The sequence below is a fragment of the Cupriavidus sp. WGlv3 genome (assembly GCF_023952475.1).
Taxonomy (GTDB): Bacteria; Pseudomonadota; Gammaproteobacteria; order Burkholderiales; family Burkholderiaceae; genus Cupriavidus; species Cupriavidus phytorum.
Map to the genome: position 1 here is coordinate 1 of NZ_JALHRX010000016.1, position 56,081 is coordinate 56,081.

The 56,081-nt window shown below is 69.0% G+C and carries 48 protein-coding genes (1 of these 48 running past the window's edge); 26 read left to right on the forward strand and 22 right to left on the reverse strand.

From position 1 onward, the window contains the following. Positions 1–154 precede the first annotated feature (154 nt). The 3 genes from MKD38_RS22700 (at position 155) to MKD38_RS22710 (ending at position 2,703) form a co-directional block, all read left to right on the forward strand. Positions 155–544, forward strand: coding sequence for an OsmC family protein (locus tag MKD38_RS22700; protein WP_252680279.1), 390 nt, complete (start codon positions 155–157; stop codon positions 542–544). Between the two features lie 358 nt (positions 545–902). Next, complete coding sequence (locus tag MKD38_RS22705; RefSeq protein ID WP_252680281.1) at positions 903–1,724, forward strand: hypothetical protein; 822 nt, start codon at positions 903–905, stop codon at positions 1,722–1,724. 229 nt (positions 1,725–1,953) lie between these two features. Further along, a complete protein-coding gene (locus MKD38_RS22710) occupies positions 1,954–2,703 on the forward strand; it encodes a DUF3047 domain-containing protein (RefSeq protein WP_252680283.1) in 750 nt (249 codons plus the stop codon). On the opposite strand, the gene MKD38_RS22715 is transcribed toward MKD38_RS22710, so the two are convergent. The 6 genes from MKD38_RS22715 to MKD38_RS22740 all read right to left on the reverse strand — a co-directional run bounded on the left by MKD38_RS22715 (position 2,700) and on the right by MKD38_RS22740 (position 8,236). Beyond that, a complete protein-coding gene (locus MKD38_RS22715; protein ID WP_252680285.1) occupies positions 2,700–3,461 on the reverse strand; it encodes a lipoyl protein ligase domain-containing protein in 762 nt (253 codons plus the stop codon). The two genes, MKD38_RS22710 and MKD38_RS22715, sit on opposite strands and share 4 nt — an antisense overlap. Positions 3,462–3,508: 47 nt before the next feature. Further along, positions 3,509–3,850 carry a carboxymuconolactone decarboxylase family protein gene (locus MKD38_RS22720; protein ID WP_111520933.1) on the reverse strand — a complete coding sequence of 114 codons (342 nt, stop codon included), beginning with the start codon at positions 3,848–3,850 and terminating at the stop codon, positions 3,509–3,511. 73 nt (positions 3,851–3,923) lie between these two features. Next, the gene (locus MKD38_RS22725) at positions 3,924–5,039 is read right to left on the reverse strand and encodes an acetoin dehydrogenase dihydrolipoyllysine-residue acetyltransferase subunit (RefSeq protein ID WP_252680287.1); all 1,116 of its coding nucleotides are present in this window, start codon (positions 5,037–5,039) and stop codon (positions 3,924–3,926) included. Then, a complete protein-coding gene (locus MKD38_RS22730; RefSeq protein WP_018005967.1) occupies positions 5,039–6,055 on the reverse strand; it encodes an alpha-ketoacid dehydrogenase subunit beta in 1,017 nt (338 codons plus the stop codon). The genes MKD38_RS22725 and MKD38_RS22730 overlap by 1 nt, the downstream gene beginning before the upstream one ends. A 35-nt stretch (positions 6,056–6,090) precedes the next feature. After that, on the reverse strand, positions 6,091–7,104 hold the full coding sequence (locus MKD38_RS22735) for a thiamine pyrophosphate-dependent dehydrogenase E1 component subunit alpha (protein WP_252680289.1): 1,014 nt from the start codon (positions 7,102–7,104) through the stop codon (positions 6,091–6,093). A gap of 64 nt (positions 7,105–7,168) precedes the next feature. Continuing rightward, positions 7,169–8,236, reverse strand: coding sequence for an ATP-NAD kinase family protein (locus tag MKD38_RS22740; RefSeq protein ID WP_252680291.1), 1,068 nt, complete (start codon positions 8,234–8,236; stop codon positions 7,169–7,171). A 334-nt stretch (positions 8,237–8,570) separates the two neighbouring features. Here MKD38_RS22740 and MKD38_RS22745 point away from each other — a divergent pair, with 334 nt between their 5' ends. From MKD38_RS22745 to MKD38_RS22760, 4 genes are all read left to right on the forward strand, one after another. Then, a complete protein-coding gene (locus MKD38_RS22745) occupies positions 8,571–9,515 on the forward strand; it encodes a YncE family protein (protein ID WP_252680293.1) in 945 nt (314 codons plus the stop codon). Positions 9,516–9,587: 72 nt separating this feature from the next. Beyond that, positions 9,588–10,904: an MFS transporter gene (locus MKD38_RS22750; RefSeq protein ID WP_252680295.1), complete on the forward strand. Its 1,317-nt coding sequence runs from the start codon at positions 9,588–9,590 to the stop codon at positions 10,902–10,904. Further along, positions 10,901–11,878, forward strand: coding sequence for an amidohydrolase family protein (locus MKD38_RS22755; protein WP_252680297.1), 978 nt, complete (start codon positions 10,901–10,903; stop codon positions 11,876–11,878). The genes MKD38_RS22750 and MKD38_RS22755 overlap by 4 nt, the downstream gene beginning before the upstream one ends. 57 nt (positions 11,879–11,935) lie before the next feature. Continuing rightward, positions 11,936–12,925: a LysR family transcriptional regulator gene (locus MKD38_RS22760; protein ID WP_252680299.1), complete on the forward strand. Its 990-nt coding sequence runs from the start codon at positions 11,936–11,938 to the stop codon at positions 12,923–12,925. Here the strand turns inward: MKD38_RS22760 and MKD38_RS22765 are convergent. Continuing rightward, a complete protein-coding gene (locus MKD38_RS22765; protein WP_252680301.1) occupies positions 12,894–14,903 on the reverse strand; it encodes a sigma-54-dependent Fis family transcriptional regulator in 2,010 nt (669 codons plus the stop codon). The genes MKD38_RS22760 and MKD38_RS22765 overlap by 32 nt on opposite strands. Positions 14,904–15,123: 220 nt before the next feature. After that, positions 15,124–16,164: an LLM class flavin-dependent oxidoreductase gene (locus MKD38_RS22770; protein WP_252680303.1), complete on the reverse strand. Its 1,041-nt coding sequence runs from the start codon at positions 16,162–16,164 to the stop codon at positions 15,124–15,126. A 218-nt stretch (positions 16,165–16,382) separates the two neighbouring features. On the opposite strand from MKD38_RS22770, the gene MKD38_RS22775 reads away from it, so the two are divergent. Next, positions 16,383–17,138 carry an IclR family transcriptional regulator gene (locus tag MKD38_RS22775; protein WP_115665755.1) on the forward strand — a complete coding sequence of 252 codons (756 nt, stop codon included), beginning with the start codon at positions 16,383–16,385 and terminating at the stop codon, positions 17,136–17,138. An 18-nt stretch (positions 17,139–17,156) separates the two neighbouring features. Here MKD38_RS22775 and MKD38_RS22780 read toward each other — a convergent pair whose 3' ends face one another. Continuing rightward, positions 17,157–19,940 (reverse strand): hypothetical protein, encoded by a 2,784-nt coding sequence (locus MKD38_RS22780; protein ID WP_252680305.1) that lies wholly within the window; start codon positions 19,938–19,940, stop codon positions 17,157–17,159. 190 nt (positions 19,941–20,130) lie between these two features. Here MKD38_RS22780 and MKD38_RS22785 point away from each other — a divergent pair, with 190 nt between their 5' ends. The 6 genes from MKD38_RS22785 (at position 20,131) to MKD38_RS22810 (ending at position 26,848) form a co-directional block, all read left to right on the forward strand. Then, positions 20,131–20,844 carry an IclR family transcriptional regulator gene (locus tag MKD38_RS22785; RefSeq protein WP_252680307.1) on the forward strand — a complete coding sequence of 238 codons (714 nt, stop codon included), beginning with the start codon at positions 20,131–20,133 and terminating at the stop codon, positions 20,842–20,844. Between the two features lie 64 nt (positions 20,845–20,908). Next, entirely contained in the window at positions 20,909–22,528 is a 1,620-nt protein-coding gene (locus MKD38_RS22790) for an OPT/YSL family transporter (RefSeq protein ID WP_252680309.1), read from the forward strand. A gap of 54 nt (positions 22,529–22,582) precedes the next feature. Continuing rightward, positions 22,583–23,767 (forward strand): aminotransferase class V-fold PLP-dependent enzyme, encoded by a 1,185-nt coding sequence (locus tag MKD38_RS22795; protein ID WP_252680311.1) that lies wholly within the window; start codon positions 22,583–22,585, stop codon positions 23,765–23,767. 31 nt (positions 23,768–23,798) lie between these two features. Continuing rightward, complete coding sequence (gene pepE, locus MKD38_RS22800) at positions 23,799–24,554, forward strand: dipeptidase PepE (RefSeq protein WP_252680313.1); 756 nt, start codon at positions 23,799–23,801, stop codon at positions 24,552–24,554. A gap of 120 nt (positions 24,555–24,674) precedes the next feature. After that, on the forward strand, positions 24,675–25,835 hold the full coding sequence (locus tag MKD38_RS22805) for a porin (protein WP_252680315.1): 1,161 nt from the start codon (positions 24,675–24,677) through the stop codon (positions 25,833–25,835). Positions 25,836–25,891: 56 nt separating this feature from the next. After that, the gene (locus MKD38_RS22810; RefSeq protein WP_252680317.1) at positions 25,892–26,848 is read left to right on the forward strand and encodes a DUF1177 domain-containing protein; all 957 of its coding nucleotides are present in this window, start codon (positions 25,892–25,894) and stop codon (positions 26,846–26,848) included. Positions 26,849–26,858: 10 nt separating this feature from the next. Here the strand turns inward: MKD38_RS22810 and MKD38_RS22815 are convergent, their stop codons facing one another. Continuing rightward, the gene (locus MKD38_RS22815) at positions 26,859–27,839 is read right to left on the reverse strand and encodes a DedA family protein/thiosulfate sulfurtransferase GlpE (protein WP_111520919.1); all 981 of its coding nucleotides are present in this window, start codon (positions 27,837–27,839) and stop codon (positions 26,859–26,861) included. 415 nt (positions 27,840–28,254) lie between these two features. Between MKD38_RS22815 and kdgD the strand changes: the two genes are divergently transcribed. Both kdgD and MKD38_RS22825 read left to right on the forward strand, forming a co-directional pair. Continuing rightward, complete coding sequence (gene kdgD / locus MKD38_RS22820; RefSeq protein WP_252680319.1) at positions 28,255–29,169, forward strand: 5-dehydro-4-deoxyglucarate dehydratase; 915 nt, start codon at positions 28,255–28,257, stop codon at positions 29,167–29,169. A gap of 114 nt (positions 29,170–29,283) precedes the next feature. Then, entirely contained in the window at positions 29,284–30,810 is a 1,527-nt protein-coding gene (locus MKD38_RS22825) for an aldehyde dehydrogenase (NADP(+)) (RefSeq protein WP_252680321.1), read from the forward strand. Positions 30,811–30,940: 130 nt separating this feature from the next. Here the strand turns inward: MKD38_RS22825 and MKD38_RS22830 are convergent, their stop codons facing one another. The 3 genes from MKD38_RS22830 to gudD form a co-directional block, all read right to left on the reverse strand. Continuing rightward, positions 30,941–31,936 carry a Bug family tripartite tricarboxylate transporter substrate binding protein gene (locus tag MKD38_RS22830; RefSeq protein WP_252680323.1) on the reverse strand — a complete coding sequence of 332 codons (996 nt, stop codon included), beginning with the start codon at positions 31,934–31,936 and terminating at the stop codon, positions 30,941–30,943. A gap of 98 nt (positions 31,937–32,034) precedes the next feature. Continuing rightward, positions 32,035–33,057, reverse strand: coding sequence for a Bug family tripartite tricarboxylate transporter substrate binding protein (locus MKD38_RS22835; RefSeq protein WP_252680325.1), 1,023 nt, complete (start codon positions 33,055–33,057; stop codon positions 32,035–32,037). An 84-nt stretch (positions 33,058–33,141) separates the two neighbouring features. Continuing rightward, a complete protein-coding gene (gudD, locus tag MKD38_RS22840; protein WP_252680327.1) occupies positions 33,142–34,497 on the reverse strand; it encodes a glucarate dehydratase in 1,356 nt (451 codons plus the stop codon). A 167-nt stretch (positions 34,498–34,664) separates the two neighbouring features. Here gudD and MKD38_RS22845 point away from each other — a divergent pair, with 167 nt between their 5' ends. Beyond that, entirely contained in the window at positions 34,665–35,432 is a 768-nt protein-coding gene (locus tag MKD38_RS22845) for a FadR/GntR family transcriptional regulator (protein ID WP_252680329.1), read from the forward strand. A 77-nt stretch (positions 35,433–35,509) separates the two neighbouring features. Here the strand turns inward: MKD38_RS22845 and MKD38_RS22850 are convergent, their stop codons facing one another. After that, entirely contained in the window at positions 35,510–36,139 is a 630-nt protein-coding gene (locus MKD38_RS22850; protein ID WP_227314635.1) for a response regulator transcription factor, read from the reverse strand. Between the two features lie 294 nt (positions 36,140–36,433). Between MKD38_RS22850 and fusA the strand changes: the two genes are divergently transcribed. The 3 genes from fusA (at position 36,434) to MKD38_RS22865 (ending at position 43,866) form a co-directional block, all read left to right on the forward strand. Then, positions 36,434–38,542: an elongation factor G gene (gene fusA / locus MKD38_RS22855; RefSeq protein WP_371925733.1), complete on the forward strand. Its 2,109-nt coding sequence runs from the start codon at positions 36,434–36,436 to the stop codon at positions 38,540–38,542. A gap of 282 nt (positions 38,543–38,824) precedes the next feature. Then, entirely contained in the window at positions 38,825–39,250 is a 426-nt protein-coding gene (locus tag MKD38_RS22860) for a PRC-barrel domain-containing protein (protein ID WP_062804057.1), read from the forward strand. Positions 39,251–39,417: 167 nt separating this feature from the next. Beyond that, positions 39,418–43,866, forward strand: a complete 4,449-nt coding sequence (locus MKD38_RS22865) for a response regulator (RefSeq protein WP_371925734.1) — start codon at positions 39,418–39,420, stop codon at positions 43,864–43,866. Between the two features lie 33 nt (positions 43,867–43,899). On the opposite strand, the gene MKD38_RS22870 is transcribed toward MKD38_RS22865, so the two are convergent. The 3 genes from MKD38_RS22870 to MKD38_RS22880 are packed head-to-tail and all read right to left on the reverse strand — an operon-like array spanning position 43,900 to position 46,183. Then, on the reverse strand, positions 43,900–44,250 hold the full coding sequence (locus MKD38_RS22870; RefSeq protein WP_252680333.1) for a DUF3325 domain-containing protein: 351 nt from the start codon (positions 44,248–44,250) through the stop codon (positions 43,900–43,902). Next, a complete protein-coding gene (locus MKD38_RS22875; RefSeq protein WP_252680335.1) occupies positions 44,247–45,887 on the reverse strand; it encodes a PepSY-associated TM helix domain-containing protein in 1,641 nt (546 codons plus the stop codon). Before MKD38_RS22875 ends, MKD38_RS22870 begins: the two co-directional genes overlap by 4 nt. After that, positions 45,887–46,183 (reverse strand): DUF3649 domain-containing protein, encoded by a 297-nt coding sequence (locus tag MKD38_RS22880; RefSeq protein ID WP_252680337.1) that lies wholly within the window; start codon positions 46,181–46,183, stop codon positions 45,887–45,889. The genes MKD38_RS22875 and MKD38_RS22880 overlap by 1 nt, the downstream gene beginning before the upstream one ends. A 340-nt stretch (positions 46,184–46,523) precedes the next feature. Here MKD38_RS22880 and MKD38_RS22885 point away from each other — a divergent pair, with 340 nt between their 5' ends. After that, on the forward strand, positions 46,524–47,222 hold the full coding sequence (locus MKD38_RS22885; protein WP_252680339.1) for a hydrolase: 699 nt from the start codon (positions 46,524–46,526) through the stop codon (positions 47,220–47,222). 194 nt (positions 47,223–47,416) lie between these two features. On the opposite strand, the gene MKD38_RS22890 is transcribed toward MKD38_RS22885, so the two are convergent. Next, complete coding sequence (locus tag MKD38_RS22890) at positions 47,417–48,334, reverse strand: LysR family transcriptional regulator (RefSeq protein WP_252680341.1); 918 nt, start codon at positions 48,332–48,334, stop codon at positions 47,417–47,419. Positions 48,335–48,560: 226 nt separating this feature from the next. On the opposite strand from MKD38_RS22890, the gene MKD38_RS22895 reads away from it, so the two are divergent. The 3 genes from MKD38_RS22895 to MKD38_RS22905 all read left to right on the forward strand — a co-directional run bounded on the left by MKD38_RS22895 (position 48,561) and on the right by MKD38_RS22905 (position 51,257). Next, entirely contained in the window at positions 48,561–49,847 is a 1,287-nt protein-coding gene (locus MKD38_RS22895; protein ID WP_252680343.1) for an MFS transporter, read from the forward strand. Positions 49,848–49,897: 50 nt separating this feature from the next. Continuing rightward, positions 49,898–50,647 (forward strand): creatininase family protein, encoded by a 750-nt coding sequence (locus MKD38_RS22900; RefSeq protein ID WP_252680345.1) that lies wholly within the window; start codon positions 49,898–49,900, stop codon positions 50,645–50,647. Positions 50,648–50,792: 145 nt separating this feature from the next. Continuing rightward, positions 50,793–51,257 (forward strand): RidA family protein, encoded by a 465-nt coding sequence (locus MKD38_RS22905; RefSeq protein WP_252680347.1) that lies wholly within the window; start codon positions 50,793–50,795, stop codon positions 51,255–51,257. A gap of 9 nt (positions 51,258–51,266) precedes the next feature. Here MKD38_RS22905 and MKD38_RS22910 read toward each other — a convergent pair whose 3' ends face one another. Next, on the reverse strand, positions 51,267–52,178 hold the full coding sequence (locus MKD38_RS22910; protein ID WP_183298843.1) for a LysR family transcriptional regulator: 912 nt from the start codon (positions 52,176–52,178) through the stop codon (positions 51,267–51,269). A gap of 230 nt (positions 52,179–52,408) precedes the next feature. Here MKD38_RS22910 and MKD38_RS22915 point away from each other — a divergent pair, with 230 nt between their 5' ends. Then, entirely contained in the window at positions 52,409–53,119 is a 711-nt protein-coding gene (locus tag MKD38_RS22915) for an SDR family NAD(P)-dependent oxidoreductase (RefSeq protein WP_252680349.1), read from the forward strand. Positions 53,120–53,211: 92 nt separating this feature from the next. Here MKD38_RS22915 and MKD38_RS22920 read toward each other — a convergent pair whose 3' ends face one another. From MKD38_RS22920 to MKD38_RS22930, 3 genes are all read right to left on the reverse strand, one after another. Further along, positions 53,212–53,631, reverse strand: a complete 420-nt coding sequence (locus MKD38_RS22920; protein ID WP_252680351.1) for an organic hydroperoxide resistance protein — start codon at positions 53,629–53,631, stop codon at positions 53,212–53,214. 63 nt (positions 53,632–53,694) lie between these two features. Further along, entirely contained in the window at positions 53,695–54,045 is a 351-nt protein-coding gene (locus tag MKD38_RS22925) for a hydroxyquinol 1,2-dioxygenase (protein WP_252680352.1), read from the reverse strand. A gap of 219 nt (positions 54,046–54,264) precedes the next feature. Next, a complete protein-coding gene (locus MKD38_RS22930) occupies positions 54,265–55,230 on the reverse strand; it encodes a LysR family transcriptional regulator (protein ID WP_252680354.1) in 966 nt (321 codons plus the stop codon). A 121-nt stretch (positions 55,231–55,351) separates the two neighbouring features. On the opposite strand from MKD38_RS22930, the gene MKD38_RS22935 reads away from it, so the two are divergent. Continuing rightward, positions 55,352–56,081, forward strand: the 5' portion of a protein-coding gene (locus tag MKD38_RS22935; protein ID WP_252680356.1) for a Bug family tripartite tricarboxylate transporter substrate binding protein. The gene runs 254 nt beyond the window's last position; 730 of the gene's 984 nt are visible here — the first part of the coding sequence; the start codon lies at positions 55,352–55,354; its stop codon lies beyond the right edge, outside the window.

A 56,081-nucleotide genomic window follows, 5' to 3' on the forward strand; every position in this document is an offset into this window, starting at 1 on the left:
AGCGAGCGCAGCGGGGTTGGCAAGGGGTTTCTCGAAAATGCCAGGCCTCGGCACCAATGCGCCTCTTTCCCCACCCCTGATCTGATGCGCCAGCTACTTATAGAATGACCGTTCCGGCCCGCGGGGCCGATCTTTGATGAGATGGGGACGTTCGATGACTATCCAAGCGACATGGAAGCCAAGCCAGGGCAACAGCATCTGCCAGCTGACCAACGGCACTGCCGAGTGGCAAGCCGATCTCGACGCTTCCGCAGGCGGCGACACCCACTACCCGAATCCGCATGACTTGCTGGACTCCGCCCTGGCCGCCTGCACGACCTTGACCTTGCAGCTGTATGCGAAACGCAAGGGCTACGCGGTCACTGACGTCCAGGTCTCGGTCGGTCATGAGGAAGCCAACGGCACCTATACGATGCAGCGCGAGGTCAAGGTCAGCGGCGACCTGTCGCCCCAGATCCTCGAAGACCTGCTGCGTGTCGCCAATCGTTGTCCGGTGCACAAGACCTTGTCCGGCCAGTTCTCGATCCAGACCTCGATGGCATGACGTGGCACACCCCGTTCACCGATGGGGTTGCCACAGCAAATGAGAATCGTTAGCATTTGAGTCCTCGGGTCCTGACACCACCTGAGTCAGCAAATGGGTTAGCCGGGCACGTTCGTGCCCGGCTTTTTTCTTTTGGCGGGCCATGTCACGGTCCTGACCGCCAGCCGCCCTACGCTAAGGAGCGATCCGCCCCGTTCGACGCAACGGCCATGTGCTGTGTTGGCTGGCCCACCAAATTGCGTCCGGGAAGGGGTCAAAACGGCGGCTCCGACAAACTTTGCGCGGCACCGCCGGCTTACCATGGCGAAAAGCAAAAACAATAAAAACGCTTAAATAACGAAGCGAGCGGGGGGATGCCTTGACTAATTTCATTGAAGCCTATTGCGCGCAGATACGGCTTGCGGGCGCCGGCAGCGTGATCGCGAAGCCCGTCGTGGTGGCGCGGGACAGCACCTACGCCATGCACTACGTACCGTGCGAGTACCTGAATCCGCAGGCGGCCCTGGTGCTGGTCAGCACCACGCCGGGCCATGCGCACGTGCGACTGGCCGCCGCGGTGACCGAGGAACTGCTGCACAACCGTGCGCCGGGCCGCGTGGTCCAGCGCGAGAACAAGCGGCGCGTCGAACTGGGCGGCAAGCTGGTGCGGCCCAACCTGATCCGCATGCTCGACCACTTCCGCGTGCCCGAACTGGTCGGGCTGCCGCACGCCGCCGCCTTGTGGAACGATGGCTTCGAGCGCCTGCAGCCGCTCGCCCTGTTGCCGCATGCCACCACGCGGCGCGGGCTGGCGTTCGACGGCGCGCTGGAAGAACTGCTCGACGCGCCGATGCTGCGCGACGTCTTCGAGACGCAGTTCCTCGGTGCCGTGCGACAGATGCGCACCGACGCGCTATACGTCGCGTTGGGCCGGACCGCCTGGGCCGCGCTCCAGCACGCGGTCACGCGCCGGTTGCTGGCGCGCCGCCAGTTGCTGGGAATGATGCCGGTGCCGGCGCGCGCCGGCAGCATGGTGCGTTACTTCCTGCGAGAGATCGCCGCCAGCGCCCTGTCGGCCAAGGACCCGGTGCGGCATCGCGTGGACTGGCTCGATGCGGCCCACGCCGAACTGGAATCGAATGTCCGCAAACTGCGCGCCTCGATCCGACCAGACCCGCCTCCCGCTTACCTGATCGCGTAAGCGGACGCTCGCATTCACACTTGTGATCCATAGACCCCACGGAAGTGGGGTCTATGGACGCCGGTTTGCGTCGATAACGTCTCCTGAGGAATTTGACACTCCTCGCATTCCCGATTTGCGGCCCCTCGTGGGCCGCCATTTTTTTGTGGTGGTCAGATCGGACAGGGTCCACGGCGCTCGGGCATGCGGTTTGCGTTCGGTCCCAGGTCTCGTATTCCGCTGATCCGCCATGAAGACCACGCATGCGTTGCCCCTTGCCTTGTGTGCCACTCTGCTGCTGGCCCCGCTTTCAGCGCCGGCGCAAAGCGGCAAGCCTGGACTTGTCCTTTCCGACCGCAAGCCGGGCGGCGCGCTCCCGACAGACTGGAAGAATTTACCGGTCGCCGAAGGCAAGGCCAGGACCGAGTACCAGCTGGTGGCGGAGGACGGCCGGACGGTGCTGCGGGCGCAAGCCAATGGCTCGGCGTCCGCGCTGATGCATGCGGGCGACGTGGACCTGTCGCGGACGCCCGTGGTGGCCTGGCGCTGGAAGGCCGACGGCGCGATACCCGGCGCCGACAACCGCGACGGCGCGCGCGAGGACGCGCCGGCACGGCTGGTGTTCTTCTTCGACGGCGACACCAGCAAGCTTTCGCTGGGCGAGCGAGCCGCGATGCAGCTGGCCAGGACCGTGGCCGGCGAGGAACTGCCCTACGCTACGCTGATGTATGTCTGGTCGACCAGCGCCGCGCCCGGCAGCGTCATCCCCAACCCGCATACCGGCCGCGTGCAGATGATCGTGGTATCCGGCGCCGATGATGCCGGCAAATGGCAGAACCTGCGGCGCAATCTGGCGCGGGACTATGAACGCGTCTTCCACGAGCCGCCGGGTCCGCTCAAGGCCTACGGCATCATGACCGACACCGACAACACCCACGCCGCAACCCGCGCCTGGTATGGCGATATCCGCTTCCTGCCTGGCACCCCGGCAAAGGACTAGGCCGGGGCGGGATGCTGTCCAAGGCTGTATCGCAGCGCGTCCGAGACCTCGCCCATCAGCACAGCATCGTCCGGCGGGACAAACCCGCCGGCGACAAGCGCCTCACGCACGCTGACCACCTTGTCCGCGTGATAACGCCGCTCGCTGCCGATGGCCGCCTCGAAGGCATTGGCGCGCGCATTGATCTGCTCCGGGTCGGCGCTGACCAGCAGCACTGCATGGGCCAGCACCAGGTGGCGCTGACCGTCGGCCGCCTGCATCGCCGCTGGCGCACGCCGCCAGTACTGGGCCGTGCCGGCGATCTTGCGGGCGGCTTCGGGCGGGCCCCAGGCGAGGTTGTAGCGGCCGTCGCAAAAGGAGCCGGCCACCGCTTGCCAGTGGGTCTCGATACCAAGCGCTCGCAGCGCGCCGCCGATCACCGCGCACAGGTGCAGGTAGACCGCGTCGCTGAGCGCGCCTGGCGGCTGGCCGACGGCGTAAGCCAGGCTCAGGTTGAGGATGCCGGTCCCCTGCGGCACCAGCCCGCCGCCGGACATGCGCAGGAACACAGGACAACCTTGCTGCGCAAAATCGGCGCGCGCGCTCTCCAGCGCCGCGTGGCGCAGGTAGGTGCGCGGCACCACCAGCGACTGCGGCGCCTCCCACAACCGTGCCACCTGCCGGCCCTGCGCAGCGAGTTCGAGCAGCGCCAGTTCTTCCTGCAGCGGGTCGCTGCCCGCGTGGGCCGGAGCGACGGGATCGACAAGTTCAAACGGCATCGGTTGGGAACTGCCCCGGGAATGGCAATGCGCCGAGTCTAGCAACCCTAGGCGTTGAGCGCATCGAAATACGCCAGCGCCTTGGCCGCGTACATCGCGCCGGGGCCGCCACCCATCTCGATATTGACGGCCAGCACTTCGGCCAGTTGCTCGCGGCTCGCGCGATGGCGCAGTGCCTGGCTGGTGTGGAACAGCACGCAGTCGTCGCAGCCCTTCTGCACGGCGAGTGCGACCGCCACCAGTTCCTTGAGTTCGGCAGGCAGGCTGCCCTGTTGCGTGGCGGCCTTCATCACGCCCTGGAAGGCGCTCATCGTGCCGGGCTGGGCCTGGCCGAGCGCGCCGAATTGCTTGTTGATCTCCGCGAGGCGGGTCTTCAGATCTGTGGTCATGTGGCAGTGTCCTTTGGTAAATCGGCCCCGGGGCCGCCAGGACGGCGCATGGTGGCGCCGTCCGCGGGCGGCATCAGCCGGCCAGGTGGGTCTTCAGCAGCGCATTGAAGTCGTTGGCCTTCTCCATCTGGCTCATGTGGCCGGCGTCGGGGAAGACCTTGACGCTGGCCCCCGGCGGCGCAGCTTCGGCATGTTCGGCGGGGATGATGCGGTCCTGGCCGCCCCACACCACCAGCACGCGCTTGCCGCTGTCGGCCAGGCGCTGGCCCGGTTGCTCGCTCTGCCGGCCGCCGCCGAACAGGCCCTGGCCGAGCGCGGTCAGCGCCTCGTCGACGCCATCGAGCCGCTTGTAGCGCAACAGGTCGTCCAGCATCTGCCGGCTCACCAGCCCCGGGTCGGCGAACAGCAGTTCGACCACGGGCTTGAGCTCGCGCCGCGACTGCGCCTTGACGAAGCCATCGGTATAGTCGCTGTTGACCGCTTCGCCGAAGCCAACCGGCGACACCAGCGCCACCGACAGCACCCGCTGCGGCGCATCCACCGCCAGCTGCGCGGCCACGCCGCCGCCCATCGAATGGCCGACCAGATGCGCCGCCTCGATCCCGGCCTCGTCCATGAAGCGCGCTACAAAGCCGGCCATCTGCGCCAGCGTCGTGCCCGCGAGCCGCGGCGACGACTGTCCGTGGCCGGGCAGGTCGAGCGCCACCACGGTGTACGCGTCGGCCAGGGGCTCGAGGTTGAACAGCCAGTTGTCCAGGTCACCGCCAAAGCCGTGGATGAAGAGCACGGTCTGGGCGCCGTCGCCCTTGCGCGCATAGCGGACCCGGATGCCGTCGACCTCGGCGAACTGGTACGCGGCGGCGGCGTCCTCGTCGCCGCCGTCGTCCGCCGGCGTTTCATAAGCCGACACGTATTCATCGATCTGCGCATCGCTCACCTCCGCAGGGGCCAGCACGCCAAGCAGCGCCTTCACCGGCAGCACGTCGCCGGCCTGCGCCACCTTGCGGCGCAGCGTGCCCGCGTCGGGCGCCTCCACCGCATTGGCGATCTTGTCGGTTTCCACATCGAGGATCGGCATGCCCACGGTGATCTCGGTGCCTTCGTCGACCAGCCAGGCATTGACGGTGCCCTCCTTCATCGACAGGCCCCATTTGGGCATTACGATCGGGGTAATTGCAGGCGTGGCCATCAGTGCTTGCCTCCCTTCACGGTCTTGCGCGCGGCATTGACGATCTGCGCCGCGCTGGGGATATACAGGTCTTCCAAGGTCGGCGAGAACGGCACCGGCGTATGCGGCGGGCATACCATCTCGATGCCGGCCTTGAGCGCACCGAAGGCCTGCTGCGCAACCTGCGCGGAGATATCGGTGGCGATATTGCAGCGCGGGCTGGCCTCGTCCACTACCACCAGGCGCCCGGTGTTCTCGACCGACTCCAGCACCGTGTCCATGTCCAGCGGCGACAGCGTGCGCAGGTCGACGATCTCGGCCTCGATACCCTCCTTCGCCAGCGTCGCCGCCGCCTCCAGTGCGCGATGCACCATCAGCCCGTAGGTGACGATGGTCACGTCCTTGCCATCCCGCACGATATTGGCCTCGCCGAACGGGATGGCATAGGCGCCTTCGGGGACGTCGCCTTCCAGGCCATAGAGGTTCTTGTGCTCGCAGAAGATCACCGGGTCGTTGTCGCGGATCGCCTGGATCAGCAGGCCCTTGGTGTCGTATGGCGTGGACGGGCACACCACCTTCAGGCCGGGGATATGCGTGAACAGCGGCGTCAGCATCTGGCTGTGCTGCGCGGCGGCCCGGAAGCCCGCGCCGACCATGGCGCGGATCACCACCGGGGTCTCGGCCTTGCCGCCGAACATGTAGCGGAACTTGGCGGCCTGGTTGAAGATCTGGTCGAAGCAAACGCCCATGAAGTCGATGAACATCAGCTCCGCGATCGGGCGCATGCCGCACGCCGCGGCGCCGATGGCGGCGCCCACGTAGGCGGATTCGGACAAGGGCGTATCCAGCAGCCGGTCGCCGTGCTTGGCATACAGGCCCTTGGTCACGCCCAGCACGCCGCCCCAAGCGTCCTTCTCGCCGTCCGCGCCGGCGCCGCCGACGATGTCCTCGCCCAGCATGATGACGCTGGGGTCGCGGGTCATTTCCTGGTCGATCGCCTCGTTGATCGCCAGCTTGATGCTCAGTTTGCGAGCCATGTCTGTCTCCTGATAATTGGTTTGCGCGTGGCGGATCAGTAGCTGACGTAGACGTCGGTCAGCAGGTCTTCGGGTCCCGGCTGCGGCGCCGCCTTGGCTTCCTGCACGGCGTGCTCGATCAGCGCGGCGACTTCCCGGTCGATGGCTTCGAGTTCTTCGCGCGCGACCACGCCGGCCTGCGTCACGGTGCGGCCGAACAGCTTCAGGCAATCCTTGTTAGCGCGGATGTCGTCGAGTTCGCCGGCGGCGCGGTAGGTCTGCGCATCGCCCTCGAAGTGGCCGTAGAAGCGGACCATCTTGCATTCGAGCAGCGACGGCCCGCCGCCCTCGCGCGCGCGGCGAATGACTTCGCCGGCGGCTTCGTGGACCGCGAAGAAATCGGTGCCGTCCACGGTCACGCCCGGGATGCCGAAGCCCGCGGCGCGGTCGACGTAGCTGTCGACCGCGGTGCCGTAGTCGCGCGAGGTCGATTCGGCGTAGCCGTTGTTCTCGATCACGAAGATCACCGGCAGGTTCCATACCGCGGCCAGGTTCAGGCTTTCCAGGAAGGTTCCCTGGTTGGAAGCGCCGTCGCCGCAGAAGGTGATGCCGACCTCGCCCTTGCCGCGAAACTTGGCCGCCAGCGCGGCGCCGCAGATCAGCGGCGCGCCCGCCCCGAGGATGCCGTTGGCGCCCATCATGCCCTTGGACAGGTCGGCGATATGCATTGAGCCGCCCTTGCCGTTGCACGAGCCCCCTTTCTTGCCGTAGATCTCTTTCATCATTGCCACCGGGTCGACGCCCTTGGCAATGCAGTGGCCATGGCCGCGGTGTGTGCTGGCGATGCGGTCGCCGTCGTGCAGGTGATGCAGGATGCCGACTCCCGCGGCTTCCTCGCCCGCGTACAGGTGGACGAAGCCCGGGATGTCGCCGCGCGCGAAGTCCACGTGCAGGCGTTCCTCGAAATCTCGGATGGTGCGCATCTTGCGGTACACCGTCAGCAGCGTCTCCTTGTCGAGCGGCAGCGCGCCGCGAGGTTGCGCCGGATCTTGCGAAGCTCTGGCTGTCATGTCTGTCTCCTTCGTTTTCAGGTGTTGCACTTCAAGAAAGCGGGGCATGCGCGGCCGGACGTGCTCAGGCCATGGCGTGCTGCGGCACGCTGCGCATCAGATGGTGGCGCGCCGCGTGGCGCATGCACGCGGCGACGTCGATGCTGCGGAAAGCGTGGTCGTGCAGCGTGACGGTGACTTCGTCGTCCGGGCCGAAGGTCAGCTCGCGCTCGCCGTCCAGCGCGACGACGCCGCTGCGCTGGCGCACGCGATGGGGGCGGCCGTGCGCCAGCCGCTGCCAGCCGGCAATGGGTACGGTGCACATCAGGCCGGGCGCAATCGGCGCGCTCAGTTCGAATTCGCCCGCGCCCGGCGCGGCCAGTTCGATTGCAAGGCCGCCCGCTTCACGCCGACCCACCGGCTCGAGCAAGCCGGCGATGGAGGACAGGCCGATCGCCTCGGGATCGGCAAACGACACATAGACCGCGGCCAGCGTGTCGGTCTTCCACAGCGCGCGCGCGCCGATGAAGTGTTCGTGCGAGATCACCGCATCGACCAGCGCGATGTCGCGGCGGAAGTTGCCATTGCCGTCGCGGATGACGATGTCCAGGCGCTTGTTCGACGCCAGCGCCTGGCTGGCGGGAATGCGTCCGGTGGCATAGAGGCCGGTGGCGAGCCCGGTGACGGTGGGTTCGCGCATCTCGGGGTAGGCATTGTTGGTGCCGGTCGACAGTCCCGCGATCGGCACCGCGCCGCACTCGCGCACCACGGCGCGGTGGGTGCCGTCGCCGCCCAGCACGATGATGGCGGCGACGCCCGCATCCGCCATGCAGCGCGCGGCATGCAGCGTGTCGTCGACGCGCGAGGCCACCGGCATGTCGAGATACACGACCTCGGGCAGGCTCGAATCCGGGCCCTGCCGATGCGCCAGGTGCCGTGCCAGCATGACGCGCAGCCCCTCGCGGTCGGGCATCATCAGCACGCGCCGCACGCCGCAGGACGACAGCGCGGCCAGCAGGCGCAACACGATATTGACGCGGTCGGCCAGCTGCAGGCTGTTGGCGTTGGCGATCACGCGGCGGATGTCGCGCGCCGAAACCGGATTGGCGATGATGCCGACCAGCGGCGCATCGGCGAACCTTGGCTGCCCCATTGCCTGTCTCCTGTGTTGTCGTTGTCGTGACAGGCGTATTTGCAACGGCTGTGCCAGTGGCGGGATGGCACAAAGGAGGCAGTTGCGGTGCCCTGACTTCAGGGATAACCCGCAAAAATCGCTGCCGTTTTCGCCAGACCAGCGGCTCAGACGACCACCACGGCGAGACAGGTGTCACAGTACAGATGTACAGGCTGGACACCCGTATCACCATGACCGGCCCACGCGCGCCGATTACTGGCGGGAATACCTGCATAGCCAATATTCAATGGTTCGGGGTGGCCGCCTGCGCCAGACTTTCGTCCTCGCCATAGCAAGACAACGAGGAGACGACATGGATACCCGCTGGATCGCAGTACTGGTGGAAAAATTCGGCCACAGCTTCAGTGGCTATGACCTGCAGACCGGCGCGCGCCGCTTTACCGTGCCGCTGCCGGAATACCCCCACGAATTCGCCATCGACCGCGCCCGGCTGCTGGGCTATGTCGGCCACTATGGCGTGCAGACCTTTGCCCATCCCGGCGACGGCGGCGCGGCGGTGATCGCGGTCGACCTGGCACGCGGCGAGCGCCATGCTGTGCTGGACTGCGCGCCCTGGCATCGCATCCACGGCCTGCAGATCGACGCGCATGGCCGCGTCTATGCGCTGAGCGAGCGCGAAGACATGCTGCTGGTGTTCGAAGCGCCATCGGCTCGCCAGACGCCGGATCGCGCGGTGCCTTCCGGCGGCGTCAAGAGCCACTTGTTCGTGCTGTCGCGCGACGGCCAGCGTGCCTATGTCACCAGCCTGCTGTCGCACACCGTGACGCTGGTCCATCCCTACGACGCCACGCGCCCGCCGCTGGCCGCGCATGCCGGCCGGCGTCCGGAAGGCTGCTGCCTGAGCCCCGACGAATCCATGCTCTATGTCGCCAGCCGGGATGAGCATCGGATCACGCGGCTGGACGCCCATACCCTCGCAGAATTGGGTACGGTCGACACCGGCGAGGACCCGACCCGGCTCTACTGGTCGCCCTGCAACCGGCTGATTGCGCTCAACTATGGCGAGCGCAGCCTGCGCTTCTTTGACCCGTACACGCTGGCGGAACTGGCCCGGGTCGATACCGGCGCCAAACCCATCGCGCTGGCCTTCCATCCCGCCGACCCGGGCCGCGCCTGGCTGGCCCTGAATGACGACAGCGTCGGCGTGCTCGACCTGCGCACGCTCGCCTTGCGCCACGCCTTTGCCACCGGCAAGGAGCCGGATGGACTGGCGATCCTGGCGCTGCCGCGCCAATAGCCCGCCACCCCTGAACCAAGACACGGTGCCGCAGCCCCGGCGCGCTCGCTGACGGCAACCCTGGAGGAGACCATGACCATTTCGCAGCCCGCGGGCGGCGCCTGCACGCCCGCCCTCGATTCCCGCACCGACATTCCGGCCCAGCGCTGGTGGCGCGTGATCCCGCCCATCCTGATGGTGTGCATCGTGTCCTATATGGACCGCGTCAATATCGCCTTTGCCATGCCCGGCGGCATGAGTGAAGCGCTCGGCATCGGCGCCGGCATGGCGGGCCTGGCCGGCGGCATCTTCTTTGCCGGCTATCTGTTCCTGCAGGTTCCCGGCGGCAAGCTGGCGGTGCGCGGCAGCGGCCGCAGGTTTATCGCCTGGTCGATGCTGGCGTGGGCGGTGCTGTCGTTGCTGACCGGGCTGGTGCGCAACGAGACCGAACTGCTGATCTTGCGTTTTGCACTGGGCGTGGCCGAGGGCGGCATGCTGCCGGTGGTGCTGACCATGGTCGGCAACTGGTTTCCCGACCATGAGCGTGGCCGCGCCAATGCGCTGGTGATCCTGTTCGTGCCGATCGCGGGCATGATCACCGCGCCGTTGTCGGGGCTGGTGATCGCTGCACTCGACTGGCGCTGGCTGTTTATCATCGAAGGCCTGATCTCGGCGCTGTGCCTGGGCCTCTGGTGGCTGCTGGCTTGCGACCGTCCGCAGGAAGCGCGCTGGATCAGCGCGGCCGAACGCGACTATGTGCTGGGCCGGCTGCATGCAGAGCAGCAGCACGCCGCGCCGGCAAGCGCGCCGGCAAGCGAGCCCGCCACGCGCACGGTGCTGGCGCGGCTGCTGCGGGATGCCGTGATCTGGCGCCTGATCGGGCTGAATTTCCTGTACCAGATGGGCATCTACGGTTACACGCTGTGGCTGCCCACCATCCTCAAAAACCTGACCCACGGTGGCATGGGACAAGTGGGCTTGCTGGCGATGGTGCCTTATGTGGGCACCATGGCCGGCATCCTGCTGGTGTCGGTCTGGTCCGACCGCAGCGGGCGCCGGCGCGCCTTCGTGACGTGGCCGCTGCTGGCCTTTGCCGCGTGCCTGGCCGGTTCGGTCTGGTTCCACGCCAACACCTGGCTGGCCTATGGGCTATTGGTTGGTTGCGGCGTCTGCCTGCAAGCGGCGGCGGGCGTGTTCTGGACCTTGCCGCCCCGGCTGCTGGCGGCGGACGACGCCGGCGTGGCGCGCGGCCTGATCAATGCGCTCGGCAATCTCGGCGGGTTCTGCGGACCCTACGCGGTCGGCCTGCTGATCCAACATGTCGATGCCGGTGCCGGCGTCTACCTGCTCGCCGGCGCGCTGGTACTGGCCGCGGCAATGGCGGCAACCTTGCCTGAGCGTTGCCGATGACGCGCGGCCTCGGGTCCCGCGGCGCGCCGCTGGCCATCGTCGATGCCCATCACCACCTGTGGCGGCTCGATCGCGGTCATTATCCCTGGCTGCAGGACGCCTACCAGCCGGCCGCGTTTTTCCTTGGCGACTACCACACGCTGCGGCAGGACTACCTGCCGGCACAGTACCGGCGCGATACGCAAGGCGACGGCCACGTCACGGTGCTGGCCACGGTCCACGTCGAAGCCGAGCGCGACCGCGGCGAGGCGGTCGCCGAAACCGCATGGCTGCACGAGCCGGGCTGGCCGCAAGGCATGGCCGCAGCGGTGGTGGCCTACGCGCCGTTCGGCACGCCCGGCTGTGCCGCATTGCTGGCGCGCCAGGCGAGTTTCGCGCGCGTGCGTGGCATCCGCTGCAAGCCCCTGACCGCCAGCACGCCGGACGAATCGGTGGCCGGCAAGGCGGGCTCGATGCAGGACCACGCCTGGCTGGATGACCTGGCGCGCCTGCCGCGCCTCGGGCTGTCATGGGACTTGCGCGTGCCGTTCTGGCACTTGGCCGAGGCGGCGCAGGTCGCGGCCGCCCTGCCGGACCTGCGCATTGCGCTGAACCACACCGGCCTGCCGCTGGACCGTTCCGACGCCGGCCTGGCGCATTGGCGCCGCGGCATGGCGGCGCTCGCCGCCTGCCCCAACGTGATGGTCAAGCTGTCCGAGTTCGGGCTGCCCGGCGGCCGCTGGGATGCGGCGGGCAACCGCCGCATCGTGCGCGAGACGCTGGCGATCTTCGGTCATGAGCGCGCCATGTTTGGCAGCAACCTGCCGGTTGCCTCGCTGAGCGCCAGCTTCGGCACGGTGGTCGGCACGGTATGCGAGGCCTTGCCCGATCCCGCCGCGCGCGCCCGCGTGCTGGCGGAGAATGCCGCGCGCTTCTACCGCATTGCGCGTGCGGACATGGCGCAGCCGCCGGTAGGACACTTCGGATCCCGCTGAGCCGTCGGCCGCGCCGGCGGCGTGCATGCTATAAGGACGTGACGCCCGCACACCGCCATGTCCCAGCCACAGAACCTGTTGTCCAGCGCCGCCACGCTGCGCAAACGCCTGCAAATGCGCCATCTGCGGCTGGTGCTGGCGCTGGCCGGGCACGGCACGCTGCGCGGTGCCGCCGCAGAGATGGCGTTGACCCAGCCGGCGGCCACCAAGGCGCTGCAGGAACTGGAAGACACCGTGGGCGCGCTGCTGTTCACGCGCCACGCCCGCGGCATCGTGCCGACGCTGTTCGGCGAAGCGCTGATCCGCTACGCCCGCGTGGTGCTGTCCGATCTCGATGCGCTGCGCGACGAGTTTGCCGCGATCGCCGCGGGCGAGGTCGGCAAGGTGCGGATCGGCGCCATCCTCGCGCCGGTGCCCGATCTGCTCACCGGCGCGATCAACGGCCTGAAGGCGCGCTACCCGCACCTGCATATCTCGCTGCAGGTGGATACCAGCGACGTGCTGGTGCAGGCGTTGCGGCAGGATGCCCTCGACGTGGTGGTGGGCCGCATCCCGGCGGACGCGCTGGCGCAAGACCTGGCGTTCGAGCCGCTGTGCGATGAGACCTTGTCGGTCGTCGCCGGCACGGCGCACCCGCAGGCCGGCAAGCGCGCGGTGCGGCTGGCGTCGCTGGCGCGCTATCCCTGGATCATCCAGCCCGCTGCCAGCCCGATGCGGCAGATCATCGACCAGGCCTTCCGCGACGCGCGCGTGCCGCCGCCCGAGGATGTCATCGAGACCTCATCCATCATGGCAACGCTGCCCTTGCTGGCCGCCAGCGAACGCGTAGCGGTGGTGCCCGACGCGATCGCGCGCTACTTTGCCGAGCTGGGCGCGCTGGCGATCCTGCCGGTGGCGATGCGCGGCCGGCTGGTGCCCTATGGCCTGGTCACGCGCAAGCGCCGGGCGTCCACGCCGGGCATGCGGCTGCTGGCCGATGCGCTGCGCACGGCCTGCGCGTCCAGCCGGCCCGGCCCTACGACTGCTCCCCGCCGTCGCGCCGGTTAGGCGACTGGATGCCGTAGCGCTCCATGCGCCGGTACAACGTCATGCGGCTGATGCCGATCTGGCGCGCGACCGCGCTCAGGTTCCAGCCCGAGGCGCGCAGGTACTGCATCAGCAGCATGCCCTCGGGGGGCAGCTGGTGCGGGTCGAACGGGGCGGCGGTATCGTGGTCCGGGGCGCGATCTTCGACCGGTGCCGGCTCGGCCGCTACGGCAGCCGGTTCGGCGGTGCCGGCGACGGCATCGGGCAGGTCGTGCACATCGATATAGCCGCCGCTGCAGACCGCGCGCGCGTACTCCAGCACGTTGCGCAGCTCGCGCAGGTTGCCCGGCCAGCGGTGGCGGCGCAGCCGCGCGCTGGCCGCCGGTGACAGCGTCACCGGTTCGCCCGCGCCTTCCTGCAGCAGCTTGCGCACCAGCCAGTCGAGGTCGGTGCGGGCGCGCAGCGGCGGCAGTTCGAAGCGCGCGCCGTTGAGGCGGTAGTAGAGGTCCTCGCGGAAGCGGCCTTCGGCCACCAGCTGTTCCAGGCGATGGTGCGTGGCCGAAATCACGCGCAGGCGTACCGGCACCGGGCGCGCGGCGCCAACCGGCAGCACCTCGCCTTCGGCCAGCACGCGCAGCAGCCGCGACTGCAGCTCGCGCGGCATGTCGCCGATTTCGTCCAGGAACAGCGTGCCGCCGTCGGCCTCCTGGATCAGCCCGCGCTTGCCGCGCGAGCCGGCGCCCGAAAAGCTGTTGGGCAGGTGGCCGAACAGCTCGCTCTCGATCAGCGTCTCGGGAATCGCCGCGCAGTTCACCGCGACGAAAGGTCCGGCACGGCGCGCGCTGGCCTGGTGCAGCGCCTTGGCAAAGAACTCCTTGCCGCTGCCGGTTTCGCCCTGGATCAGCAGGTGGATCGGTGAATCGACCAAACGTGCGGCGCGCTCCAGTTGCTGCGCCAGCGCGGCATCGCCGCCGCTGAGCGCGGCCAGCGGCGCCGGCATCGTCACCTGCGCCGGTGCCGCGGGCGCCTGCCAGCCCAGCGCGGGCGGCATCACGCTCAGGTACAGCAGGCCGCCGCTGCGGTTGAGCGCGACCAGGCGCTGCTCGCTGGGGCGCGAGTAGACATAGCGGCCCAGGTCTTCGAGCCGGGCGTCGAACAAGGTCTCGAACGGCTGCCCGAGTACGGTCGTGCCCGGCATGCCGGCCAGTTCGGTCTCCAGCATCAGGCGGGCGCGATGGTTGTGGCCGACGATGCGGCCGGCATCGTCGAGCGCCAGCAGGTATTCCGGGTTGACGTCGACAAATTCGGGCGCGACGTTCAGCTTCAGGATCCAGTCGCGCCGGTGCGCGCGCAGGAAGTTGGCGTTCTCGATATGCGCGGCGTAGATGCGCACCATCTGCAGCGCCAGGCCCTGGCTGTCCTTGGCCTGCGGCGAGACCAGCGCCGAGATGTCGAGGATGGCGTGCAGCTTGCCATGCGTGTCGAACAGCGGCGCCGCGGTGCAGGTCAGCGGAATATGAGTGGCGTCGAAATGGTCGGCCTGGTGCACTGTCAGCGCCTGCCCGGTGACCAGCGCGGTGCCGACCGCGCAGGTGCCGGCGCCGCTCTCGCTCCATTCGGCGCCGAGGTAGAGGCCGGCGTGGCGCAGCGCGGCATCGGCGTGGGTATCGCCGATATAGTCGACCGTGACGCCCTGCGCATCGGTCAGCAGCACCACGTAGCCCAGCGCCGCCACCTGCGCGTGTAGGCTCTGCAAGCCGTGGCGGGCGATGCGGGCGAAGTCGTCGATGCGTTCCTGGTGTTCGCGCAGGCGCGTCTGCGGCAGGATGCGGGCCTCCTGCATGCGCGACGGGTCGAGCCCGTACTGGTGCACGCAGCGCCGCCATGAATTCTGGATGATCGCGTCATGCGCGATGCGCTCCGCGAGCAGGGCTGGCGGGGATAGGTAGGCGGTGGCCTGGACCACCGTCTCGATGTGCTCGCGTTGCCGCAGGTCCATCGCTGTCTCCTGGTCGTCGCTGCCGTCGGCCCCGGGAGCTGCCGAGGGGCGGTGGATCGGGCGGACTATGCGGGCGCGTGCCTGGCTGGCCACGCCTCTGTCTGGTGTCGGCCTTCTAATGTATCCGAGCGCCTCGGCGCTATGCAAACCAGAACCGGCAGGAAATGAAAGACAGCGGCCGGCGCACGCCGCAAGTGCGGCGTGCGTCATACCGAACGGCTCAGAGCGTGGCGTTGGCCTTGAGGCTGCGCGCGGCAGCGGCGGCGATCTCGAACGATCGCCGCCGCGCCTGGTGGTCGTAGATCTGGCCGGCGATCATCAGCTCGTCCGGCTGCAGGTCATCGGCAAAGCGCTGCATGCCGGCACGCACGGCATCCGGGTCGCCCACCACCGAGCAGGCCAGCGAGCGCCGGATATGGTCGGCCTCGCTCTCGTTCCAGAGCGCTTCGATATCGTCGACCGGCGGGCGCAGCTGCCCCGGCGTGCCACGCACCAGCGCCAGGAACTGCTGCTGCAGCGAGCTGAACAGCCGGCGCGCCTCGTCTCCGGTATCGGCCGCGAACACATTGAGGCCGAGCATCACGTAGGGCCGGTCGAGCGTTTCGGACGGGCGGAAGGTGCGCCGGTACAGGTCCAGCGCCTGGCGCATGAAACCCGGCGCAAAGTGCGAGGCGAAGGCGAACGGCAACCCCATCGCCGCGGCCAGCTGCGCGCTGAACAGGCTCGAGCCCAGCAGCCAGATCGGCACCTTCAGGCCGGCCCCGGGCACCGCGCGCAGGCGCTGGCCCGGGCGCACGTCGTCGAAATAGGCCTGCAGCTCTTCCACGTCCTGCGGGAAGGTGTCGGCGCTGTCGCTGGCCAGATGGCGGCGCAGCGCGCGCGCGGTGGCCTGGTCGGTGCCGGGCGCGCGGCCCAGGCCCAGGTCGATGCGGCCCGGATAGAGCGAGGCCAGCGTGCCGAACTGCTCGGCGATCACCAGCGGCGAATGGTTGGGCAGCATCACGCCGCCCGAGCCCACGCGGATACTGTGCGTGCCGTTGGCGACATAGCCGATCAGCACCGCGGTGGCGGCGCTGGCGATGCCGGGCATGTTGTGGTGCTCGGCCAGCCAGTAGCGGTGGTAGCCCAGCTGCTCGGCATGGCGCGCCAGGTCGAGCGAGTTGCGCATGGCCTGGCCGGCATCGCTGCCTTGCGGGATGGGAGCGAGGTCGAGCACCGAATAGGCGATGCCGTTGCCGGCGGGGAGAGAGTCGCGGTTCATGTCGTGGTCGGGCGGGCGGCGCACGCCACACGGGCGCCGTCCGCTGCAATGCGGATGGTTCGCTATGGTAGTGAGCCTGCGCCGATCGTGCTGGCGGCGGCTTTGCGGCCCTGCGGGCGGCGTGGGTATCGCCGGGCGCGGTGGGGCCACAGCGGGCGCAAGGATTGAGCCGCGCGCCGCTTGCCCTTACCATTCAGCCCGATGCGAAGGAACGATCGATGACTCTCAAGACACTGGACGGCGCGCTGGCCCTGCTGACCCACTTCACCGTGCGCCAGCCCACCTGGGGCGTGCGCGAGCTGGCCAAGCACAGCGGCGTGCATTACGCCGTGGTGCACCGCGTGCTGGCCACGTTTGCCGCCAACGGCTTCCTGGTGCAGGACGCGGCCACCGGCAAGTATTCGCTGGGGCTGCGGCTGTTCGAGCTGGGGCAGGTGGTGCGCAAGAGCTTCTCGCCCGACGAGATCGTGCGCCCGGTGCTGGAGAAGCTGGCCGCGCAAAGCGGCGAGACCGTGTTCCTGTCGTGGCTCGATGGCCATGAAGGCCTGTGCGTGGGGCTGGTGCACAGCCAGCACCAGCTGCGCTTTTCGATCGAGCTGGGCGAGCGCTTCCCGCTCTATGCCGGCGCGCACGCCAAGGCCATGCTGGCGTTCCAGGACGAGGCCTTTCGCGACGAGGTCTACCGCCAGGGCGTGGCGCGCATGGGTCCGCATACCGCGCTGGAACGGGAGCGCATCGAGCAGCAGCTGGCCGAAGTGCGCGAACGCGGCTGGGCGCATACGCGCGAAGAAGCCGCGGCCAGCGTCGCCGGGCTGGCCCTGCCGCTATGGTCGCGCGACCGCAGTGCGGTGGTGGGTTCGGTCGCCATCGCCGGGCCGCAGCAGCGGCTTGACGACGCCGCCGTGCCGCGGCTGCTGGAGGCGCTGCGCGATGCCAGCGGCCGGCTGGAAGACGTGATCGGCTTCGTGCGCTGAGGCCAGCTCAGCGCGCGATCACGCCAGCAGCGCCTTGCCCACGTCGCCGGCCAGCACGCGCTTGCCAAGCGCGTGCCCGAGGGCCCGGTAGCTTTCCCATTGCGCCTCGTCGAAGAACTGGTCGCCGGTACCTTCCTGTGGGAAGGCCGGGTGCGTGGTGCCATAGTGGCGCACGTCGGCCGGCGCCCATGACACCAGCCGCGGCTTGATCAGCACGATGCGGCAGACACGCGCGCGCGGCGCCGCGCAGGCCGGGTCGGTGCGGAACACGTCGAGCAGCACCGCGCATTTGTCGGCGGCGCCGGCGCTGGCCAACTGACCCGGCACGAAATCGTCCGGCACGCCGAAGACTCGGCTCAGCACCGGATGCGTGGTGGCGGCCTCGGTATCGACGACGATCTCGAGGCCATGGTCGATGCGCGCCAGGCGGATCAGGTTGGCAAGGTCGCCGAAGCGATAGTCGGGATCGGCCCCGCAGTCGCACAGCACGATCAGCGCGACGTCCCGGCCGGGGCGCAGCAGTTCGTAGACACCGGTGTTGTCGAAATGGCCGCCGTCCGACAGGTACTGCCAGCCGCGCCGCGTACCGTGGAAGCGCGCGCTCAGCTCGCATCCCAGGTAATACTGCGTGCGGAAGATGCCGGCGGCCAGCCACGGATGCGTGGCGCGTTCGGGATGGCGCCAGCGCTCGCCCTCGCGCCCGCCGCGACGCGCGTAGCGGGCCGGGAATGATGGCCACCACGTGCCCAGCCGCAGGTTGGCCAGCCCAAGCAACAGTGATGTGCCGAGCGTGGTGGCACGGCCCAGCCCGGTGGACACCGCCGCGCCCGAGATCGCGATCCAGTCGCCCACCGTCAGCGCTTGCGCCAGCTTGCCCGATGACGGCCATGACGCATCCGGGCAGCACTGCCAGCCATCGACGGTGAAGCGCGCATAGGCGTCCGGCGCGATCGCGCTCGCGGCGCCCGGCTGCGGCAGGCCGGCACCGGGTGCCAGGCACAGCGGCTTGCCCTTGCGGTCGCGCTGGACCAGTTGCTCGGCGGGATCGACAGTCAGGTTCAGCGTCACGTTGATCAGGTGCAGCGGCGCCAGCACGTGCGGGTCGTAGTAGGCGTTGAGGCTGAGCTGGTCGCCGGGCACGGGCTCGGCCACGCTGAAGCGCGCGCGCCGGCGCCGGTCCGCCGCCGGATCGGGATCGGGTGCGGCAAAGCGCTCGCCGTTGGACGCTCCCAGGTAGGCGCGCGTGAGGCGCGCCGCGTAGAAGGGTTGCAGCGTGGACAGGTTCAGGAAGCCAGTGAAGCGGCCGGCGACCAGCGCCAGCACCAGCGCCACCACCGTCAGCGTGGCCAGCGCCGGCCCCGTGTAGGCGGTGCCATACACCAGCCAGTCGACCGGCTCGCGGCCATTCCAGCGCACCCACAGCACCAGCCACGACCACAGCACGTACAGCAGCAGCGCCAGCACCGCCGCGGCCGCCCCGGCCAGCAGCGAGATCGGCAGGCGTGCCCACAGTGCGCGCCAGGCAGTACCGGCGCTGCCCTTGCGGCCTTCATCGAGCCGGCGCGCGCCGTAGCGCACCAGCCAGACCAGCACGCCCAGCGCGCTCGCGGGCAGCGCCACGCCCCACGGATGGCCAGCGGCCTGGGCATACAGGTAAGTGGTGCGCGCGACGGTATCGGCCACGCCCAGTGCCGCCAGCCACAGCGTCAGCGTCACTGCCGTGCGCAGCGCACGCGTGGCGCGCACGCGATAGCCGGAAACCGTGCGCGGCTCGCCCTGCAGCATCACCAGGCAGGCCAGCACGCCAAGCCAGGTCAGCACGCCCAGTGCGGCAAACAACTGCGCCGGCAGCGGCTGCGCCCCGATCCGTTCCGACCCGTACGCGGCGCCGAGCAACAGCAGTCCCAGCAGCGTGGCCACCATCGGCGCGGGGCTGAAGAAGCGCCCCGGCGCCTGCGGCTCGCTGGCGCGCGGATAGACCAGCCAGTACGCCAGGCCGGGCGGCACCGCGCCGAGCACCACCGTCACCAGCGGCAGCCACAGCAACGGGCTCCACCAGATCGCGCATTCGCCCTGGTTGAAGGCCTGCCGCGCATCGTGGAGCAGGTCCATCTCATAACGTCCGAACCCGTACCAGGCGCCCGCCGCGCCGTGCAGCAGCAGCGCCAGCAGCGACAGCAACACCAGCAGCGCGCTGCCGATCACGTAGTGCATCGCCAGCCAGTTGCGCGCCACCAGCGCGGCGGCATAGAGGTTGTCGCCCGCGCCCGTGGGCGACAGGTAGCGGCCGTTCTCGCGCAGCCACGCGACCGCGCCGCGGCCGGGATCAGCGGCATAGGAGACCGAGGTGTGGATGCGTCCCGGTGGCTCGCATTGCAGCGTGTGGTAGGCGTCGGCGGCGGCTTGGACCGGGCCGGTGCCGCGGCGCAGGCGACCGGGCACGAACAGGCTGACGAAGAAGGCGCCAAGGTACCCGCCGCCGCTGACGGTCGACAGGTAATCGAACTGGGCCAGCAGCGAAGCCAAGCCGGGAACGGTCTGCGCCGCGGCGGCGGTGCTCGCCGCGGGCGTCTTGGGCGCGCCGCCGGGCGGGGTGGCCGCGGTCGCGCCTGCCGGCATGTCGGTGCCGGCCAGCGCCTGCATCACGCCCAGGCAGAAGGTGGCGCTGCGGATGCCGCCGCCGGACAACGCCAGCGCCCAGTTGCGCTGGCCCTCTTGCGTGCGCGGCGCGATGCCGAGCAGGCGGCGGCGGTGCGCGATGCGGGCCGCTTCGTCGCCGTAACCGTGGTCTTCCGCAGCCATGGGTGCCTCCCGTAGCAGTCGGCCTGCGCCAAGTATAGGCAAGAGCGCATGGTCGATATTCGCCCCAATCGGGGAGACGACTGCGCGTTAACCCTGATTGTTACGGGTGACAGCGAGGCCTAGCATTTCTCTGTATTAGAGACGTTGTCTCTTATATAGAGACACATGTAATTCCAAGCTTCGCTCGGCAATGCTCAAGACCCTGGACGGCGCGCTGGCGCTGTTGACCCACTTCACCGTGCGCCAGCCCAGCTGGGGCGTGCGCGAGCTGGCCCGCCACAGCGGCGTGCACCATGCCGTGGTGCACCGCGTGCTGGCGACGTTCGCCGCCAACGGCTTCCTGGTGCAGGACGCGCAAGGACGCTATGCCCTTGGCCTGCGCTGGTTCGAACTGGGACAGGTCACGCGCAAGACCTTTTCACCGGCCGAGGTGGTGCAGCCCGCGCTCGAGGCGCTGGCGCGGCAATGCGGTGAAACCGTGTTCCTGTCGTGGCTGGACGGTGACCACGGCCTGTGCACGGACATCGCGCACAGCCAGCACCAGTTGCGCTTTTCGATCGAGGTGGGCCAACGCTTCATCCTCGACGCGGGCGCGCATGCCAAGGCCATGCTGGCGTTCCAGCCGGAGGCGTTCCGGCGCCGGCTTGGCGGCGACGCGCCCGGGCTGGAAGCGCGGCTGGCGCAGGTCCGCGCCGACGGCTGGGCCTACACCTGCGAGGAATCCGCCGCCACGGTGGCCGGGCTGGCGCTGCCGCTGTTCCAGCGCGACAGCCAGGCGGTGGTGGGGTCGCTGGCCATCGCCGGTCCGCTGCAGCGGCTGACGCCGGACGCGGCGCCGCGCTGGCTGCAGGCGCTGCGCACGGCGCGCAGCACCATCGGCCCGGTGGCCGGTTTCATGCGCTGAGCGCGCGCCAGGCATCACACACAACAGACAAAACCAGACAACACTACGGGGAGCGGTGGAAGACATGACCATGCCAACACAACTGAACGCGCCGATGGCGGCGCAGCCCGCGACACGGACGCGCTTCATGGAGCCCTTGCTGCTGCTGGTCTCCGTGGGCCTGTCCGTATTCGGCGCCATGATCGGCATGCAGCTGATCGTGTCGCTGGGGATCTCGGCCAACACCTCGATCATCGGCGCGCTGATCGCGATCGTGTTCTCGCGCATCCCGCTCGAAATCACGCGGCGCTTCCGCGTGCTGGAGCGGCAGAACCTGGTGCAGACCGCAATCTCGTCGGCCACCTTCGGCGCCGCCAACTCGCTGATGATCCCGATCGGCGTGCCGTACGCGATGGGCATGCCCGAGCTGGCCACGCCGATGCTGATCGGCGCGGTGATCGCCATGTTCGTCGACGGCGCGATGCTGTACTTCCTGTTCGGCAGCAGGATCTTCCCGGCCACCGGCACCTGGCCGGCCGGCATCGCCACCGCCGAGGCCATCTGGGCCGGCGACCGCGGCGGGCGCAAGGCGGCCTTCCTGGGCCTGGGCGTTGCCGTGGGCGTGGGCGGTGCGTGGCTGGGCGTGCCGATGTCCGCGTTCGGCGCGGCCTTCCTGGGCAACCTGGCGGCGCTGACCATGTTCGGCATCGGCCTGCTGGTGCGCGGCTATTCGGTGGCGCTGACCGGCATCGATATCGCCAGGGCGTATATCCCGCACGGCCTGATGATCGGCGCGGGCATCGTCGCGCTGTTCCAGGTGGCGCATGAAATCCGCCGTGCGCGCCACGCGCCGGCGGCCGACGCGCGCACCATCGCGGGCACCATTGAAGTCCCGGCCGCGCGCGCCAGCCGCATCCTGTCGGGCGGCTTCCTGATCTACCTGGCGATCGCGCTGCTGATCTCGGTGCTGGCCGGCCATATCTCGGACATGTCGCTGGGCATGCTGGTGCTGTTCGTGCTGTACGCCGCCTTTGCCGCCTACGTGCACGAGCTGATCGTCGGCATCGCGGCGATGCATTCGGGCTGGTTCCCGGCCTTCGCGGTGGCGCTGATCACGCTGACCATCGGCATCCTGATCGGCTTCCCGCCGACCGCGCTGGCGGTGCTGGTGGGCTTTTCGGCCGCGACCGGGCCGGCCTTCGCCGACATGGGCTACGACCTCAAGACCGGCTACCTGCTGCGCGGCGAAGGCCGCGACATGGAAGCCGAGCTGGCCGGGCGCAAGCAGCAGTTCCTGGCCGCGATGATCGGCTTTGCGGTGGCCGCGGTGGTGGTGCTGGTGTTCCACGGCAGCTTCTTCGCGCAGGGCCTGATCCCGCCGGTGGACCGCGTCTACGCGGCCTCGATCAAGGCGGGCTCGTCGGCCGAGATCGCGCGCAACCTGATGATCTGGGCCGTTCCCGGCGCGCTGCTGCAGTGGCTCGGCGGCTCCAAGCGCCAGCTTGGCATCCTGCTCTCCACCGGCATGCTGATTGCCTCGCCGCTGGCCGGCTGGGCGGTGCTGGCGGGCCTGGCGATCCGCTTCGTGCTGCAGCGCCTGCGCGGCGACAGGCACGTCGCCGAGATGAGCGCCTTCGCTGGCGGCGTGATCGCGGGCGACGCCCTGTTCAGCTTTTTCGGTTCGGTCACCAAGCTGAACAAGTAAGCCCTACCTGCGGGCGCACGCGCTGCGCCCCTATGTCATTTCCCGAGACGTTCCATGGATATAAAGGCAATCCGCGCCGACACCCCGCTGACGGCTTCCACCATCTATCTCGACACCGCCGCGGCCTCGATCCCGCCCGACGCCGTGCTCGACACCGTGCGCAGCTACCTGCTCGACACCGGTCATGTCGGCATCTACCTGCCGGCATTCCGCAAAGAGACCTATGCCCGCGTCGAAGCCGTGCGCACCACGCTGGCCGCATGGCTGAACTGCGCGGCCGACGAGCTCGCCTTCACCAAGAACGCCACCGAGAGCATCTCGATCGTGGCGCGCGGCATCGCCTGGCAAGCCGGCGATGAAGTGCTGGTGGCCGACACCGAGATGTTGAGCAACCTGCTGCCGTGGCGCCGCCTGGAGCAATCGCACGGCATCGTGGTGAAGATGGTGGCGGCCAACGGCGAAGGGCTGCTGTCGCCAGAGGCGTTCGCGGCCGCGATCACGCCGCGCACGCGCCTGCTGACCTTCTCGCACCTGCCCAATTCCACCGGCGCGGTGCAGCCCGCGGCGCAGATCTGCGCGGTGGCGCGCCAGCATGGCGTGCTGTCGCTGGTCAACGGCGCGCAGAGCGTGGGCATGCTGCGCTCGGACGTCGCCGAGCTGGGCTGCGATTTCCTCGCCGGCTGCGGCCGCAAGGCGCTGCGCGCGACCGAAGGCTCCGGCTTCCTGTATGTGCGTCGCGAACGGATCGCGCAGATCGAACCGATGCTGGTGGGCTGGTGGAACGGCGCCTATGACCGCGCCACCGGCGCGTTGTCGCTGGTGCCGGGCGCAAAACGCTTCGAAGCGGGCTGCCCGATCGTGCCGGCCATCCTGGGCCTGGGCACCGCCATCGACTACGCCGCCGCGATCGGCATCGACGCCATCGAAACACGCGTGCGCGACCTGACCGAGTATGCGGTGGCGAAGCTCTCGTCGATCCCCGGCTTCGAGCTGTACGGCCCGGCTGATGTGGCCCACCGCATCGGCATCGTGCCGTTCAACGTGCGCGGCGTCGACCCGGCCCGCATCGTCGCCGCGCTGGAAGCGCAGCAATGCATCATCGAAGCCGGCAACTTCATGGCCGACGCCATCCTGGCGCGCTACGGCGTGTCGACCATGGCGCGCGTGTCGCTGCACTACTTCAACACCCATGACGAGATCGACCGCGTCGCCGCGCTGGTGCGCGCAGCGATTGCCTGACCCCATACCTGAACCGACGGAAACGCAAGACATGACCCAACGCATCCTCCTGATGAGCAGCTCGCGCAAGGACAACCTCGGCTACCTCGAGCATGCCGGCGAGCAGATCCACACGCTGCTGAAGCATGAGCCGCGCAAGGTGCTGTTCGTGCCGTTCGCCGGCGTGACCTTCAGCTTCGATACCTACGAGGGCATGGTCAGGCCGGTGTTCGAAAAGCTGGGCTACGCGCTGGAATCGATCCATCACAGCGCCGATCCGCGGCGCGCCGTGCAGCAGGCCGACGCCATCGCGGTCGGCGGCGGCAACACCTTCGCGCTGCTCAAGCGCCTCTACGACGCCGGTATCGTCGACGCGATCCGCGCCAAGGTGCGCGCCGGCACGCCGTACGTGGGCTGGAGCGCCGGCAGCAACGTCGCCTGCCCGACCATCCGCACCACCAACGACATGCCAATCGTGCAGCCGCCGTCGCTGCGCGCGCTGGGACTGGTGCCGTTCCAGATCAACCCGCACTTCATCAGCGGCAAGCCCGCCGGGCACAACGGCGAAAGCCGCGAAGAGCGGCTCGCCGAGTTCCTGCACATCAATGCGCCGGAACAGGTGTTTGCGCTGCCGGAAGGCTCGGCGCTGTATTCGGATGGCACGACCGGCCTGGTGCTGGGCGAGCGCAATGCTCTGTGGTTCCCGGCGGAAGGGCAGGTTGAGACGATTCGCGAGGGTGAGGCGTTCGCACTGTCGAAGATCACCGGGCCGGCGGGCATGCAGGACTGGCCGGACTTTGCCGTCTGATTTGCCTGAACCGCTGATGCACTGACGCCGGGCCCGACCCGGCCACAACAATCAAGAATCCCGCGGGCCGCGTTGCGCCGCCCGCGCGGCCCCCTTTTGCCTTCTGGAGGAGAAAACAAAATGAGCCCAACCCTTCGCCGTGCCATGCGCCTGGCATTTACAGCGCTGCTGGCCCTGCCCGCCACCACCATGGCGCAATCCGGCGTCACGCTGTACGGCGTCATCGATACCGCGCTGACATACCAGACCCACTCAAACCCCGCCGGCGACGCGCAGGTCGGCCTGCAGCAGGGCGGCGAAGGCTTCCTGTCGGGCAGCCGCTTTGGCCTGAAGGGTGTCGAGGACCTGGGCGGCGGCGTGAAGGCGGGCTTTGTGCTGGAGAACGGGCTGCTGGCCGATACCGGCCGGCTCGACCAGCAAGGCCAGCTGTTCGGACGCCAGGCGTACGTGAAGATCGGCAACCGGTGGGGCGAGCTGGCGCTGGGCCGGCAGTACACCACCGCCAACACCATGCTGTACTACGTCGATCCGCTCGGCGTGGGCGCGGCGCCGTCCAATGCGTGGATGGTCTACCTGACCGGCCAGCGCTACGACAACGCCGTCAGCTATACCGGCAATTTCGGCCCGGTGTCGGTGATCGCGGAATACGCGCTCGGCGAGACCGCGGGCAACACCCGCGCGATGTCGTCGATGTCGTTCGGCGTCAAGTACGCGGCCGGCCCGATCACCGCCGTCGGCGACTTCCAGCAGACCCGCGACAGCCAGAGCCGCAACGCCAACATCTACCTGGCGGGCCTGAAGGCCGCGCTCGGCCGCGCCAGCCTGTTCGCCAACTACATCCACAGCGACCGCGACGCGGGCTTCGACTCGTCGAAGGGCGGCACCGATACGGCCACCATCACCAGCATGTCGACCGCCGCCACGCCGGCCAACCGTGCGGCGATCAGCTCGGTGTTCGGCAGCAGCCGCCACGACGATTTCTTCACGCTGGGCGCGAGCTACGCCGTGACCGGCAACGTCACCCTGACCGGCAGCGTGATGCACAACCGCACCCGCGCCGACAACTTCAGCGGCAACCGCACCACCGCGTATGCGGTGGCCGGCTACGCCTTCAGCAAACGCACCGACGCCTACCTGGCGCTGGCCTATGACCGCGTCCACGGCGACTGGTCGGGCCTGTTCGGCAACAACACCACCAGCTGGACCGGCGGCAGCGGCACGCCGCTGGACGGGCGCGACACGCAGACCACGGTGATGGTCGGCCTGCGCCACCAGTTCTGATCGATTTGTAGAACGCCCTGCCCGCGCCACGCGGGGGGAAACCTTTGGAGAAAGCCATGGCCCTGCAGCAGACGCTGGTCATTCACGAAGCCCTGGACAGCCCGCACGCCAACGGCGCGCTCGTCAGCGAACTGTTCGCGCCGTACGCCGAGGCTGGCGTATCGGTGCAAGTCACCACGGTCAACAACGCGCCGCCCGAGAACACGGCCAACACCACCGACTTCATCACCATCGTGATCCCGGGCAGCGCCGGCAAGCGCGGCGGCGGCAAGGCGCCGACGCTGGGTGTGATCGGCCGCAACGGCGCCATCGGCGCGCGTCCGGAACTGGTGGGGCTGGTGTCCGATGCCGATGGCCCGATCGGCTGCCTGGCGGTGGCGCTGAAGCTGGCGCAGATGAAGGCGCGCGGCGACCACGTGGCGGGCGACGTGATCGTGACCACGCACCTGTCGACCAATGTCTCGATGGTGCCGCACGACCCGGTGCCGTTCATGGGCATGCCGGTGTCGTCCGACACCATGAACGGCTACCAGGTGCTGCCGGAAATGGACGCGATCCTGTCGATCGATGCGTCCAAGGGCAACAGCATCGTCAAGCACCGCGGCTTTGCAATTTCGCCGACGGCGATGCAGGGCTATATCCTGCGCGTGGCGCCCGACTTGGTGGCGACCATGGAATCGACCACCGGCTGCCCGGCGGTGACCTTCCCGATCTCGCTGCAGGACATCACGCCGTACCACAACGGCCTGTACCACTTCAACAGCATCATGCAGCCGCACGTAGCCACGCCGGCGCCGGTGGTGGGCGTGGCGGTGACGGCGCAGTCGGTGGTGTCGGGCAGCGCGACCTCGGCCAACCATGAGGTCGACATCGCCGAGGCGGTGCGCTTCTGCGTCGAAGTGTCCAAGCGCTTCGGCGCCGGCAAGTGCCAGTTCTTCAACGCCGCCGAGTGGGAGAAGATCCGCGCGATCTATCCGGACCTGTCGGTGTTCCAGACCGCGGGCCAGCGCTGAAGCCAGCGGCTCAGCGTGCCGTCGCCTGGCCTGGTCCGGGATGGGTGACAGCGGGCGGCACGGTGGCGCCGTGCCGCCGCTTCCATTCGTCGAAGCCCCCGGCCAGCGCCCAGGTCCTGGGATAGCCGGCCACGCGCAGGCGTTCGGCCAGCAGCGCCGCGGACATCTCGTTCGGGCAGGCGCAATAGACCACGATGTCGGCCTCGGCGGGCGCCACGCCGAGCGCGTCGAGGCTGTCGAGCGCGCCCTGCATGTCGAGCACCATCGAGCCGGGAATGCGCTCCATCGGCACGTCGCCATGGGCGCGCACGTCGATCACGACCGGCAGCGCGCCGGCCAGCCGGCGCGATTCCAGCTCATCCACGCTCATGCGCGGCACGCGCCTGGTGATGCGCAGCAGCCGCAGTCGGCGCCACGAGCGCCATGCCAGGAATACCAGGAAGGCCCCCACCACCGCCACCAGCGCCATATGGCCGTAGGTGCTGAAGCCCTCCAGGATCGCATCGATGAAGTCGCTGAACACCACGCCGATCAGCAGGCCGCTGCCGGCCCATACCAGCGCACCGATCGCGTCATAGAACAGGAATACCGGCAACGGCGTGCCGGTCATGCCGGCCATCGCGGTCGACAGCGCGCCGGCCCCCGGCAGCAGCTTGGCGACCACCAGCGAGCGCGGCCCCACGCGCAGGTACAGCGACTGGGTCTGACGGATGCAGGAATCGGGCGAGATCGAAACCTTGCAGATCGTGCGCAGCATCGGCTGGCCCAGCCGGCGCCCGGCGAAGTACCAACCAGTGTCGGCAATCAGGCAGGCGACAATGACCGCCGCCAGCACCGCGCCGATCGACGGCCCGGTCTCCTGCACGCCCAGCGCGCCGGCGACGAACAGCATCGGATAGGCCGGCACCGGCAGGCCGGCCTGCTCGACCAGTACGTTCAGGAACACCAGCATCAGCCCGTGGTTTTCCAGCAAGGCCTGTAACTCTCCCACCGCGCTCTCCCCTTTGGTCCAGGACGCCAGTGTGCCAGCCGGCGGTTCGTCGTGGCGCGGAAGCTTTGCATGGTCGATTCAAATTGACTGAGTGGATGATGCGCCATGTGACTTACGTTGTCCGACAACGCCTGCTCCCCGACTGTCGTTCCCGCGCAGGCGGGGAACCCAGTGGCTTCAAAAGACGCTGGATTCCCGCCTGCGCGGGAATGACAGTAGCGTTTGAAGCCTTGACTGAACGGCGCTCTCACCCGTGGAGGCCCTTGTACCGCTCCCGGTTAACCCGGGGTACGTCGCCGGCCTATTGCGTTCCTCATTCTGATGTCGTACGATGACTGATAACTCGACTGACCTGCCACGCCGCAGTCAGCCGCCTCTGCCACCCCGGGCCATCGGCCCGCCCTGGACTGCCGCAATGCTCGCACCCAACGAACTCAAGCAAATCGTCTCCGAAGGCCTGCTGTCCTTCCCCATCACTGACTTCGACGCCCAGGGCGACTTCGCGCCGAAGTCCTACGCCGCGCGCCTGGAATGGCTGGCCCCCTACGGCGCCACCGCGCTGTTCGCGGCCGGCGGCACCGGCGAATTCTTCTCGCTGACGCCGCAGGACTACTCCGCCGTGGTCGACACCGCGGTGCGCACCTGCGCCGGCAAGGTGCCGATCCTGGCCGGCGCCGGCGGCCCCACCCGCACCGCCATCGCCTATGCACAGGAAGCCCAGCGCCTGGGCGCGGCCGGCGTGCTGCTGCTGCCGCACTACCTGACCGAAGCCAGCCAGGACGGCATTGCCGCCCACGTGGAGGAAGTCTGCAAGGCGGTCGACATCGGCGTGATCGTCTACAACCGCGCCAATTCCAGGCTCAACGCCGAACAGCTGGCCCGCCTGGCCGCGCGCTGCCCCAACCTGATCGGCTTCAAGGATGGCGTGGGCGACATCGAAGCCATGGTCAGCATCCGCCGCAAGCTGGGCGACCGCTTCTCCTACCTGGGTGGCCTGCCCACCGCCGAGGTCTATGCCGCGGCCTACAAGGCGCTGGGCGTGCCGGTGTATTCGTCGGCGGTGTTCAACTTCATCCCGAAGACGGCGATGGACTTCTACCGCGCCATCGCCGCGGACGACCACGACACCGTGGGCCGCCTGATCGACGATTTCTTCCTGCCCTACCTCGCCATCCGCAACCGCAAGGCCGGCTATGCGGTCAGCATCGTCAAGGCGGGCGCGCGCCTGGTGGGCCGCGACGGCGGTCCCGTGCGCGCGCCGCTGACCGACCTGACCGGCGAGGAGATGGAGATGCTGGGCGCGCTGATCAACCAGCTCGGCCCGCAGTAACGCGGCACGCGGGCGGCCAGCGGGCCGTCCCGCATTGCATTCCGACCAGCCGGCCGCGGGGCGCATGCCCTCCGGCCGGTTTCCACTTTCCAAAACGCTGACAAGGATCCTTCCATGCAAATCACCGGCGACATGCTGATCGGCGCGCAAGCCGTGCGCGGCACCGAAGCGACGCTGCAGGCGATCAACCCCGCCACCGGCGCGGCGATCGGCCCTGACTTCCACGGCGGCGGCGAGGCCGAGGTCGAGCGCGCCTGCGCGCTGGCCGAGGCGGCCTTCGACACCTACCGCAACACCACGCCCGATCAGCGCGCGGCCTTCCTCGAGGCCATCGCGGCGGGCATCGAGGCGCTCGGCGACACGCTGGTAGAGCGCGCCCACCTGGAAAGCGCGCTGCCGCTCGCGCGCCTGCAGGGCGAGCGTGGCCGCACCGCCGGCCAGCTGCGCCTGTTCGCCACCGTGCTGCGCGAGGGCCGCTGGCAGCAAGCCACCTTCGACCCCGCGCTGCCCGAACGTACCCCGCCGCGCCCGGACCTGCGCATGCAGCGCATCGCCATCGGCCCGGTGGCGGTGTTCGGCGCCAGCAACTTCCCGCTGGCCTTCTCCGTGGCCGGCGGCGACACCGCCGCGGCGCTGGCGGCGGGCTGCCCGGTGGTGGTCAAGGCGCACCCGGCGCACCTGGGCACCTCCGAGCTGGTCGGGCGCGTAATCCAGCAGGCGGTGCGCGATGCGGGCCTGCCCGAGGGCGTGTTCTCGCTGCTGGTGGGCGCGGGCAATGCCATCGGCACCGCGCTGGTGTCGCATCCGGCGATCCAGGCGGTGGGCTTCACCGGCTCGCGCGCCGGCGGCATGGCGCTGATGCGCGCCGCCAACGCGCGCCCGCAGCCGATCCCCGTGTACGCCGAGATGAGCAGCATCAACCCGGTGTTCCTGCTGCCCGCGGCGCTCGACGCGCGCGGCGAGGAGATCGGCCGCCAGCTGGTCGAGTCACTGGTGCTCGGGGTCGGCCAGTTCTGCACCAACCCCGGACTGGTGATCGGCATCGAAGGCCCCGCCCTCGACAAGTTCCGCGCGGCGGCGCTGGGCGCGCTGCAAGGCAAGCCGGCGGCCACGATGCTGACCCCCGGCATCCATGCCGCGTACCAGCAGGGCGTGGCCCAGCTGGCGTCGCTCGCCGGCTTGCAGCGCATCGGCAATGGCGTGGACGCCAGCGGCACCAACCAGGCCCGGCCGGAGATGTTCGAAACCACCGCCGCGCAGTTCCTGGCTGACCACCGCATGCAGGCCGAGGTGTTCGGCCCGTCGACGGTGCTGGTGGTGTGCCGCGATATGGACGAGATGCTGAGCGTGGCGCGCCAGCTCGAAGGCCAGCTGACGGCAACAATGCAACTCGACGACGCCGACCACGCGGCGGCGCAGCGCCTGCTGCCGGTGCTGGAACGCAAGGCCGGGCGCGTGCTGTGCAACGGCTATCCCACCGGCGTCGAAGTCGCGTACGCGATGGTGCATGGCGGGCCGTTCCCGGCGACGTCGGATGTGCGCACGACTTCGGTGGGCGCCACCGCGATCGACCGGTTCCTGCGGCCGGTTTGCTATCAGAACCTGCCGCAAGCATTGCTGCCCGCGGCGCTGCGGAAATAGCGAGAGCCGCTGAGATCTGCCCCGCCTGGTGCGGGGCTTTTTGTTTCTGGAAGGGGCGCAAACCTACACTAGCGCCCCAAAAAAAACGGCCCGCATTCACATGCGAGCCGTCCCTTGCCAACCACCCCCATCAAGCCTCCAGCTTGATCCCCGCCTGCTTCACCACCCCCGCCCAGCGCGATTGCTCGGCGATGAAGAACTTGCCGGTTTCCCCCGGCGTCATCGTCACCACTTCGGCGCCCTGCGCCACCAGCTGGGCGCGCAAGTCAGGTGCGCGGATGATGCGGATCAGTTCGGCGCTGATGCGCGCCACCATCGCATCGGGCATGCTGGCCGGGGCCATCACGCCCTGCCAGGTGCCCGACTCGAAGTTCGGCACGCCCTGCTCGGCGATGGTCGGCACGTTTTGCAGCAGCGGCATGCGCGTGCGCTTGGATTGGGCGATCAGCTTGAGCTTGCCCGACTGCACATGCGGCAGCGTGGCGAGCATGCCGTTCATCAGCACCTGGGCGCTGCCGCCGACGGTATCGGCAATGGCCTGCGAGCCGCCCTTGTACGGCACGTATTGCCACTTGGCGCCGGTGGCCTGTTCCACCGCCACGCCGGCCAGGTGCGGCGCGCTGCCGATGGCGGTCACGGCGAAGTTGAGCTGGCTGCGCTGCGACAGCGCCACCAGTTCCTTTACGCTGCTTACCTGCACCGACGGATGCACCACCAGCAGGTGCGGCGAATACGCCAGCATCGACACCGGCTTCAGGTCCTTGGCGATATTGAAGGTCAGCTTGGTGTAGACCGACGGGCTGATGGCCAGCGCGCCGATATCGCACAGCAGCAGCGTGTGGTTGTCGGTGGCCTGCGCGACCAGCGCCGCACCGACGTTGCCGTTGGCGCCGGGGCGGTTGTCGACCACCACCGACTGGCCCAGCGCCTCGCCCAGCTGCTTGCTGATCAGGCGCGCGATGATGTCCGACGAGCCGCCGGCGGTGTACGGCACCACCAGGCGGATCGGGCGGTTGGGCCAGTCCGCGGCGTGCGCGGCCGGGGCCAGGCCGGCGAGAGGCCCCGCGGCGAGGCCGGCGGCCAGTGCGGAGGATTGCTTGAGGAAGTTGCGGCGTCCGTAGGTCATGCTGTGGTCTCCTGTCGAGGGCGCACGCCGGCGCGGCACGGTGCACGTGCTGGGCCGGCGCGGTCGGTGCTTTGGTATCGGGTTTTATGCGGCGGTAATCAGTCCAGCGCGATCTTGCCTTTCTCGATCACGGTCTTCCAGCGCTGCAGCTCCTGCGCTTCGAACTGGTTGAACTGCTCGGGGGTGTTGGCCACCACCTCGAAGCCGCTCTCGGACAGCTTCTGGCGCATCTTGGGGTCGTTCAGCGAGGACACCAGCGCGCCGTGCAGGCGGCTCTTGATCTCGGGCGGCAGGCCGCGCGGCGCGGCCACGCCCTGCCACGAGTAGACCTCGACATCCTTGATGCCGGCCTCGGCCATGGTGGGCACATTGGGCAGTACCGGCGAGCGCTTGTCGGAAGTTACCGCCATCGCCTTGAGCTTGCCGGCACGGATGTGCTGCAGCACCGCGTTGACGTTCTGGAACGACACGTCCACCTGTCCGGCCAGCAGGTCGGAAATGGCCGGGCCACCGCCCTTGTAGGGCACGTGCAGGCCGTCGGTGGCGCTCTTCTGCCAGAACAGCGCCGCGGTCAGGTGGTCGGACGAGCCGGCGCCGGACGAGGCAAAGCTGACCTTGCCCGGGTTCTTCTTCATGTAGGCCACCAGTTCCGCCAGCGTGTTGGCCGGGAACTGCGGGTTGGCCACCAGCACGTTGGGCGCGCGCACCGCAACGGTCAGCAGGTCGAAGTCCTTGGCCGGGTCATAGGCCAGGTTCTTCTGCAGGAACGGATTGACCGCATAGACGCCGATCGACGCCACCATCATGGTGTAGCCGTCGGCCGGCGCGCGCTTGACATAGGTGGCGCCGATGGCGCCGGTCGCGCCGGGGCGGTTGTCGATCACGAACGGCTGGCCCAGTTTCTCGTTGAGCGGCACCGTCAGCATGCGCGCGATGGCGTCGCTGGAGCCGCCCGGCGGGAACGGCACCACCACCGATACCGGACGTTGCGGCCAGTCCTGCGCCGCGGCGCCGGCAGGGCTGATGAAGGTCAGCGCCGCGACCGCGGCGACCGAGCCGAGCGCGAAGGCGCGCAGCCAGTGAGGCAGGCGCGGCGCGCCCTGGCGTTGGAAGGTGTTCATGGTTGTCTCCTGCAGTGTTTTGATGAGAGAGGCCGGCCGACCCGAGGGTCGGCAACGGCCGTTGGCGTCGTCGCCGGTGCCGCGTCAGCGCACCATGCACGGCGCCTTGTTGTTGAACTTCCAGCCGGGGATCAGGAACTGCATCGCCGCGGCATCGTCGCGCGCGCCCAGGCCCTTGCGCTGGTACAACTCGTGCGCGCGCGCCAGCGCATCCAGGTCGAGCTCGACCCCCAGCCCCGGGGTCCTGGGCACCTGCACCAGCCCGCCTACGATCTTCAGCGGGTTGCGGGTCAGGTGTTCGCCGTCCTGCCAGATCCAGTGCGTGTCGATCGCGGTGACGCGTCCCGGCGCGGCCGCCGCCACGTGCGTGAACATCGCCAGCGAGATATCGAAATGGTTGTTCGAATGCGAGCCCCAGGTCAGGCCCCACTCGGCACACATCTGGGCGACCCGCACCGAGCCCTGCATGGTCCAGAAATGCGGGTCGGCCAGCGGGATGTCGACCGACTGCAGCCGCACCGCATGGCCCATCTGGCGCCAGTCGGTGGCGATCATGTTGGTGGCGGTGGGCAGCCCGGTGGCGGTGCGGAATTCGGCCATGATCTCGCGGCCCGAGTAACCGTCCTCGGCGCCGCACGGGTCTTCGGCATAGGCCAGCACGCCGCGCTTGTCGCGGCACAGGCGCACGGCCTCGGCCAGCGACCAGGCGCCGTTGGGATCGAGCGTGATGCGCGCCTTGGGGAAGCGCTCGGCCAGCGCCAGGATCGCTTCCATCTCTTCATCGCCGCGCAGCACGCCGCCCTTGAGCTTGAAATCATTGAAGCCGTAGCGCTCATACGCCGCTTCGGCCAGGCGCACCACGGCCTCGGGCGTCATCGCCGCTTCATTGCGCAGGCGGAACCACGCGTTGTCCGCGTCGGGTTCGGTGCGGTAGTCCAGCGTGGTGCGCTGGCGCTCGCCGATATAGAACAGATAACCCAGCATCTCCACCGCGTCGCGCTGCTGGCCTTCGCCCAGCAGCGCGGCCACCGGCACCTCGAGGTGCTGGCCAAGCAGATCGAGCAGCGCCGCCTCCAGCGCCGTGACGGCGTGGATGGTGATGCGCAGGTCGAAGGTCTGCAGGCCGCGGCCGCCGGCGTCGCGGCCGGCAAAGGCCGCGCGCACGCGGTTCAGCACGGCCTGGTACTGGCCGATGGGCTGGCCCACCAGCAGCGGGCGCGCGTCTTCCAGCGTCTGGCGGATGCCTTCGCCGCCCGGCACTTCGCCGACGCCGGTATGGCCGGCGCTGTCGCGCACGATCACGATATTGCGCGTGAAGTACGGGCCATGGGCGCCGGACAGGTTCATCAGCATGCTGTCATGCCCGGCGACGGGCACCACGGTCAGCTCGGTCACGACCGGGGTATGGGCGGACGCCAAGGGGGCGGCGGTAGGGGTCATCTCGGGACTGTCTCCGGCATGGCCCGGGGCGTACGATTCTTCACCCGGGCCTTGTGTTGCGTATGTTATCTGTCATCGTATGACTGATAACCCAGTATAATGAGGCAATCTCGGGCCGGTCAAGTCCGGGAAAGCCCGCCCGTATCCCCGTATCGTATGTAGCTGCCATGCCGAACGCCCAGCCTCTTGTGCCGAACCCGAGTTCCGCTCCCACCCCGTTGCGCCGCCGCGGCCGCACCCTTGCCGAGGAAGTCGTACAAGCCCTTGGCGAAGAGATCCGGCAGGGCCAGCTCAAGCCCGGCGACAAGCTGCCCACCGAATCCGAGATCATGGCCACCATGGGCGTGAGCCGCACCGTGGTGCGCGAAGCGCTGTCGCGGTTGCAGGCCAGCGGCCTGGTGGAGACGCGCCACGGCATCGGCACGTTCGTGCTGGAACGCCCGGCCGAGGCGCCGTCGCCGTTCCGGATCGGGCCGGACGCGCTGGGCACGGCCATGGATGTGATGGCGATGCTGGAATTCCGCGTCAGCGTGGAAGCCGAGGCGGCCGGCCTGGCGGCCGCGCGCCGCACCGAGGCGCAACTGGTGGCGATGCGCCAGGCGCTGGACGAGCTCAAGCACGGCGCCGGCGCGGGCAATGACGCGGTGGAAAGCGACTTCGCCTTCCACCTGGCCATCGCGCGCGCCACCGGCAACCGCTATTTCACCGACATCATGGGCCACCTGGGCACCATGGTGATCCCGCGCAGCCGGCTGCAGGTCAGCACGCCCGAGCGCGTGCAGTACCTGGAGCGGGTCAGCATCGAGCACGAGAACATCTACGACGCGATCGAGCGCCGCGACCCCGACGCCGCCAAGGCCGCCATGCGCATGCACCTGACCAACAGCCGCGAGCGGCTGCGCAAGGCGTCCGGTTCGGCCAACCCGCAAGGCTGAGGCGGGACGCGCATGCGGCGGGCATGCGCCGTTAAGTCATACGATGTCTAATGAATGGTGACGCCGGCGCCCTGCGCCTAGGGCGTCAGCCGGCAGCGGCGCGCGAAGTCGACCAGTTCGACCAGCGACGAGACCTGTAGCTTGTTCATGATGCGGGCCTTGTAGCTGCTGACGGTCTTGTTGCTGATAAAGAGGCTCTCGCTGATGGCCTTGTACGACATGCCGCGCGCCAGCATCTGCAGCACCACCAGCTCCTTGTCGGACAGCCGCCGCAGGATTTCGTCGTCGGCCGACATCGACTGGCGCGGCGCGCCGCCGCGGCCCAGCACCGGGAACACGGTATAGCCGGCCAGCACCGCCTCGACCGCGCGCAGGATCTCCTTGATATCCTGGGTCTTGCTGACGAAGCCCTGCGCGCCCGCCTGCCACGAGCGGCTGACGAATACGGCCGGGTCCAGCGCCGTCACCACCAGGATGCGCACCTGCGGATGGATCGCGCGCAGGCGCGGCGCCACGTCGAGCCCGCTCGAGCGCGGGATGTCGAGGTCCAGCAGCACCAGGTCCGGCATGCGCGCGCGCACCATTTCGATGGCGCATTGCCCGTTGTCCGCCTCGATCACCTCGTCGACGCCAAGCAGTTGCGACAGATGGTGCCGAAGCACCAGCCGCATTGCCGGGTGGTCGTCAACGATCAGAATGGTTGTCATGCGCGGGGTCCAGGTTCTAGGCAGGCATCGGCTGAGGCAACATCCCGATGCTGGAACGGGCTGGCAGGAACGGCGCATGCCGGTGCGCGATGCCACGCCAGTATAGGGAGCCGCAGGCGCGCACAGGATGGGAGGAATCCGCTTCGGTTGCAGCGAAAATCCTAGGCCGGCCTCAGACGCGCGGGACCGTCCGCGAGCCGCACCCGAAACACGTGTCCCTGCCCGCGGCAGGGGCAACGGGGAGCGGCCAGTGGTGCTACTCTATTCGGGCGTGTTTCATCCATGGAGAACACTGTGCCCCGCAAGACCCCCATCGAGCGCTACCGCAATATCGGCATCAGCGCGCATATCGACGCCGGCAAAACCACGACGACCGAGCGCATCCTGTTCTACACGGGCGTCAATCACAAGCTGGGCGAAGTGCACGATGGCGCGGCCACCATGGACTGGATGGAGCAGGAGCAGGAGCGCGGCATCACCATCACCTCGGCCGCCACCACCGCCTTCTGGAAAGGCATGGCCGGCAATTATCCCGAGCACCGCATCAACATCATCGATACGCCGGGGCACGTCGACTTCACCATCGAAGTCGAGCGCTCCATGCGCGTGCTGGACGGCGCCTGCATGGTCTACGACGCCGTCGGCGGCGTGCAGCCGCAATCCGAGACGGTCTGGCGCCAGGCCAACAAGTACGCGGTGCCGCGCATCGCGTTCGTCAACAAGATGGACCGCATCGGCGCCGACTTCTTCCGCGTGCAGGCGCAGATCGCCGAGCGCTTGCGCGGCCGCGCCGTGCCGATCCAGATTCCGCTGGGCGCCGAGGACCACTTCCAGGGCGTGGTCGACCTGGTCAAGATGAAGGCCATCGTCTGGGACGAGGCCAGCCAGGGCGTGCGCTTCGAGTACCAGGAGATTCCGGCCGAGCTGCTCGCCACCGCGCAGGAATGGCGCGACAAGATGGTCGAGGCCGCCGCCGAGGCCGACGAGGCGCTGCTGAACCAGTACCTGTCGGGCGAGCCGCTGAGCGAGGCGCAGATCAAGCAGGGCCTGCGCAAGCGCACCATCGCCAACGAGATCGTGCCGATGTTGTGCGGCAGCGCCTTCAAGAACAAGGGCGTGCAGAGCATGCTCGACGCGGTGATCGACTACCTGCCGTCGCCCGCCGACGTGCCGGCCATCCTCGGCCACACCGAGGACGATCGCGAAGCCGAGCGCCACCCCAGCGACGACGAGCCGTTCGCCGCGCTGGCGTTCAAGATCATGACCGACCCCTTTGTCGGCCAGTTGATCTTCTTCCGCGTGTACTCCGGCGTGGTCAACTCCGGCGACAGCGTCTACAACCCGCTCAAGGGCAAGCGCGAGCGCCTGGGCCGCATCCTACAGATGCACGCCAATGTGCGCCAGGAGATCAAGGAAGTGCGCGCCGGCGACATCGCCGCGGCGGTGGGCCTGAAGGAGGCCACCACCGGCGACACGCTGTGCGACCCTAACAAGGTCATCATCCTGGAGCGCATGAGCTTCCCCGAGCCGGTGATCTCGCAGGCGGTGGAACCGAAAACCAAGGCCGACCAGGAGAAGATGGGCGTCGCGCTGAACCGGCTGGCGCAGGAAGACCCGTCGTTCCGCGTGACCACGGACGAGGAGTCCGGCCAGACCATCATCTCCGGCATGGGCGAGCTGCACCTGGAAATCCTGGTCGACCGCATGCGGCGCGAGTTCGGCGTCGAGGCCTCGGTCGGCAAGCCGCAAGTGGCGTACCGCGAGACCATCCGCCTGCCGGCGCGCGACGTCGAGGGCAAGTTCATCAAGCAGTCGGGCGGGCGCGGCCAGTACGGCCACGTGGTGCTGAACCTGGAGCCGATGCCGCATGGCGGCGGCTACGAGTTCGTCGATGCAATCAAGGGCGGGGTGGTGCCGCGCGAGTTCATCCCCGCGGTCGACAAGGGCATCCGCGAGACCATGCAGTCGGGCGTGCTGGCCGGCTACCCGGTGGTGGACATCAAGGCCACGCTGGTGTTCGGCTCGTACCACGACGTCGACTCGAACGAAAACGCGTTCCGCATGGCCGGCTCGATGGCGTTCAAGGAAGGCATGCGCCGCGCCCGGCCGACGCTGCTCGAGCCGATGATGGCGGTCGAGGTGGAAACGCCTGAAGAGTTCACCGGCAACGTGATGGGTGATCTGTCGTCGCGCCGCGGCATGGTGCACGGCATGGAAGACATCGCCGGCGGCGGCGGCAAGATCGTGCGCGCCGAAGTGCCGCTGGCGACCATGTTCGGCTACTCCACCACGCTGCGCTCGCTGACGCAGGGGCGCGCGACCTTCACCATGGAGTTCAAGCACTACGCCGAAGCGCCGGCCAATGTGGCGGAAGCGGTGATCTCCGCGAAACGGGTGGGCTGACTAACGTTTCGGCGACGGACTTCGTCGACCCGGCCCTCTCCCACATGCGGGAGAGGGAGCGCACAAGCGGCCTATTGCAGACCTGCGCGCAGCGCGCGCCTGGGCGTGATGCTTGGCATGCGGCATGCGTTGTTTTTGCAAGCCACGCGAAAGAATTACCTCCGCCAGGGGCGCCAGCAGGCGCCACCGCCCGGCGATCCACGTGGAAACCACGCAAACGCGGCGCAGGCATGGTCATTGCGCACGCCATGCATTCCACCGTCTCGCGACAAGGAGCACAGCATGCAAACCCAACCTCCCAGCAGTCAAGGCGCAGCCATCGTCGGTTCCGGCGTGGGCGAAGGCCCGGGCCCGGAAGTGATGGCGGCTTCCAGCCTGGATGGCACCAAGGCCTATTCGTCCGATGGCGAACATGTCGGCAAGATCTCCGAGATCATGCTGGACGTGCCGCACGGCCGCATTGCCTATGCGGTGCTGACCACCGGCGGCTTCCTCGGCATGGGCGACACGCTGCACGCCATCCCGTGGAACGCGCTGGTCATGGATACCGACGAAAAGTGCTTCCGGATCGCCGTGACGGCGGACCGGATCAAGTCTGCGCCGGGCTTCAACAAGGACAGCTGGCCGAGCATGGCCGACCCGCAGTGGGGCAAGTCGCTGCACGAATACTACGGGCGCGACCCGTACTGGGTCTCTCCGCCGCTGTAAGTCCGCAGTAGCCCGCAGTAAGCCGATCGCAGCACGGCTGCGAACCAGGGCCGCGAGTGCGCCGCGACAGGCGCCTCGCGGCCCGCTTGCATTGCACGGCAAGCCTAGGCACAGTCTGCCAAGACGCGCGGGCCGGACGCCGGGGCCGGCGTGCCCGAGAGACGACCATGAGGACACCCGCCGCCAGCATGACGCCCCTGCCATCCCCGCCGCCCCCGGGCGAAACCGCAACTGCCGGCGCCAGCGCAGCGCCCGCCCCGCCCGCCGACATGCCCGGCTTTCTCGCCGGCGGCGGCGAGATGGGCGCGCTGATGCGCGGCCTGGACTGGGGCGCCACCCCGCTCGGGGCGCCGCAAGGCTGGCCGCACAGTCTCCAGACCGCGATCCGCATCATGCTGACCTCGCGCCAGCCGATCTGGATTGGCTGGGGAGAGGCTTTGCACTTCTTTTACAACGACGCCTACAAGGCGATCATCGGCGGCAAGCACCCCGGCGCGCTGGGCCAGCCAACGTCGGTGGTCTGGCGCGAGATCTGGCCCGAGATCGCCCCGCTGCTGGCGACCGCGATGACCGGCAGCGAAGGCACCTTCGTCGAGCAGAAGCTGCTGATCATGGAGCGCAACGGCTACCCGGAGGAGACTTACTACACCTTCTCCTACAGCCCGGTGCCGGACGACCACGGCGGCACCGGCGGCATCATCTGTGCCAACAGCGACGACACCGAGCGCGTACTGGCCGAGCGCCAGCTCAACGTGCTGCGCGACGTGGCGGCTTCGGCCAGCGAGGCACGCGCGTGGCGCGACGCCTGCGAGCGCGCCATGGCGGCGTTGTCGTCCGACCTGCGCGACATCGTGTTCGCGCTGCTCTACATCGCCGAGCCCGGCGCGCGCACGCTGCAGCGCGCCGGCGCCATCGGCATCGATGACGGCCACCCGGGCGCGCCAGCGCAGATCGCGCTGGACGCGCAGTGGCCGTGGCCGGTGGCCGAAGTGCTGGCGCAGCAGCAGCCGGTGCTGCTCGACCGCCTGGCTGAGCGCTTCGCCGTGCCGCTGCCGGGCGGCGCCTGGGGCGTGCCGCCGTCGCGCGCGGCCCTGATCGAGGTGGCGCCATCGGGCAGCGCCTCGCATCGCGGCGTGCTGGTGGTGGGCCTGAATCCGTTTCGCCTGTTCGACGAGCGCTACCGCAGTTTCCTGACGCTGGCGGCGGGGCAGATCGGCGCCGCCATGCACTCGGCGCTGGCCTATGAGGCGGAGCGCAAGCGCGCCGAGGCGCTGGCCGAGATCGACCGCGCCAAGACCGCGTTCTTCTCCAACATCAGCCATGAGTTCCGCACGCCGCTGACGCTGATGCTGGGCCCGCTCGAAGAGCTCGTGCGCCGCGCCGGCCCCGGCGAGGACCGCGCCATGCTGGAGATGACGCATCGCAACGGGCTGCGCCTGCTCAAGCTGGTCAACGCACTGCTGGATTTCTCCCGGATCGAGTCCGGCCGCGTGACGATGCGGCGCCAACCCACCGACGTGGCCGCGCTGACAGCGGACCTGGCCTCGCTGTTCCGCGCCAGCGTCGAAGCGGCCGGCATCACGCTGCGGGTCGACTGCCCGCCGCTGTGCCCGCCGCTGGCGCGCGCCGTGGCGGTGGACCGCGACATGTGGGAGACCATCGTGCTGAACCTGGTCTCCAACGCCTTCAAGTTCACCTTCGCCGGCACCATCACCGTGGCCGTCGCGCCGCAGGGCGACGACGCCGTGGCGCTGACCGTGCGCGACACCGGCATCGGCATCCCGGCAGCGGAACTGCCGCGCATCTTCGAGCGCTTCCATCGCGTCGAAGGCGCGCAGGGCCGCACCATAGAAGGCAGCGGCATCGGCCTGGCGCTGGTGCAGGAGCTGGTGCGGCTGCACGGCGGCATCATCGACGTGCAGAGCACGCCCGGCGCGGGAACCTGTTTTACGGTGCGCCTGCCGGCCGGCGCCGACGCGGCCACGGATGCTGCCACAGAGATGGTCACCGAGGCTGACGCCGCGCCCCCGGCCAGCAGCGCGCAGGCGCGCGCCTATGTCGAAACCGCGCTGCGCTGGCCGCAGGCGCAGATGCCGCCGGCAACCACCGTGGCGGCGGAAGAGCTTCCCTTGCCCTCCGCGCAAGCTGCCGCCGAAGCCGAAGCCGAAGCCAGCGATGCGGCGCATGCCGGCGCCCTGGTGCTGGTGGTGGACGACAACGACGACCTGCGCGACTACATGCGCCGCCTGCTGGGCGCCGCCGGCCATCGCGTCGCCGTGGCCGCCGACGGCGAGGCGGCGCTGGCGCTGGCACGCACGCACGCGCCGGCACTGGTGGTGTCGGACGTGATGATGCCGCGCCTGGACGGCTTTGGCCTGGTGCGCGCGCTGCGCGCCGATGCCGCGCTGAGCGACACGCCGGTGCTGCTGCTGTCGGCCCGCGCCGGCGAGGAGGCGCGCGTGAGCGGCCTGGGCAGCGGCGCCGACGACTACCTGGTCAAGCCCTTCTCCGCGCGCGAGCTGCTGGCGCGCGTGGCCAGCAACCTGCGGCTGTCGACCCTGCGCCGCGCCACCGAGCACCGCCTGCAGGAACTCAACGCCTCGCTGGAGCGCCGCGTCGCGCAGGCCGTGGCCGACCATGACCGGCTGTGGGAGCTGAGCGAAGACCTGCTGATCGTGGCGCGCTTCGATGGCTGCCTGCAGCGGGTCAGTCCCGCGTGGACGCGCACGCTCGGCCACGCGCCGCAGCAGGTGCTGGGACGCGCTTACTTATCGTTCATCTACCCCGACGACCTCGCCGGCGCCAGCGCGCAGCTCGACGCCCTGCGCCACGATGGCGTGCCGGTGCGCTTTGAATGCCGGCAGCAGCGCGCCGACGGCGGGCTGCGCTGGCTGGCCTGGACGCTGTCGGTCGATCCGGCCAACGGCCATATCCACGGCGTCGGCCGCGACGTCACCGGCGACCGCGAAGCGCAGGCCGCGCTGCGCCACGCCGACGAGGCCCTGCGCACGGCGCAGAAGATGGAGGCGATCGGCAACCTGACCGGCGGCGTCGCGCATGATTTCAACAACCTGCTGCAGGTGATCGGCGGCAACCTGCAGTTGCTGAGACGCGACCTCGCCAGCGATGACCGCGCCGGGCCGCGCCTGCGCAATGCGCTGGCCGGCGTCGCGCGCGGGGCCAAGCTGGCATCGCAGCTGCTGGCGTTCGGGCGGCGCCAGCCGCTGGCGCCCCGGGTGGTCAACCTGGGCCGGCTGGTGCGCACGCTGGACGAGATGCTGCGCCGGGCCCTGGGCGACGGCATCGAGGTCGAAACCGTGGTCGCGCCCGACCTGTGGAACACGCTGGTCGATCCGTTCCAGGTCGAGAACGCGCTGCTGAACCTGGCGATCAACGCGCGCGACGCCATGCAAGGCCACGGGCGCCTGACCATCGCGGCGCGCAATGCGCGGCCGGGCGAAGCCACGGGCGAAGCGGCGGCGGCAGCGCCGACGCAATACGCGCTGCTGTCGGTCACCGACACCGGCGTGGGCATGCCGCCCGAGGTGCAGGAACGCGTGTTCGAGCCCTTCTTCACCACCAAGCCGGAAGGCCAGGGCACCGGCCTGGGCCTGAGCATGGTGTATGGCTTTATCCGTCAGTCCGAAGGACACGTGAAGATCTCCAGCGCGCCCGGGCGCGGCACCACGGTCACGCTGTTCCTGCCGCGCGTGCTTGAGGACGAGGACCCGGATATCGAACTGGACGCGGGCGCGGCGCGCGGCGGCAGCGAGACCGTGCTGGTGGTGGAAGACGACGAGGACGTGCGCGCCACGGTGGTCGAGATGCTCGCCAGCCTGGGCTACCACGTGCTGCGCGCGCGCGACGCGCACAGCGCGCTGGCCATCGTCGAGCGCGGCGTGCCGGTGGACCTGCTGTTCAGCGACGTGGTGATGCCCGGCCCGCTGCGCAGCACGGAGCTGGCGCGCAAGCTGCGCGAACGGCTGCCGGACGTAAGCGTGCTGTTCACCTCGGGCTATGCCGACAGCGTCATCGTGCATGACGGACGCCTCGATGCCGGCATCGAACTGCTCAGCAAGCCCTACACCCATGAGGCGCTGGCGCGCAAGGTGCGCCATGTGCTGGCAAATCGCAGCCAGCGCGCCGCGACGGCCGCGGTGGGCCAGCACCTGGTGCCAGCGGGCCACGCGCCGGACGCCGCGCCGCTGCGCGTGCTGTGCGTCGACGACGACACGCTGGTACGCGCCGGCACCGCGGAAGTGCTGCGCGCCTATGGCGTGCACGCGCTGGAAGCGGACAGTGAAAACGCGGCGCTCGCCGTGCTGGCCGGCAACGCGGTCGACGTGCTGCTGACCGACGTCGCGCTGGCCGGCGATTCCGGCGTGGACCTGGCGCTGGCAGCACACGCGCGCCATCCGGGGCTGGGCGTGGTGTTCGCCACCGGCTACGCGCTGGAGCTGACGCCGGCACAGCGCGCCGCGCTGGGCGCGGTGGCGGTGCTGCGCAAGCCCTATCCGCCGCAGACGCTGCTCGAGGTCCTGCGCGATGTCGTTGGCGAGATCCGGGGCGATGCCGCGCGGGCCGAAGCGCCCGGCCGGCCGCAAGCGGCTAGCTGAGCGCGCCGCGGCACCCGCGGCAGGCGCCGCCGCTCAGCCGGCAGGCAACCAGGCGGCGCCCGCGCCGGCCAGTCCGATCAGCGCCACGCCGGGCAGCAGGCGCCGCACCGCGCGGGGCGCATAGGACAGGCCCAGCGCCACGGCGATGGCACTGGCGGTCAGCGTGCCTACCCACGACACCGTGCCCATCGGCCCGCCCTGCGCGGCGATATGCAGTCCCCACGCCAGCACCAGCGCCACCGCGCCGGCCAGGCGCAAGCGCGCCACCGCGCCGCGCGACGGCATGCTGCCGCGGCCATGGATATCGGCATGATGGCGCTCGAGCGACAGCGCCAGCGCGGCAAACCCGGCCAGCGACAGCGCGAACCCAGCCAGCGCGTTCATGCGGCCTCCTGCGTGGTAGCGGCGACGTTGCGCGGGCGCGATGCCACGCGTGCGCCCACGGCTTGGCGGCGGCCCGTGAACCGGGCCGCGGCGCCAAGCGCCAGGCCCAGCGCCAGCGACACCAGGTCGAAGCCGGCCACGGCGGCCGGGCCGCGCCCCTGCAGCAGCGTCACGCCGAGGTGCGAGCCGGTGGTCAGCGCATTGAGCAGCGGGATGGCGCCGAACAACGCCGCGCCCGCCCACAACTGTGCGCACCACATGCCACGCGTGGGCCGGCACAGCGCCAGCAGCGCGCACGCGGCCCAGGCGATGAAGAACCAGCGGATCTCGGCCTCGGGCCGCTGCGCCATTGCCACCGGCAACAGCCGGTTGGCCCAGAAATAGCTGGCAAAGGCCACCGGCAGGCCGGCGATGGCGCCGATGTTGAGCGCCTCGACCAGGCGCAGCCCGAACCCCGGCCGGCCCCGCGCCGCGATCGCCTTGGCCTGTTGCTGGCGCGTGCGCACCGCCCACAGGATGGCGCCGGTGGCAACCATGGCGGAGCCCGCCAGCCCGCACAGGAAGAACAGCGTGCGCAGGCCGGGGGATGCAAAGCTGGCGATGTGCAGGCCGGTCATGACGCTGCGCGTCAGTTCGGCGGCGGACTTGTCTTCGGCATACGCGCCCAGCAGGGCGCCGCTGGCACCCGCGAATTCGAGCGCGAGCGGATCGTGCGAGAGCGTGGCGGGCTCGGCGCGGGATAGGGTCACGCTCGCGTTGGCATCGCCCGGCAGGCCCACCACGATGCGACGCACCTGCCCGCCCTGCCACGCGCGCCCGGCCTGCGCCATCATGTCCGGCACGCTTGCCAGCGGCGCGGCCGTGCCCGCGGCCTTGGGCGGCAGCGGGCGCAGCCTGGTCTGCGCCTGGAACGCGCGCAGGTCGCCGCCGTATGCCGCCTCGACGCCCCACGGCATGTACATGAACAGCAGCGTGACCAGCCCGGTGTAGGTAATCATCAGGTGGAACGGCAGCGGCAGCACCGCCAGCGCGTTGTGCGCATCGAGCCAGGAACGCTGGCCCTTGCGGCGCCGGAACGTGAAGAAGTCGGCAAAGATGCGGCGATGGGTGATCACGCCGCTGACGATCGCCACCAGCATGAACATGGCGCAGAAGCCCGCGATCCAGCGCGCCCACTTGGCCGGCATGTAATGCAGGTCGAAGTGCAGCCGGTAGAGGAACTCGCCGCCGCGGGTCTCGCGCGCGGCCTGCAGCGGCGCGCCGGTGGCCGGATCGAGCAGGCGCGTGTCGAAGCGGCGCGGCTTGCCGTCGGCATCGCGCGGCGCCTGCCCCGGCTTGTAGGTCCACAGCACATTGACCGCGTCGCGCCGCGCATCCGGCAGCGTGATGATCCAGCGGGCGGCATCGGGCGCCTCGCGCTCCAGATAGCGCAGGGCGTTCTGCGCCATCTGCGCGGCCGGCACCCGCGCGGCATCGGCGGGCGCGGTGCGATGCAGCTCCGGCCGCATCCACAGCGAAATCTCTTCCTTGTAGTAACTGGCGGTGCCGCCGCAGAACATCAGGAACAACACCCAGCACACCAGCAGGCCGCTCCAGGTGTGGAGCCATGCCATCGACTGCCTGAATCCCGTGCGCATCACGCCCCCCGCCCGAGCGCCAGCATGGCCGACAGCAACGCGGCCGGCAGCGCCAGGCCCGCCCACGCGCGCCAGGCGCTACGCACCGCAAACACCCAGACCGCCGCGCCGGCATAGATGGCGAACGACAGCAGCGTCGCCGTGGTCACGGCATCGTGCCGCGCCATCGGCAGATAGCGCGCCAGCACCGCGGTGGCCAGCGCGGCCAGCGCATAGCCGCCGGCAATGGCGGCAACGGCGCGCACGCCCACGCCCGCGCGATAGCGCCACCCGCTCGCCTGCAGCGCCTTGCTCACGCCGGCACCCGCAGCGCCGCACGTGCGGCGGCATTACCAGCGCGAGCGGCGTGGCTGAGTGGACAAAGACGGCAAGCGGCGAAGGAAGCGGCGGGCATGGCGCGATGCGGGCAGGGAACGACCACAAATGATAACAATTCGCATTTCCAACCTCAAGGCAATCCCGGCCTGCCGCCAGGCGAGCACCGCGATTTATTTATCAATTTTTTTGAATAACACTGACAATGCATGTCAGCAGAAATCATCACGGCATTCGCTATAGTTCTGTACATGGCAGCGCAATACAACAAACAGCGCCGCTACCAACTATCAACAATTTTGAATCATTTAGCAGAACATCATGTCGAACGCCAAGCTTGAAGTCCTGACCCCGCGCAACAGCCAACTGATCATCATCGACCACCAGCCGCAGATGGCCTTCGGGGTCCAGTCGATGGACCGCCAGACCATGAAGAACAACGTGATCGGGCTGGCCAAGGCGGCCAGCGTGTTCGACGTGCCGACCACCATCACCACCGTCGAGAGCGATTCGTTCTCCGGCTACACCTACCCCGAGTTGCTGGACGTGTTTCCCGGCAAGCAGACCCTCGAGCGCACCTCGATGAATTCGTGGGACGACCAGAAGGTGCGCGACGCACTGCAGGCCGCCGGCCGCAAGAAGGTGGTGGTGGCCGGGCTGTGGACCGAAGTCTGCAACACCACCTTCGCGCTGAGCGCGATGCTGGAAGGCGACTACGAGATCTACATGGTTGCCGACGCCTCGGGCGGCACCAGCAAGGAAGCGCACGACTACGCCATGCAGCGCATGATCCAGGCCGGCGTGGTACCGGTGACGTGGCAGCAGGTCCTGCTGGAGTGGCAGCGCGACTGGAAGAACCGCGACACCTATGACGCCGTCACCGGCATCGCCAAGGAACACTCGGGCGCCTACGGCATGGGCATCGACTACGCCTACACCATGGTGCACAAGGTGGCGCAACGCACCGCCACGCCGCACGCGTCGATCGCCCCGGTCCACGCACCGGTGATCGAGCGCTGATCCCGCAGCCAGCATCGGACAGGAGAGCACACCATGAACCCAAGCCGAAGCCTCGCCCATGGCGCGCTGCTGCTCGGATGCTGGCTGGCCGTCGGCACCTCGAGCCTGGCCGCCGCGGCCATGGTCGCGCAGACGCTTGCCTGAGCGGCGCGGGCGTCGCCGGCAAGACGGCGCAACCGCGGTCCGGCTACCTGCTAGCGCTGGCGCGCGAACATCGACATATGCCGGCCGATATGGTCGAGCAGTTCGAGCGCTGCCGCGGGCAGGGGTCGCCCGGCCTTCACCAGCAGCCGGGCCTGCGTGCCCAGAAACAAGGGATGGTCGAGCGGCACCACCGCCAGCGTGCCCGCCGCGATCTCGCGGTACGCGGCGAATTCGCCGATCAGCGTCATGTACTGGTCGTAGGCGACGAACTGCTTCAGCGCGGTCAGTGAGTTGCTGACCAGCGTCGCGCGGATCGAGACGTTTTCGGCGAACTCGACCATGCGCAAGGCATGGCCGACGCCAAACGACGCCGGCATCATGGCCAGCGGATAGGCCTGCAGGTCGGCGACGCTGGCCGCGCCGCCGCGCAGCGCCAGCGGGTGGTCGGGCCTGACCAGCAGCACCACCGGCTGCGCCGCGCTCGCGCGGTATTCGATGCGCGGGTGCGGCGGCGGGTTGTAGGCCAGGCCGATATGCGCGCGGCTTTCCGCCACTTCCTCCAGCACGCCATCGACCGCGAGGATGTCCATGCGGATATCCAGGCGCGGATGGCGCGCACAGAACCGTGCCAGCACCTCGTTGACGAGCAGGTCGACATAGCCCTCGCTCAGGACCAGCCTGACCTCGCCTTGCTGCAGCCCCTGCAGCGCGTGCAGCTGGTCTTCCAGCTTCTCCTGGTGCGAGCGGTAGCCGCGCCAGAATTCCAGCAGGTGCGCCGCCGCGGCGGTAGGCCGCAGCCCGCGTGGCTCGCGCTCGAACAGCAGCGCGCCGAGTTCTTCCTCCAGCAACCGGATCTGCCGCGTGATCACCGAGGGCGAGGTGTTCAGGCTGTCCGCCGCGCCGCGGATGGTGCCGTGCGCCAGCACTTCACGGAAGTATCGCAGCCGCTGCTGATTGATCTCTCGCATGTCGAACGCCTGTTCCGCCGTTTTTCCGCAGCGGTAACGATACCCGAACGCGCCTCGCCTTGCTTGCCACGGGCAGCGTGGGCCACCTGGACCGGTGCGTTGCCCGGAACAGAACGAAGTGTGTCCCGAGTTGCTGTTTGCCAGCGTGGCCCCGGCTGCCAGGATTCAGCTCACGAGGGCACCAATGAAGCCCCACCGAGCCGCAATCAAACCGGAGACAGCGAGCATGCTAGCCATCCCTACCGCGGGCGCCATGGAAGGCGCTTCCAGCCTTTACAGCCGGATCAACTGGCGCCTGTTGCCCTTTCTGCTGGTCTGCTACCTGTTCGCCTACCTGGACCGGGTCAATGTCGGCTTTGCCAAGCTGCAGATGCAAAGCGACCTGGGCTTTTCCGACGCGGCCTACGGCGTGGGCGCCGGCATCTTCTTCGTAGGCTATGTGCTGTTCGAACTGCCGAGCAACCTGATGCTGCCGCGGGTCGGGGCCCGCAAGACCTTCAGCCGGATCCTGGTGCTGTGGGGGCTGACCTCGGCCTGCATGGTGTTCGTGCGGGACGTGCCGACGTTCTACGCGTTGCGCTTCCTGCTCGGCGTGTTCGAGGCCGGCTTCGCGCCCGGCATGATCTATTACCTGTCTTGCTGGTACGGGCCGCAACGCATGGCGCGCGCCATCGCCATCGTGTTCCTGGCGGGACCGATCGGCGGCATCGTCGGCGGGCCGGCGTCGGCATGGCTGATGACCGCGCTGGCGGGCTATGGCGGACTGGCCGGCTGGCAATGGATGTTCCTGGTCGAGGGCCTGCCTTGCGTGCTGCTCGGCATGCTGGCGATGTCGCTGGTGCCGGACCGCCCGGCGCAGGCGAGCTGGCTCAGCGACGCCGAACGGCGCTTGCTGGAAGCCGAACTGGGGTCGGTTGCCGCGCACAAGCATGGCTTCGGCGCCGTGGCCCGCGACCCGCGCGTCTATGTGCTGGCGCTGGCCTACTTCTGCATCATCGCGGCGATCTACGCCATCAGCTTCTGGCTGCCGACCATGATCAAGGCGCAGGGCGTGGACGATACCGTGCGGCTCGGCTGGTACGCGGCCATCCCCTACGTGGCGGCGGCGTTGGGCATGTACTACATGGGCCGCAAGTCCGACCGCTCGGGCGAGCGGCGCCTGCACTGCGCGCTGCCCGCACTGGCGGCAGCCATGCTGCTGGCCGCCTCGGTGCTGGCGGATGGCAACCTGGTGGCGACGCTGGTGCTGCTGACGCTCGCCACCATGGGATTGTGGATGGCGTACACCGTGTTCTGGGCCATGCCGGCCGAATACATCCAGGGCCCGGCGGCGGCGGGCGGCATTGCGCTGATCAACACCATCGGCCTGTCGGGCGGCTTCTGGGGACCGGCCACCATCGGCTGGACCAAGACCGCGACCGGCAACCTCCATCTCGGCATGCTGATGATGGCCGCGCTGCCGCTGCTGGCGGCCATCATCATCCTGTGCAACAAGCTGCCCGCGCGCCGCTGATGCGGTATCGCGCCGCCGTGACCCCGACCATCACTCACCAAGGAGCTCCCGTGCAACTTCATCTTTCAACCTGGGCGGAGATCGAGCAATACCTGGCCCGCAGCCGTACCATCGTGATCCCCATCGGCTCGAACGAACAACATGGGCCGACCGGTCTGCTCGGCACCGACTGGCTGTGCCCGCAAATCATTGCCGGCGAGGCGGAAAAGCAGGCCGATATCCTGGTGGCGCCGACTTTCAATATCGGCATGGCGCAGCATCACCTGGCGTTCGCCGGGACGATTTCGCTGCGTCCGTCGACCTTCATCGCCGCGATCGGCGACTGGGTACGCTCGCTGGCGGGGCATGGCTTCGAGAAGCTGCTGTTCCTGAACGGCCATGGCGGCAACGTTGCCTCGATCGACGCAGCCTTCTCCGAACTCTACGCCGAAGCCAGCTTCGCCAGGCGCCGCGCCGGCTTTGCGCTGAAGCTGTGCAACTGGTGGGACTTGCCTGGCGTGGGCGAGCTGGCGCGCGACCAGTTCCCGAGCGGCCACGGCTCGCACGCCACGCCTTCCGAAATCGCGATCACCCAGTGGGCCTTTCCGGATGCGCGCAAGCATGCCGACTATGCGCCACGGATCGCCCCCAGCGGCCCCATCCGCGAGGCGCTGGACTTCCGCGCGCGCTACCCGGACGGCCGCATCGGCTCGGACCCCGGACTGGCAACGGCCGAGAAGGGTGCCGCGCTGGTCCGGCTGGCGGCGCAGAGCCTGGTCCGGGAACTGGACGCGTTCGGCCGCGAACCGATGCCGGACTGAGATCGCGGCCAGGCGTATGGCTGGCTGCGGCCGGGACTGGTTACGTCATGTATCAAGTGCTGTTCCCGCAGATGGCTTTATCGCGTGCCGGCGAGCCCATAGAGTCTGCCGTGTGAGCCACGACACCTTTGGATTGGGAGCCACCATGTCTGTCCAGCAACGACTCGCAGCGCGCGGCCTGGCGCTACCGCAACCGCCTCAACCCTTGGGCAGTTATACCGCGGTCAGCCAGGCCGGGGACCTGCTGTTTATTTCCGGGCAGTTGCCGCTGCAGGACGGCAAGGTGATCTGGCAGGGCCAGGTCGGCAAAGATCTGAGCGTCGACGAAGGCAGGCGTGCCGCCGAGCTGGCCGCGCTCAATGTGCTGGCGCAGATCGACGCGCATCTGGGCGGCTTTGCGCGGCTCGACCACATCGTGCGGGTCGACGGCCACATTGCCAGCGCGCCGGGCTGGTTCGCACAACCCGCGGTACTCGACGCGGCGTCGGACCTGTTCCGCGACGTGCTGGGTGACAAGGCCGGCCACGCGCGCACGATCTCTTCGCACTTCCAGCAGCCGGGCAACGCGGCCGTGATCCTGGTGGTCATCGCCCAGATCCGGCCGGCATGAGCCGAACTGCTAAGCCGAGAATTTTTCGAGCAGGAAGTCAACGAAGACCCGCACCCGTCGCGTGACATGGCGCGCGGACGGGTATAGCAGCACGAACGGGCGCGCGCTGCCGCCGTATTCGCGCAGCACCTCCACCAGCGTGCCGTCGCGCAGGTCCTGTTCCACCACGAAGCGATAGGTCTGGAACAGGCCGGCGCCGGCGCGCACCAGCGTGGCGCCGCCAAGGATATCCTCCGACGCCGTGTACGAGCCGGTCGTCACGATATCGGTTTCCGTGCCGTCGACCCGGAGGGTCCAGGGAATCCTGCGTCCGCTGCTGGGACGCTCGAACTGGATGCATTCATGCCGCAGCAGATCCTCCGGCGATTGCGGCGTGCCGGCTTGCCGCAGGTACGCGGGCGCCGCCACCACCACCAGCTCGGCGTCTTCGAGCTTGCGCGCGATCAGGTTCGAGTCATCCGGCGCGCGTCCGCGCACGCACAGGTCATAGGTGTCATCGGCGAAATCCACATTGCGGTTGCTGATGTGCACATCGATCTGGACCTCCGGATACAGGGCCCGAAATGCCGGCAGCACCGGCAGGACGCGATAGTGGGCATACGGCGTCGGCAGGCTGATACGCAGCCGCCCGGCCGGCGTCGCGTGCTGGCCGCCGATCTGCCGTTCGGCATCGACCAGCTGCGCCAGCGCGGCGCGGCTCTGCTCGAAGTACAGGCGGCCTTCGTCGGTCAGGCGGATCTGCCGCGTGGTGCGCACGAACAGCCGCACGCCCAGCCGCTCTTCCAATCGCTGCACGGTACGGCTGACCGCGGGCGGCGTCACGCCGGCGGCGACCGCGGCCGCGGTAAAGCTGCCCAGTTCCGCGGCCAGGCAAAACAGTTCGATGCTGCCGAGCTGGAGGTCATCGAATTGGCGTTTCATTGCTTCCCCCTGCTGGTGACGGACCTCGCCCGGTATCCGGGGCAGTCGCCATCATAGGTTCGCGCCCCGCCGAAGTCGACTGACGCGCCCGTGCATTAGTACGCGACACGCATAACTGTTTGTCCGGCCGGTGCCTTCGAAAGCCCGACCCGAGCCTCTAGATTGGAACCCATCGGCGCCGCGGGCCCGATCGGCACGCCAGCCGGACCAACCTACATCGAGGTGAAAACATGAGTGCAGCACAGAAAGTCGTCGTCATCACAGGCGCATCGCAGGGCATCGGCGCGGAACTGGTCAAGGCCTTCCGCGAACGCGGCCATCGCGTCGTCGCCACGGCGCGCAGCATCCGTCCGTCCGACGACCAGGACCTGCTGGCCGTCGCCGGAGACCTGGCCGACCCGGCCACCGCACGCCGCGTCGTCTCCGAGGGAGTGGCCAGGTTCGGTCGGATCGATACGCTCGTCAACAACGCCGGCATCTTCGTCGCGAGGCCGTTCACCAGCTATACCGGCGCGGACTATGCAGCGGTCACCGGCATCAACCTGGCGGGCTTTTTCCATATCACGCAACTGGCCATCGCCGAGATGGAGAAACAGCGCAGCGGCCACGTGGTCAGCATCACCACCAGCCTGGTCGACCATGCCCTCAGCGGGGTGCCATCGGTGCTGGCGTCGCTGACCAAGGGCGGCCTCAATGCTGCCACCCGGTCGCTGGCGATCGAATACGCCCGCACCGGCATCCGCGCCAACGCCGTCTCGCCCGGCATCATCAAGTCGCCGATGCACCCGGCCGAGACCCACGCGGCGCTGGGCGCGCTGCACCCCATGGGCCATATGGGCGAGATGCGCGATATCGTCGACGCCGTGCTGTACCTGGATTCGGCGCCATTCGTTACCGGCGAGATCCTGCACGTCGACGGCGGGCAGAGCGCCGGCCATTGACCACGCGCGGCAAGCGACCTCGGCAGCCCAGGGCTGCCGCGGTCATGACATGCAGGATTGGGGGCTGCCTCGCGATGAGGCAGCCCCTTGCTTCAGACCAGCCGGGTCTCGACGTGGATGTTGCCGCGCAGCGCCTTGGAGTAAGGGCAGGTCTGGTGCGCGGTATCGACCAGTGCCTGCGCCAGCTCGCGCTCGATGCCGGGAATGCTGACATTGAGCCGGGCCTGCAGCAGGTAGGCGTCGCCCGCCGTGCCCAGGTCGACCTCGGCATCGACCGACAGGTCCGACGGCAGCTTGACCTGCCGCTTGCCGGCGGCCAGCCCGATCGCGCCGATAAAGCAGGCCGACCAGCCCGCCGCCAGCAATTGCTCGGGGTTGGTGCCGGCGCCGGGCGATCCTGGTCGTGACAGCTGCAGGTTGAGGCGGCCGTCATCGCTGCGCGCCTCGCCGTCGCGGCCGCCCGCGGTGATGTGGACCTTGCCGGTGTACAGCACTTTCTCGATACGGGTCATGTCTGGTTCCTGTTGAATGGTGTTGGTGGTGAGGAAGCAGGCCGGCGTGCCGGCCGTCACGGCTCAGGCGTAGGCGCCGTCGAGATACGGATCGACGCTGCGCGCGGGGTCCGCCGACACGCCGCTGCGGTCGAGCCCGGCCACGGAGCGGGCGCCGTCGGTGTAGGGATCGACGTTGCGCGCACCGTCGCTGAACGGGTCAATGCCGCGGGCGCCGTCGCTGTACGGGCTGCGCGGCTCCTGGACCGAGCGCGCGCCCTCGCTGTACGGGTCGCGGGCGTCCACCGCGCTGCGGGCACCGTCGGTGAACGGGTCGCGTGCGCCGGCGGCGGAGAAGCTGGCAGCCTGCGCGCCGGCAGCGGCGGCGGCGAGGGCGAGGGCGAAGACAAAGCGGCGGGCGATTTGGGTAGTCATGATCGGTTTCCTTAAGTTCACGTTGAAGGTTGAGCGGGCCGGCTTTCGCTTTCGGGGTATCCGACGCCGCGGCCACGGAACGTATTTAAGGTGACCGGTGTATCGGCCATGTAGCCGATGCGGGCCGCATTTGTCAGCCGCCGTGTCGCAGCCGAAGCCGGATACAAAGCGGTACAAAGTGGCGGGTAACGCGCAGGCCTCGCGCAGGCATCGCGCCGGCTAACTGGCGGCTGTGCCCTGCCCTTCCTCCAGCCCCAGGCGAGCGGCCTGCTCGCGCAGGCTGCGCACGAACGCATGCACGACCTCGCCCGCGCCACCCTGGCGCCATACCGCGCCCACCGGCCCGAACGATTCGGCGTCGGCCACCGGCAGCACTTGCAGCAGCCCCAGCGCTTCGAGGTGGCGCGCCATCGCGCCGGAACAGACACCGATGTAGTCGGTGCCGCGCAACACCGCTTCCAGCGTCAGCACGGAACCGGTTTCCACGCGCGGCTGCAGCCCGGCCGCGCCGCGCTCAAGCAGCACGGTGTCGAGCCGGGTTCGCATCAGCGTCTCGCGTGGCGGCATTACCCAGGGGAAGGCGAACAGGTCGCGCCAGTCAATGCGCTGGCGCCCCGCGAGCGGGTGATGCCGTGCCACCACCACGCCGATGCCGTCCTCGAACAGCACCTCGTGTGCCAGGTGCGGGCCATAGGCGCGTGCGTCGATGGAGCCGACGATGACGTCGTAGTCGCGCCGCTCCAGCCGCTCCAGCAAGGTATTGAAGACGCCTTCCGTGACCTCGATCTGCACGTTGGGCTGCGCCTGCTGGAAGCTGACGATGGCGCGCGGCACCAGGTGCGCCACGCCGGCAAAGACGCTGCCTACGTGCAGCCGCGCCACCGCGCCCTTGGCAATCGAACCCAGTTCTTCATGCGCGCGCGACACCTCGCCCAGCACGCGCAGCGCCAGCTTGCGCACCGCGTCGCCGGCCGGCGTGAGCTGCAGCCGGCGCCCGCGCACCAGCAGCCGTGCGCCCGCGAGCGCTTCCATCTCGCCCAGCCAGTGCGACATCGCCGACTGCGTCATGTGCAGCCGCTGCGCCGCCGCCGACAGCGTCCCGGCGTCCAGCAGGATCAGGAAAGATTCGAGATGCCGCATGCGCAACCGGCGCGCCCAGGCCACGCTATCCGCAGGATCAGTCATGAGTGTTTACTAATACATCTATCGGAACAATTCACTGGCGCTCATGGTAAGCCAATTCAATAATGCGCAGGAGTTCCCGGGCCTTCTCAGCTTCCTCACATTGTTCTCAGGCTTTCTACCTATGAAGAAACTCTCAGTTGTTTCGCACCTGGCCTTGGCGGCAATCGGCCTGGGCCTGGCCGTGCCCGCATGGAGCTGCGGCGAGGCAGGCTCGAACCGGCCCATCCGCCTGGTGGTATCCCAGCAGGCCGGCGGCAGCACCGACACCATCGCCCGCATGTGGGCCGAGCATGCCGGCAAGGAACTCGGCACCACGGTGGTGGTGGAAAACAAGCCCGGCGCTGGCGGCGTCATCGCCGCCAAGTCAGTGCTGGCGCAACCCGCGGACGGCTGCACGCTGTTCCTGGCGGGCGTGTCGCAGATGGTGCTGAACAAGTTCGCCTACGCGCCGCTGGCCTATTCGCCCGAGAAGGATTTCACGCCGGTCGCGACGCTGACCAACGTGCCGTTCGTGCTGGTGGCCAATCCGCAGACCGGGCTGCGCACGCTGGACAACCTCACTGAAGCGGCGCGTGCCAAACCCGGTGCGATCAATTTCGCCTCGTCGGGACTCGGCAATTCGACCCATCTGGTGGTCGAGATGCTGCTCAAGCAGCGCGGCCTGCGCATGACCCACGTTCCGTACAAGGGCGAGCCTGATGGCGTGATCGCGACGGTCTCGGGCGAAACACAGGTGATGGCGCCGGTGCTCAGCACCGCGTTGCCGCAGATCCGCGCCGGCAAGCTGGTGCCGCTGGTGGTGTTTGCCGCGAAACGCGTGCCGGACCTGCCGGACGTACCGGCGGCGCCGG

What these genes read in the sequence shown, in the direction of transcription:
- MKD38_RS22700 (WP_252680279.1), top strand. Translation starts at nt 155, where the DNA reads ATGACTATCCAAGCGACATGGAAGCCAAGCCAGGGCAACAGCATCTGC.
- MKD38_RS22710 (WP_252680283.1), top strand. Translation starts at nt 1,954, where the DNA reads ATGAAGACCACGCATGCGTTGCCCCTTGCCTTGTGTGCCACTCTGCTG.
- MKD38_RS22715 (WP_252680285.1), bottom strand. Translation starts at nt 3,461, where the DNA reads ATGCCGTTTGAACTTGTCGATCCCGTCGCTCCGGCCCACGCGGGCAGC.
- MKD38_RS22720 (WP_111520933.1), bottom strand. Translation starts at nt 3,850, where the DNA reads ATGACCACAGATCTGAAGACCCGCCTCGCGGAGATCAACAAGCAATTC.
- MKD38_RS22725 (WP_252680287.1), bottom strand. Translation starts at nt 5,039, where the DNA reads ATGGCCACGCCTGCAATTACCCCGATCGTAATGCCCAAATGGGGCCTG.
- MKD38_RS22730 (WP_018005967.1), bottom strand. Translation starts at nt 6,055, where the DNA reads ATGGCTCGCAAACTGAGCATCAAGCTGGCGATCAACGAGGCGATCGAC.
- MKD38_RS22735 (WP_252680289.1), bottom strand. Translation starts at nt 7,104, where the DNA reads ATGACAGCCAGAGCTTCGCAAGATCCGGCGCAACCTCGCGGCGCGCTG.
- MKD38_RS22740 (WP_252680291.1), bottom strand. Translation starts at nt 8,236, where the DNA reads ATGGGGCAGCCAAGGTTCGCCGATGCGCCGCTGGTCGGCATCATCGCC.
- MKD38_RS22745 (WP_252680293.1), top strand. Translation starts at nt 8,571, where the DNA reads ATGGATACCCGCTGGATCGCAGTACTGGTGGAAAAATTCGGCCACAGC.
- MKD38_RS22750 (WP_252680295.1), top strand. Translation starts at nt 9,588, where the DNA reads ATGACCATTTCGCAGCCCGCGGGCGGCGCCTGCACGCCCGCCCTCGAT.
- MKD38_RS22755 (WP_252680297.1), top strand. Translation starts at nt 10,901, where the DNA reads ATGACGCGCGGCCTCGGGTCCCGCGGCGCGCCGCTGGCCATCGTCGAT.
- MKD38_RS22760 (WP_252680299.1), top strand. Translation starts at nt 11,936, where the DNA reads ATGTCCCAGCCACAGAACCTGTTGTCCAGCGCCGCCACGCTGCGCAAA.
- MKD38_RS22765 (WP_252680301.1), bottom strand. Translation starts at nt 14,903, where the DNA reads ATGGACCTGCGGCAACGCGAGCACATCGAGACGGTGGTCCAGGCCACC.
- MKD38_RS22770 (WP_252680303.1), bottom strand. Translation starts at nt 16,164, where the DNA reads ATGAACCGCGACTCTCTCCCCGCCGGCAACGGCATCGCCTATTCGGTG.
- MKD38_RS22775 (WP_115665755.1), top strand. Translation starts at nt 16,383, where the DNA reads ATGACTCTCAAGACACTGGACGGCGCGCTGGCCCTGCTGACCCACTTC.
- MKD38_RS22780 (WP_252680305.1), bottom strand. Translation starts at nt 19,940, where the DNA reads ATGGCTGCGGAAGACCACGGTTACGGCGACGAAGCGGCCCGCATCGCG.
- MKD38_RS22785 (WP_252680307.1), top strand. Translation starts at nt 20,131, where the DNA reads ATGCTCAAGACCCTGGACGGCGCGCTGGCGCTGTTGACCCACTTCACC.
- MKD38_RS22790 (WP_252680309.1), top strand. Translation starts at nt 20,909, where the DNA reads ATGACCATGCCAACACAACTGAACGCGCCGATGGCGGCGCAGCCCGCG.
- MKD38_RS22795 (WP_252680311.1), top strand. Translation starts at nt 22,583, where the DNA reads ATGGATATAAAGGCAATCCGCGCCGACACCCCGCTGACGGCTTCCACC.
- pepE (WP_252680313.1), top strand. Translation starts at nt 23,799, where the DNA reads ATGACCCAACGCATCCTCCTGATGAGCAGCTCGCGCAAGGACAACCTC.
- MKD38_RS22805 (WP_252680315.1), top strand. Translation starts at nt 24,675, where the DNA reads ATGAGCCCAACCCTTCGCCGTGCCATGCGCCTGGCATTTACAGCGCTG.
- MKD38_RS22810 (WP_252680317.1), top strand. Translation starts at nt 25,892, where the DNA reads ATGGCCCTGCAGCAGACGCTGGTCATTCACGAAGCCCTGGACAGCCCG.
- kdgD (WP_252680319.1), top strand. Translation starts at nt 28,255, where the DNA reads ATGCTCGCACCCAACGAACTCAAGCAAATCGTCTCCGAAGGCCTGCTG.
- MKD38_RS22825 (WP_252680321.1), top strand. Translation starts at nt 29,284, where the DNA reads ATGCAAATCACCGGCGACATGCTGATCGGCGCGCAAGCCGTGCGCGGC.
- MKD38_RS22830 (WP_252680323.1), bottom strand. Translation starts at nt 31,936, where the DNA reads ATGACCTACGGACGCCGCAACTTCCTCAAGCAATCCTCCGCACTGGCC.
- MKD38_RS22835 (WP_252680325.1), bottom strand. Translation starts at nt 33,057, where the DNA reads ATGAACACCTTCCAACGCCAGGGCGCGCCGCGCCTGCCTCACTGGCTG.
- gudD (WP_252680327.1), bottom strand. Translation starts at nt 34,497, where the DNA reads ATGACCCCTACCGCCGCCCCCTTGGCGTCCGCCCATACCCCGGTCGTG.
- MKD38_RS22845 (WP_252680329.1), top strand. Translation starts at nt 34,665, where the DNA reads ATGCCGAACGCCCAGCCTCTTGTGCCGAACCCGAGTTCCGCTCCCACC.
- MKD38_RS22850 (WP_227314635.1), bottom strand. Translation starts at nt 36,139, where the DNA reads ATGACAACCATTCTGATCGTTGACGACCACCCGGCAATGCGGCTGGTG.
- MKD38_RS22860 (WP_062804057.1), top strand. Translation starts at nt 38,825, where the DNA reads ATGCAAACCCAACCTCCCAGCAGTCAAGGCGCAGCCATCGTCGGTTCC.
- MKD38_RS22865 (WP_371925734.1), top strand. Translation starts at nt 39,418, where the DNA reads ATGAGGACACCCGCCGCCAGCATGACGCCCCTGCCATCCCCGCCGCCC.
- MKD38_RS22870 (WP_252680333.1), bottom strand. Translation starts at nt 44,250, where the DNA reads ATGAACGCGCTGGCTGGGTTCGCGCTGTCGCTGGCCGGGTTTGCCGCG.
- MKD38_RS22875 (WP_252680335.1), bottom strand. Translation starts at nt 45,887, where the DNA reads ATGCGCACGGGATTCAGGCAGTCGATGGCATGGCTCCACACCTGGAGC.
- MKD38_RS22885 (WP_252680339.1), top strand. Translation starts at nt 46,524, where the DNA reads ATGTCGAACGCCAAGCTTGAAGTCCTGACCCCGCGCAACAGCCAACTG.
- MKD38_RS22890 (WP_252680341.1), bottom strand. Translation starts at nt 48,334, where the DNA reads ATGCGAGAGATCAATCAGCAGCGGCTGCGATACTTCCGTGAAGTGCTG.
- MKD38_RS22895 (WP_252680343.1), top strand. Translation starts at nt 48,561, where the DNA reads ATGCTAGCCATCCCTACCGCGGGCGCCATGGAAGGCGCTTCCAGCCTT.
- MKD38_RS22905 (WP_252680347.1), top strand. Translation starts at nt 50,793, where the DNA reads ATGTCTGTCCAGCAACGACTCGCAGCGCGCGGCCTGGCGCTACCGCAA.
- MKD38_RS22910 (WP_183298843.1), bottom strand. Translation starts at nt 52,178, where the DNA reads ATGAAACGCCAATTCGATGACCTCCAGCTCGGCAGCATCGAACTGTTT.
- MKD38_RS22915 (WP_252680349.1), top strand. Translation starts at nt 52,409, where the DNA reads ATGAGTGCAGCACAGAAAGTCGTCGTCATCACAGGCGCATCGCAGGGC.
- MKD38_RS22920 (WP_252680351.1), bottom strand. Translation starts at nt 53,631, where the DNA reads ATGACCCGTATCGAGAAAGTGCTGTACACCGGCAAGGTCCACATCACC.
- MKD38_RS22925 (WP_252680352.1), bottom strand. Translation starts at nt 54,045, where the DNA reads ATGACTACCCAAATCGCCCGCCGCTTTGTCTTCGCCCTCGCCCTCGCC.
- MKD38_RS22930 (WP_252680354.1), bottom strand. Translation starts at nt 55,230, where the DNA reads ATGACTGATCCTGCGGATAGCGTGGCCTGGGCGCGCCGGTTGCGCATG.